Annotated in this window: 54 protein-coding genes (2 of these 54 only partly in view); 24 read left to right on the top strand and 30 right to left on the bottom strand. The window is 56.8% G+C overall.

Annotation, left to right across the window (positions count from 1 at the left end; all coding sequences use genetic code 11):
• The 14 genes from lpxB to rpsB all read right to left on the bottom strand — a co-directional run.
• A protein-coding gene (lpxB, locus tag PGH32_RS19210) for a lipid-A-disaccharide synthase (protein ID WP_337894858.1) crosses the window boundary here: on the bottom strand, positions 1-796 show its 5' portion. It extends 350 nt beyond the left edge of the window; only the first 796 of its 1,146 coding nucleotides appear in the window; it begins with the start codon at positions 794-796; the stop codon falls past the left edge of the window.
• Between the two features lie 3 nt (positions 797-799).
• Entirely contained in the window at positions 800-1,588 is a 789-nt protein-coding gene (lpxA, locus tag PGH32_RS19205; protein ID WP_314420976.1) for an acyl-ACP--UDP-N-acetylglucosamine O-acyltransferase, read from the bottom strand.
• A 3-nt stretch (positions 1,589-1,591) separates the two neighbouring features.
• Positions 1,592-2,047: a 3-hydroxyacyl-ACP dehydratase FabZ gene (fabZ, locus tag PGH32_RS19200; protein ID WP_024965665.1), complete on the bottom strand. Its 456-nt coding sequence runs from the start codon at positions 2,045-2,047 to the stop codon at positions 1,592-1,594.
• A 159-nt stretch (positions 2,048-2,206) separates the two neighbouring features.
• The gene (gene lpxD, locus PGH32_RS19195) at positions 2,207-3,229 is read right to left on the bottom strand and encodes a UDP-3-O-(3-hydroxymyristoyl)glucosamine N-acyltransferase (protein ID WP_314420978.1); all 1,023 of its coding nucleotides are present in this window, start codon (positions 3,227-3,229) and stop codon (positions 2,207-2,209) included.
• A 3-nt stretch (positions 3,230-3,232) separates the two neighbouring features.
• Complete coding sequence (gene skp, locus PGH32_RS19190) at positions 3,233-3,730, bottom strand: molecular chaperone Skp (RefSeq protein ID WP_200545303.1); 498 nt, start codon at positions 3,728-3,730, stop codon at positions 3,233-3,235.
• Positions 3,731-3,853: 123 nt separating this feature from the next.
• Entirely contained in the window at positions 3,854-6,265 is a 2,412-nt protein-coding gene (gene bamA / locus PGH32_RS19185; protein ID WP_314420987.1) for an outer membrane protein assembly factor BamA, read from the bottom strand.
• A 96-nt stretch (positions 6,266-6,361) separates the two neighbouring features.
• Positions 6,362-7,711: a sigma E protease regulator RseP gene (rseP, locus tag PGH32_RS19180; protein ID WP_314420990.1), complete on the bottom strand. Its 1,350-nt coding sequence runs from the start codon at positions 7,709-7,711 to the stop codon at positions 6,362-6,364.
• A 9-nt stretch (positions 7,712-7,720) separates the two neighbouring features.
• Positions 7,721-8,578, bottom strand: a complete 858-nt coding sequence (gene cdsA, locus PGH32_RS19175) for a phosphatidate cytidylyltransferase (RefSeq protein ID WP_337894857.1) — start codon at positions 8,576-8,578, stop codon at positions 7,721-7,723.
• A gap of 18 nt (positions 8,579-8,596) precedes the next feature.
• The gene (gene ispU, locus PGH32_RS19170; RefSeq protein WP_314421006.1) at positions 8,597-9,349 is read right to left on the bottom strand and encodes a (2E,6E)-farnesyl-diphosphate-specific ditrans,polycis-undecaprenyl-diphosphate synthase; all 753 of its coding nucleotides are present in this window, start codon (positions 9,347-9,349) and stop codon (positions 8,597-8,599) included.
• 179 nt (positions 9,350-9,528) lie between these two features.
• Positions 9,529-10,734 carry a 1-deoxy-D-xylulose-5-phosphate reductoisomerase gene (gene ispC / locus PGH32_RS19165; RefSeq protein ID WP_314421008.1) on the bottom strand — a complete coding sequence of 402 codons (1,206 nt, stop codon included), beginning with the start codon at positions 10,732-10,734 and terminating at the stop codon, positions 9,529-9,531.
• A gap of 149 nt (positions 10,735-10,883) precedes the next feature.
• Positions 10,884-11,441, bottom strand: coding sequence for a ribosome recycling factor (frr, locus tag PGH32_RS19160; protein ID WP_314421648.1), 558 nt, complete (start codon positions 11,439-11,441; stop codon positions 10,884-10,886).
• Positions 11,442-11,687: 246 nt separating this feature from the next.
• Entirely contained in the window at positions 11,688-12,413 is a 726-nt protein-coding gene (gene pyrH, locus PGH32_RS19155) for a UMP kinase (RefSeq protein ID WP_105595442.1), read from the bottom strand.
• A gap of 157 nt (positions 12,414-12,570) precedes the next feature.
• On the bottom strand, positions 12,571-13,422 hold the full coding sequence (tsf, locus tag PGH32_RS19150; protein WP_314421010.1) for a translation elongation factor Ts: 852 nt from the start codon (positions 13,420-13,422) through the stop codon (positions 12,571-12,573).
• A 198-nt stretch (positions 13,423-13,620) separates the two neighbouring features.
• Positions 13,621-14,346 (bottom strand): 30S ribosomal protein S2, encoded by a 726-nt coding sequence (rpsB, locus tag PGH32_RS19145; RefSeq protein WP_148050401.1) that lies wholly within the window; start codon positions 14,344-14,346, stop codon positions 13,621-13,623.
• A gap of 96 nt (positions 14,347-14,442) precedes the next feature.
• On the opposite strand from rpsB, the gene PGH32_RS19140 reads away from it, so the two are divergent.
• The 5 genes from PGH32_RS19140 (at position 14,443) to PGH32_RS19120 (ending at position 19,904) form a co-directional block, all read left to right on the top strand.
• Positions 14,443-14,733: a hypothetical protein gene (locus PGH32_RS19140; protein WP_337894856.1), complete on the top strand. Its 291-nt coding sequence runs from the start codon at positions 14,443-14,445 to the stop codon at positions 14,731-14,733.
• Complete coding sequence (map, locus tag PGH32_RS19135; RefSeq protein WP_314421020.1) at positions 14,717-15,511, top strand: type I methionyl aminopeptidase; 795 nt, start codon at positions 14,717-14,719, stop codon at positions 15,509-15,511. Before PGH32_RS19140 ends, map begins: the two co-directional genes overlap by 17 nt.
• An 87-nt stretch (positions 15,512-15,598) precedes the next feature.
• A complete protein-coding gene (gene glnD, locus PGH32_RS19130; RefSeq protein WP_314421021.1) occupies positions 15,599-18,256 on the top strand; it encodes a bifunctional uridylyltransferase/uridylyl-removing protein GlnD in 2,658 nt (885 codons plus the stop codon).
• Positions 18,257-18,352: 96 nt separating this feature from the next.
• Complete coding sequence (gene dapD / locus PGH32_RS19125; RefSeq protein WP_314421022.1) at positions 18,353-19,177, top strand: 2,3,4,5-tetrahydropyridine-2,6-dicarboxylate N-succinyltransferase; 825 nt, start codon at positions 18,353-18,355, stop codon at positions 19,175-19,177.
• 334 nt (positions 19,178-19,511) lie between these two features.
• On the top strand, positions 19,512-19,904 hold the full coding sequence (locus tag PGH32_RS19120) for a DUF3461 family protein (protein ID WP_314421023.1): 393 nt from the start codon (positions 19,512-19,514) through the stop codon (positions 19,902-19,904).
• Positions 19,905-20,005: 101 nt separating this feature from the next.
• On the opposite strand, the gene degP is transcribed toward PGH32_RS19120, so the two are convergent.
• Complete coding sequence (degP, locus tag PGH32_RS19115; RefSeq protein ID WP_314421024.1) at positions 20,006-21,451, bottom strand: serine endoprotease DegP; 1,446 nt, start codon at positions 21,449-21,451, stop codon at positions 20,006-20,008.
• 147 nt (positions 21,452-21,598) lie between these two features.
• Entirely contained in the window at positions 21,599-23,104 is a 1,506-nt protein-coding gene (dgt, locus tag PGH32_RS19110) for a dGTPase (RefSeq protein ID WP_337894855.1), read from the bottom strand.
• An 89-nt stretch (positions 23,105-23,193) separates the two neighbouring features.
• On the opposite strand from dgt, the gene mtnN reads away from it, so the two are divergent.
• The 3 genes from mtnN to PGH32_RS19095 all read left to right on the top strand — a co-directional run bounded on the left by mtnN (position 23,194) and on the right by PGH32_RS19095 (position 25,078).
• A complete protein-coding gene (gene mtnN / locus PGH32_RS19105) occupies positions 23,194-23,892 on the top strand; it encodes a 5'-methylthioadenosine/S-adenosylhomocysteine nucleosidase (RefSeq protein WP_337894854.1) in 699 nt (232 codons plus the stop codon).
• Entirely contained in the window at positions 23,885-24,679 is a 795-nt protein-coding gene (gene btuF, locus PGH32_RS19100; RefSeq protein ID WP_337894853.1) for a vitamin B12 ABC transporter substrate-binding protein BtuF, read from the top strand. Before mtnN ends, btuF begins: the two co-directional genes overlap by 8 nt.
• A gap of 141 nt (positions 24,680-24,820) precedes the next feature.
• Complete coding sequence (locus PGH32_RS19095; protein ID WP_337894852.1) at positions 24,821-25,078, top strand: hypothetical protein; 258 nt, start codon at positions 24,821-24,823, stop codon at positions 25,076-25,078.
• A 74-nt stretch (positions 25,079-25,152) separates the two neighbouring features.
• Here PGH32_RS19095 and erpA read toward each other — a convergent pair whose 3' ends face one another.
• Complete coding sequence (gene erpA, locus PGH32_RS19090) at positions 25,153-25,497, bottom strand: iron-sulfur cluster insertion protein ErpA (protein ID WP_105595431.1); 345 nt, start codon at positions 25,495-25,497, stop codon at positions 25,153-25,155.
• Between the two features lie 274 nt (positions 25,498-25,771).
• On the opposite strand from erpA, the gene hemL reads away from it, so the two are divergent.
• A complete protein-coding gene (gene hemL, locus PGH32_RS19085; RefSeq protein ID WP_337894851.1) occupies positions 25,772-27,052 on the top strand; it encodes a glutamate-1-semialdehyde 2,1-aminomutase in 1,281 nt (426 codons plus the stop codon).
• A 121-nt stretch (positions 27,053-27,173) separates the two neighbouring features.
• Here the strand turns inward: hemL and fhuB are convergent, their stop codons facing one another.
• The 7 genes from fhuB to hrpB form a co-directional block, all read right to left on the bottom strand.
• A complete protein-coding gene (gene fhuB / locus PGH32_RS19080) occupies positions 27,174-29,150 on the bottom strand; it encodes a Fe(3+)-hydroxamate ABC transporter permease FhuB (RefSeq protein ID WP_314421056.1) in 1,977 nt (658 codons plus the stop codon).
• Positions 29,150-30,031 carry a Fe(3+)-hydroxamate ABC transporter substrate-binding protein FhuD gene (gene fhuD, locus PGH32_RS19075; protein WP_337894850.1) on the bottom strand — a complete coding sequence of 294 codons (882 nt, stop codon included), beginning with the start codon at positions 30,029-30,031 and terminating at the stop codon, positions 29,150-29,152. The genes fhuB and fhuD overlap by 1 nt, the downstream gene beginning before the upstream one ends.
• Positions 30,032-30,040: 9 nt before the next feature.
• On the bottom strand, positions 30,041-30,835 hold the full coding sequence (gene fhuC, locus PGH32_RS19070; RefSeq protein ID WP_314421060.1) for a Fe3+-hydroxamate ABC transporter ATP-binding protein FhuC: 795 nt from the start codon (positions 30,833-30,835) through the stop codon (positions 30,041-30,043).
• A 48-nt stretch (positions 30,836-30,883) separates the two neighbouring features.
• On the bottom strand, positions 30,884-33,085 hold the full coding sequence (gene fhuA / locus PGH32_RS19065; RefSeq protein ID WP_337894849.1) for a ferrichrome porin FhuA: 2,202 nt from the start codon (positions 33,083-33,085) through the stop codon (positions 30,884-30,886).
• Between the two features lie 244 nt (positions 33,086-33,329).
• A complete protein-coding gene (locus tag PGH32_RS19060) occupies positions 33,330-34,064 on the bottom strand; it encodes an acid phosphatase (protein WP_337894848.1) in 735 nt (244 codons plus the stop codon).
• A gap of 286 nt (positions 34,065-34,350) precedes the next feature.
• Positions 34,351-36,903 (bottom strand): bifunctional glycosyl transferase/transpeptidase, encoded by a 2,553-nt coding sequence (mrcB, locus tag PGH32_RS19055; protein ID WP_314421652.1) that lies wholly within the window; start codon positions 36,901-36,903, stop codon positions 34,351-34,353.
• Between the two features lie 118 nt (positions 36,904-37,021).
• A complete protein-coding gene (hrpB, locus tag PGH32_RS19050; protein ID WP_337894847.1) occupies positions 37,022-39,463 on the bottom strand; it encodes an ATP-dependent helicase HrpB in 2,442 nt (813 codons plus the stop codon).
• A gap of 76 nt (positions 39,464-39,539) precedes the next feature.
• On the opposite strand from hrpB, the gene thpR reads away from it, so the two are divergent.
• From thpR to panD, 9 genes are all read left to right on the top strand, one after another.
• Positions 39,540-40,067, top strand: a complete 528-nt coding sequence (gene thpR / locus PGH32_RS19045) for an RNA 2',3'-cyclic phosphodiesterase (protein WP_337894846.1) — start codon at positions 39,540-39,542, stop codon at positions 40,065-40,067.
• Between the two features lie 9 nt (positions 40,068-40,076).
• Positions 40,077-40,781, top strand: coding sequence for a DNA/RNA nuclease SfsA (gene sfsA, locus PGH32_RS19040; protein ID WP_337894845.1), 705 nt, complete (start codon positions 40,077-40,079; stop codon positions 40,779-40,781).
• A 269-nt stretch (positions 40,782-41,050) separates the two neighbouring features.
• The gene (dksA, locus tag PGH32_RS19035) at positions 41,051-41,506 is read left to right on the top strand and encodes an RNA polymerase-binding protein DksA (RefSeq protein ID WP_062747161.1); all 456 of its coding nucleotides are present in this window, start codon (positions 41,051-41,053) and stop codon (positions 41,504-41,506) included.
• A 71-nt stretch (positions 41,507-41,577) separates the two neighbouring features.
• Positions 41,578-42,486 (top strand): tRNA glutamyl-Q(34) synthetase GluQRS, encoded by a 909-nt coding sequence (gene gluQRS / locus PGH32_RS19030; RefSeq protein ID WP_337894844.1) that lies wholly within the window; start codon positions 41,578-41,580, stop codon positions 42,484-42,486.
• A 58-nt stretch (positions 42,487-42,544) separates the two neighbouring features.
• Entirely contained in the window at positions 42,545-43,972 is a 1,428-nt protein-coding gene (gene pcnB, locus PGH32_RS19025; RefSeq protein WP_314421653.1) for a polynucleotide adenylyltransferase PcnB, read from the top strand.
• On the top strand, positions 43,969-44,448 hold the full coding sequence (gene folK, locus PGH32_RS19020; RefSeq protein WP_337894843.1) for a 2-amino-4-hydroxy-6-hydroxymethyldihydropteridine diphosphokinase: 480 nt from the start codon (positions 43,969-43,971) through the stop codon (positions 44,446-44,448). Before pcnB ends, folK begins: the two co-directional genes overlap by 4 nt.
• A 102-nt stretch (positions 44,449-44,550) precedes the next feature.
• Positions 44,551-45,345: a 3-methyl-2-oxobutanoate hydroxymethyltransferase gene (panB, locus tag PGH32_RS19015; protein WP_337894842.1), complete on the top strand. Its 795-nt coding sequence runs from the start codon at positions 44,551-44,553 to the stop codon at positions 45,343-45,345.
• Positions 45,346-45,360: 15 nt separating this feature from the next.
• Positions 45,361-46,215 (top strand): pantoate--beta-alanine ligase, encoded by an 855-nt coding sequence (panC, locus tag PGH32_RS19010; protein ID WP_337894840.1) that lies wholly within the window; start codon positions 45,361-45,363, stop codon positions 46,213-46,215.
• 63 nt (positions 46,216-46,278) lie between these two features.
• A complete protein-coding gene (gene panD, locus PGH32_RS19005) occupies positions 46,279-46,659 on the top strand; it encodes an aspartate 1-decarboxylase (RefSeq protein WP_062747172.1) in 381 nt (126 codons plus the stop codon).
• A 51-nt stretch (positions 46,660-46,710) separates the two neighbouring features.
• Here the strand turns inward: panD and PGH32_RS19000 are convergent, their stop codons facing one another.
• On the bottom strand, positions 46,711-47,481 hold the full coding sequence (locus tag PGH32_RS19000) for an ABC transporter permease (protein ID WP_314421100.1): 771 nt from the start codon (positions 47,479-47,481) through the stop codon (positions 46,711-46,713).
• Positions 47,478-48,404 (bottom strand): ABC transporter ATP-binding protein, encoded by a 927-nt coding sequence (locus tag PGH32_RS18995; RefSeq protein ID WP_314421101.1) that lies wholly within the window; start codon positions 48,402-48,404, stop codon positions 47,478-47,480. Before PGH32_RS18995 ends, PGH32_RS19000 begins: the two co-directional genes overlap by 4 nt.
• Before the next feature lie 121 nt (positions 48,405-48,525).
• Between PGH32_RS18995 and can the strand changes: the two genes are divergently transcribed.
• Complete coding sequence (gene can / locus PGH32_RS18990; protein ID WP_314421104.1) at positions 48,526-49,188, top strand: carbonate dehydratase; 663 nt, start codon at positions 48,526-48,528, stop codon at positions 49,186-49,188.
• A gap of 114 nt (positions 49,189-49,302) precedes the next feature.
• Here the strand turns inward: can and hpt are convergent, their stop codons facing one another.
• Positions 49,303-49,839 (bottom strand): hypoxanthine phosphoribosyltransferase, encoded by a 537-nt coding sequence (gene hpt / locus PGH32_RS18985; RefSeq protein ID WP_123337105.1) that lies wholly within the window; start codon positions 49,837-49,839, stop codon positions 49,303-49,305.
• Positions 49,840-50,087: 248 nt separating this feature from the next.
• Here hpt and PGH32_RS18980 point away from each other — a divergent pair, with 248 nt between their 5' ends.
• Positions 50,088-51,368 (top strand): cystathionine gamma-synthase family protein, encoded by a 1,281-nt coding sequence (locus PGH32_RS18980; RefSeq protein ID WP_337894839.1) that lies wholly within the window; start codon positions 50,088-50,090, stop codon positions 51,366-51,368.
• Between the two features lie 57 nt (positions 51,369-51,425).
• Here the strand turns inward: PGH32_RS18980 and cueO are convergent, their stop codons facing one another.
• Complete coding sequence (gene cueO, locus PGH32_RS18975) at positions 51,426-53,129, bottom strand: multicopper oxidase CueO (RefSeq protein WP_337894838.1); 1,704 nt, start codon at positions 53,127-53,129, stop codon at positions 51,426-51,428.
• Positions 53,130-53,309: 180 nt separating this feature from the next.
• On the opposite strand from cueO, the gene PGH32_RS18970 reads away from it, so the two are divergent.
• From PGH32_RS18970 to speD, 3 genes are all read left to right on the top strand, one after another.
• Positions 53,310-53,657, top strand: a complete 348-nt coding sequence (locus PGH32_RS18970) for a YacC family pilotin-like protein (RefSeq protein WP_314421113.1) — start codon at positions 53,310-53,312, stop codon at positions 53,655-53,657.
• A gap of 110 nt (positions 53,658-53,767) precedes the next feature.
• Complete coding sequence (gene speE, locus PGH32_RS18965; protein WP_337894837.1) at positions 53,768-54,625, top strand: polyamine aminopropyltransferase; 858 nt, start codon at positions 53,768-53,770, stop codon at positions 54,623-54,625.
• 27 nt (positions 54,626-54,652) lie between these two features.
• Positions 54,653-55,462 (top strand): adenosylmethionine decarboxylase, encoded by an 810-nt coding sequence (speD, locus tag PGH32_RS18960; RefSeq protein ID WP_314421120.1) that lies wholly within the window; start codon positions 54,653-54,655, stop codon positions 55,460-55,462.
• Between the two features lie 170 nt (positions 55,463-55,632).
• On the opposite strand, the gene yacL is transcribed toward speD, so the two are convergent.
• Positions 55,633-55,998, bottom strand: a complete 366-nt coding sequence (gene yacL, locus PGH32_RS18955; protein ID WP_105595406.1) for a protein YacL — start codon at positions 55,996-55,998, stop codon at positions 55,633-55,635.
• Between the two features lie 161 nt (positions 55,999-56,159).
• Positions 56,160-56,777, bottom strand: a complete 618-nt coding sequence (locus tag PGH32_RS18950; protein WP_314421121.1) for a LysE family translocator — start codon at positions 56,775-56,777, stop codon at positions 56,160-56,162.
• A gap of 66 nt (positions 56,778-56,843) precedes the next feature.
• Here PGH32_RS18950 and PGH32_RS18945 point away from each other — a divergent pair, with 66 nt between their 5' ends.
• Positions 56,844-57,671, top strand: the 5' portion of a protein-coding gene (locus PGH32_RS18945; protein ID WP_337894836.1) for a LysR family transcriptional regulator. It continues 90 nt past the right edge of the window; 828 of the gene's 918 nt are visible here — the first part of the coding sequence; its start codon is at positions 56,844-56,846; its stop codon lies off the right edge, out of view.

Here is a 57,671-nt window from a genome sequence, read left to right as displayed (position 1 = left end):
CCACCATCGCTGTACGGCCTTTGCCATCCAGCAGATGCATGGTCAGATCCGGCGCAATCTCTGCTTTGATTTTTTCAAACTGTTCGCGGCGGCGGGGATTCACCAGCGGAACGACCACTTCCAGCTGCGGGTATTTTTGACGCAGCAGCATGGCGGTTCTGAGGAAATCAGCGCTGAGCATTTCAACTTCAGCATTGCGGCTGCCCGGCAGCAAAGCGAGGCAAAGCGCATCGGGCGCAATGCCCAGTTCCTGCCGTGCGGCCAGCTTATCCGGCTCTATGGGCATCGCGTCGGCCATGGTATGGCCAATAAAGCGGCAGGGAACGTTAAAGCGGTCGTAAAAGGCTTTTTCAAACGGCAGGAAGGCCAGCACCAGGTCAGTTGCCCGGCCTATTTTGAATACCCGCTTCTGGCGCCACGCCCAGACGGACGGACTGACGTAATGAATTGTGCGGATACCCCGCTGCTTCAGCCGCTCTTCCAGCGTGATATTGAAGTCGGGCGCATCGATACCGACAAAGACATCGGGCTTCAGCTCGGTGAACCGGGCGGTTAAATCCCGACGAATATGCAGGATGCGACGCAGCCGTCCGAGCACCTCAACGATACCCATCACGGCTAATTCTTCCATCTCGTACCACGCTTCGCAGCCTTCGGCCTGCATCAGCGGGCCTGCTACGCCAACGAAACGGGCGTCAGGATGCTTTTCCTTTAGCGCGCGGATCAGACCGGCACCAAGAATATCGCCGGAGGTTTCTCCGGCGACAAGGGCAATCGTTAAGGGATGCTTAGGCATGAGTTAACGAATCAAACCCCGGGTCGAACGCGCAAAGAAGTCATAGAAAGGCTGAACTTCAGGATGCGCTTTCGCCAGCTCGGCAATCTCCGGCTTCACTTCATCCAGCGTCTTACCGCTGCGGTACAGCAGCTTGTAGGCGTTACGAATTGCATGCAGGGCTTCTTTGCTGAAGCCACGGCGCTGCAGGCCAACAAGGTTGATACCAAATGGCGTCGCGTGATTGCCCTGGGCGATGACGTAAGGCGGAACGTCCTGTGCCACGCCGGAACAGCCACCGACCATGACATGCGCGCCAATAATGCAGAACTGATGCACCGCCGTCATACCGCCGATAATTGCGAAATCATCGACGGTAACATGGCCTGCCAGCGTGGCATTGTTCGCCAGAATACAGCGATTACCAACGACGCAGTCATGGGCGATATGCGCATTCACCATCAGCAAATTATCGTCACCCAGTTTGGTCACGCCTTCAGCCTGAGCAGTACCACGGTGAATGGTCACGCTCTCGCGGATGCGGTTACGATCGCCTATCTCAACGCGGGTCGGCTCACCGTCGTACTTCAGATCCTGGTTTACCTCACCGATGGAGGCAAACTGGTAAATAGTGTTGTCCTTACCGATACGGGTATGGCCATTTACCACGACGTGCGACTTGAGGATCGTACCTTCGCCGATTGAGACATTCGCGCCTACGACGCAAAAAGGACCAATCTGAACGCCAGCGCCAATTACGGCACCGTCTTCAACGATCGAACTTGGGTGAATTACGGCGGTGCTATCAATCACGAATTAAGCCTCCCGGCTGCGGGCACACATCATTGTTGCTTCGCAGACAATTTTACCGTCAACGGTCGCCACGCCTTTAAAGCGCGTCAACCCACGGCGGGTTTTCTCGAAGGTCACTTCCATGATCATCTGGTCACCAGGCACGACCGGGCGCTTGAAGCGCGCTTCGTCAATTCCGGCAAAGTAGTACAGCTCACCAGGTTCCAGTTTCCCTACGCTTTTGAACGCCAGAATTCCCGTGGCCTGAGCCATCGCTTCCAGGATCAACACACCCGGGAAAATCGGCTTACCAGGGAAATGGCCCTGGAAAAACGGTTCGTTAACCGAGACGTTCTTCACCGCACGCAGGAACTTGTGTTCTTCGAACTCAAGTACGCGATCGACCAGCAGAAACGGGTAGCGGTGCGGTAATAATTCAATAATCTCTTCAATCTTCAGAGTATGAGTTTCAGTAGTCAAAATACTCTTCCTGTCCTAAACATTCTGATGGCATCAATAACACGGCCTGCAACAATCGGTGATCGTTAGCAGGCCGCAAATCATTTCTGTGCGCTTGGCTTTCCCTGCTTAGCATGTTCTATTTATGAAAGCTGGGCAGCGTAAGTGGTGAATCGTCGCTCAGTCTTTATCAACCTTGCGTTCAACGGCCTTTAAGCGTTTGCTCAGTTCGTCGATGTTCATCACCAGCGCTGCAGTTTTGCGCCAGGTTTTGTTGGGCTGCAGTGGAATCCCGGAAGAGTATACCCCAGGTTCGGTGATTGGTCGCATCACCATTCCCATTCCCGTGACGGTTACTTTGTCACAAATTTCCATATGACCATTAATTACGCTGGCCCCACCGATCATGCAGTAACGACCGATTTTGAGACTGCCAGCCATAATCACGCCGCCTGCAACGGCAGTGTTGTCACCGATCACAACATTGTGAGCAATCTGGCACTGGTTATCTATGATAACACCATTCCCGATTTGAGTGTTATCCAGCGCACCACGATCGATCGTCGTACAGGCACCAATCTCAACGCGATCGCCAATAATGACCGTGCCGAGCTGAGGAATTTTCACCCAGTTGCCGCGATCGTTGGCATAGCCGAAACCGTCGGCACCAATTACCGTACCTGACTGTACCAGGCAATCGCTGCCGATCTGCACTTCATGATAGACGGTAACATTGGCCCAGAGGCGGCTACCGGCACCAATTCGCGCCTTTTTTCCCACGAAGCAGCCGGGGCCGATAACCACGTTATCACCCAGTACAACGTCGGATTCGATCACCGCATTTGCGCCAATCGAGACATTTTTACCCAGCGAGGCAGTAGAATCGATCACTGCTGCAGGCGAGATGGTTGTGGCCGGCTGCGGAGTGGTATCCAGCAGCTGCGCCATACGGGCATAGGTCAGATAAGGGTTTTTCACCACCAACGCCGCGCCGGTAAAGCATTCGCGGTCTGCGTCTAACAGCACCACGGCAGACGCCTGACAGGAGGCCAGCTGTTCACGATAACGGCTGTTGGAAAGGAAAGTGATCTGACCGGTTTGAGCGGATTGCATAGAAGCAATGCCGGAGATGACGATATCGCCATCTCCGTGCAATTCTGCATCCAACTGCTGGGCTAAATCAGCCAGTCGAATTGAAGACATGTATTATTTAACCTGTTTCAGGACATCTGCAGTGATGTCTTTCGCTTTAGCCGAGTAGGCTACCGCATTCTGGTCGATAACCACATCATAGCCTTCGCTATCCGCAACTTTCTGCACAGCATCCTGGATGCGGGTCAGAATTTTGTTACGTTCTTCAGCCTGACGACGACGGTTATCCTGCTCGAAAGCCTGAGCTTTGGTTGAGAAGGTTTCGCGCTGAGCCATCACGTCTTTTTCCAGACGGCTACGGTCGCTGGCTTTCATGGTTGAACCGTCACGCTGTAAACGCTGCATTTTAGTTTGCAGATCGCGTTCCATACCCTGCAGTTCGGTCGCACGGCCTTTGAATTCATTCTCAAGCTGCTTCGCAACGGTCGCACGCGCTGGTAACTGTTGGAAAATGCTGGAAACGTTCACCACTGCGATTTTGTCAGCTGCCTGGGCTCCAGCGGAAACCGCCATAGCAATACCCAGACCTGCGGCACACAACAACTTTTTCACTATAAACTCCTTACCATCAACGTTTGTGTCACAGACACATGTGTTGCGCATGGTGTGGCCTGCTTAAACAGGCCATCACTTAACTGCGCGATACTCTTTTGCGTACTTCCCTGCTACACCGAATTACCAGGTTTTACCAATGTTAAACTGGAACTGTTCGGCTTTATCTCCATCATACTTTTTGAACGGCTGAGCGTAGGAGAACACCAGTGGACCTAACGGTGACATCCACTGCAACGCTAAACCGGCAGACATACGAATGTTGCTTGGATCGCTGTAGTCAGGAATACCCGCTGCACGCGTCTCAGCCGTATTTTCCCACTTAGTATCCCAGACCGTACCTGCATCCACAAACAGTGATGTCCGTACCGAGTTAGAGTACTTCTCACTGATAAATGGCGTCGGCGTAATCAGCTCAAGGCTGGCAACGGCCATGGCGTTACCACCAATCGCATCGTCTGAATTACACACTTTGTTCACGTCAGTGCCGGAGCAGTCTGAAGAACCATTGTTCAGGTATGACGCTTTCGGACCAATGTTATTGGAGCGGAAGCCACGCACGGTGCTGGAACCACCGGCATAGAAGTTTTCATAGAACGGCAGTTCTTTGCCGCTCAGACCGTCACCATAGCCTACACGACCACGGCCTAACATCACCCAGGTGCGGTCCTGGTTTAGCGGCAGATACTGCTGCGTATCCAGCGTTGCTTTGTAGAAGGCATTGTCGGAACCAGGGATTGTCACCTTACCATTCAGGTTAGTACGGTTACCGGACGTCGGGAAGAAACCGCGGTCCAGGGTGTTGTACGTCCAGCCATAGTTAAAGGTGAAGTCATCAGCCGAGTAGTCTTCATCACCGTCAAGCGTCGGGTTTTTCCCAACGGAACGCAGATAGCGCCACATGGTGACCTGAGGCTGCATGTTGGACAGGCTGTTATGCACATAGCCCAGACCCACGCGCAGGGTATTGTTCTCGTTCACCGGGAAGCCCAGCGTGCCGTCTAAACCATAGCTTTTGTTGGTATAGTCGGACAGGTCGGCATCATCGGCTTTAAAGTCGTTATAGAACAGACGACCGCCCAGGCTGACACCGTCGACCGTGAAGTACGGGTCGGTCAGTGAGAATTCAGCGTAGGTCTGATAATCGTTTTTGGTACCGCTGATACCAACGGTATTACCCGTACCCAGCCAGTTATCCTGGGTCACACCCACCTGGAAGCTGACGCCGCTTTCGGTGCCGTAGCCGATACCAAAGTTCAGCGTACCGGTGTTACGTTCTTTCACCTTATAAACTACGTCAACCTGGTCCGGCGAGCCGGGAACGCGCTGGGTGTCGGTGTCCACGGTTTCGAAGTAGCCAAGGCGATTCAGACGCTCTTTGCCCTGCTCAACCAGGTCACTGCCCAGCCATGCCCCTTCCATCTGGCGCATTTCGCGGCGCAGCACGGAATCTTTCGAGGTATCGTTACCCTCGAAGCGGACCTTACGCACGTAGTAACGGTTGCCGGCATCCACATTCACATGCAGCTTAACGGTCTTGTTACTGTCGTCGATTTCAGGCTGAGTCTGTACGCGCGGATAGGCATAGCCATAGCGGCCCAGAAGCTTCTTGATATCGTCTTCCATGCGGGTCACTTTGGCGCCGTTATAGAGCTCGCCCGGGGTGATTTTCGTCAGCCCTTCGATCTCGGCAGAGTGCCCGGCCAGGTTGCCGTTTACCGTCACGCCAGAAAGCTTGTACTGATCGCCTTCGGTGATGTTGACGGTAATGTAGATGCCTTTTTTATCCGGCGTCAGGCTGACCTGGGTAGAGTCAATGTTGAAACGGGCATAGCCGCGATCCAGATAGAAGCTGCGCAGGGTTTCAAGGTCACCGGCCAGTTTCTGTTTCTGATATTTACGATCGCCCACCACGTTCCACCACGGCACTTCGTCGCGCAGCTGGAACCGGGAGATCAGCTCTTCTGAGCTGTAGGCTTTGTTACCCACGATGTTGATCTGCTGAATCTGTGCAGAAACACCTTCGGTAAACACCAGCTTCAGGTCAACACGGTTACGCGGCAGTGGCGTAACAACCGCCTTCACGCTGGCGCTGTATTTACCGACGCTGTAGTAGAAGTCTTCCAGTCCCTTTTCAATGGAGGAAATGGTGGTGCGATCCAGTGCTTCACCCACACGCACGCCAGAAGCTTCGAGATTTTGCTTCAGCATGTCCTCTTTCACCGCTTTGTTACCGGAGAAAGTGATGCTGGCAATTGTCGGACGCTCTTTAACCTGAACAATCAGCGTTTCGCCGTCGCGCAGTACCTGAACGTCTTCAAAATTCCCGGTCGCAAAAAGTGCGCGAATGGTATTACTGAGATCTTCATCGGAGACGGTGTCTCCTACACGGACGGGCATACTGAGCAATGCCGCACCGACGGCGACTCGCTGCAGGCCTTCGAAATGAATATCCTTCACTACGAATCCGTCTGCACCGTATACGGTAGCGCTGCTGAGCAGCAGCGACGCTATGAGCAACTTTTTCATCGCCATCGTTGTTATGCATTCTTCCTAACTGGTTCTCATCGCCTTAGGGGATTTCGCCTCACGCGGGCCTGTTATGGCCTTCGCTGGCTAATTCCTGAGCTCCTAGAGGCGCGAGAAATCATTGAATAGTGCAAGCCCCATTAACAGCACCAGCAAAATAGAGCCGATACGATAACTGAAGTCCTGAACTCGCTCGGACACCGGCTTCCCTTTGACCTTTTCGATCGCCAGGAACAACAAATGTCCACCATCTAACACCGGCAGTGGGAACAGGTTGATTATCCCAAGGTTCACGCTAATCAGAGCGAGGAACATCAGATAATAAATCAAGCCATACTCCGCAGACATCCCAGCCCCTTGGGCGATAGAGATCGGCCCGCTGAGATTGTTCAGCTTCACATCACCGACAATCAGTTTACCCAGCATGCTTACCGTGAGCTTCATCAGCTGCCAGGTTTTCGCGCTGGCTTCGCCGATGGCGGCAAACGGCCCATACTGGCGTACCGTTCTGTACTCTTCCGGCAGAGGGATAAACCGCGGGACAACCCCGGCAAACCCTTCTGCTTTATTACGTGGATTGACGTCCGGCGTCAGCGTTAAATCAACCGTGCCGCCCTGACGCTCAACCTGCAGTGCGATTGCCGTTCCCGGATTTTCCCGCACCGTCGTGACAAAATCCTGCCACTGGTCCAGCGGCTGACCACTGACTTTAACGATCCTGTCGCCCGCTTGCAAACCCGCCTTGCTTGCCGCCGAGTTCTTCTGCACCTGCGCCAGGGTTGTTTCTATCTGCGGACCACGGGGCTGAATCCCCAGGGCCGCAACCGGATCCTGCTTATCGGGTTCGAACTGCCAGTTACGCAGATCGATGCGCCTGTCACTCGTCTGTTCGCTACCGAACGGCGCTACGCTGACGGTGGTGCTTTCATCACCAATCTTCGCAACGAGTGCCATACGCACAGCATCCCAATCAGGCGTTTCGATACCGTCAACGGCTTTAAGTTCCATCCCTGGGGTAATTTGCGCAGCGGCGGCAGGCGAATTGCTGGTTATTTCGCCAATAACCGGGCGCACGCCAGGGACGCCGATGATAAACACCAGCCAGTAGGCAATGATAGCAAAGATGAAGTTGGCCATTGGCCCGGCGCCAATAATGGCCGCGCGCTGGAGGACGGTTTTGTTATTGAAGGATTGATGACGCAGTTCAGGCGGCACGCTCTCAACGCGCTCATCCAGCATCTTGACGTAGCCGCCCAGTGGGATCAGGGCGATAACGTACTCGGTCCCCTGCTTATCACGACGACGCCACAGCGCTTTGCCAAAACCGACCGAGAAGCGTTCGACTTTAACGCCGCAGCGGCGGGCCACCCAAAAGTGACCAAACTCGTGCACGGTGATTAAAATCCCCAGGGCAACGATAAAAGCGGCAAGACTCCAGAGTACGCTCAACATAATGTTTCCCTACAGCGTCCCAAACACCAGCAGTAAAAGACAGGCAAAAACAGGAACCGCCGCGGTCAGACTATCAATTCGGTCAAGGATACCGCCGTGTCCGGGGATCAGATTACCGCTGTCCTTGATACCCGCTTCACGTTTGAACATGCTCTCGGTCAAATCGCCCAGTACCGAGGCCAGCGCAGCCGCAATCGAACAGACCAGCAGCGTACCCAGCGAAACCTCCAGCGGCGCAAACGCGCTGAATAACCACGAGAGCAGTGCAGAAGTGACCAGCCCGCCGAGGAAGCCTTCCCAGGTTTTGCCCGGAGAAACTTTCGGCGCCAGCTTATGTTTGCCAAACAGCTTGCCAAACATATACGCACCGGAATCGGCTCCCCACACCAGCAGCATCACGTACAGCAGCCACCAGGCACCGGCGAAGTGGTCGGATTCGTAATGGTACTGGCGTAGCGCCAACATGCCCCAGAAGAACGGCACAATGGTGAGCAGACCAAATATCAGCCGTAACGGCTTCGAGGTCCGCCAGAGCGCTGCAGAACCGGGGTAGAACAGCACCAGCAGCAGCGCAGCAATCCACCAGCCCAGAGCCAGCCAGAGCGCACCGCTAACCTGCGGCAGCTGAACCAGATGTTGATAAGCCGGGAGCGTGATGAGCATAAAGGCCAGTAGCAGACCGCAGAGCAGTGCCAGCCAGATCCGCTGCGAACGCGAAGCAAAGCCGCAGAACTGCCCCCATTCCCAGGCAGCCAGCATGCTAATCACTAAAATAACGATCTCAAATCCTAGCGGAGGCAGCAGAAACAGCGCCGCAATCACAATCGGAATTAAAATAAATGCGGTAATCAGGCGAGACTTTAGCAAAGATTACCCCCAGTGCGCCTATACGCTGCCGGGTGCTGCGCCGCCAAATCGGCGCTCTCGTTGTGCAAACGCATTCAGTGCACCTTCAAAAACTTGTTCATCAAAATCAGGCCAGAGAGTATCGGTAAACCAGAACTCCGCGTAGGCGACTTGCCACAGCAGGAAGTTACTGATGCGATGCTCTCCCCCAGTCCTTATTACTAAATCCACAGGAGCCAGTTCATTGAGGCAAAGATAGGGTTCCAGCGTCTCTTCCCCGATCTGATCGGGGCGAAGAAGACCTTCCTGGACCTGCTCTGCCAATTTTCTGACTCCATGGATAATATCCCAACGACCGCCATAATTCGCGGCTATGTTGAGCGTTAGTCCATTATTTTGTTGAGTAAGTTCCTCAGCGCGGCGAATACGTTCCTGCAGACGAGAATTAAAGCGGCTGATATCACCAATAATTCTGAGTCTGACATTATGCTTATGGAGACTTTTTACTTCGCTGTCGAGTGCCCAGACAAACAGCTCCATCAGTGCCAGAACTTCCTGCTGCGGACGGTTCCAGTTTTCACTGCTGAAGGCATACAGCGTGAGCGCATCAAGCTTATTGCTGACGGCGAAGCTGACGGCGCGACGCACGGATTTTACGCCCGCTTTATGGCCGGAAATGCGCAGCTTACCCTGGTTTTTAGCCCAGCGGCCATTGCCATCCATAATGATGGCCACGTGGCGCGGCATCAGCCCCGCCTGGTCATCGGTTTGTAATAAATTTTCGGACGACATAACGCGTAATGATTTCCTTGTTCAGAAATACAACGGCCTGGGAATATTTCACCCGCACAGCACAAGATTCGTGCAAAAAGGGTCAACTCATCCGCTTAATCACGTAGTACCTCTGTTCGGTGGGCGGAGACTATATCATCTCCTCCCGGTGCCCACAAATGGCGGCGCGTGAAATCACGTTACGCCGAACGGGCTGAAAAACGAGGTACCAGAGACGTCGCGAGAGCGCGTGCTTCAGTATCAATAGCGAGTACCGCCTCGACGCTCTGCGGCTCCTGGCTCGACAGTTTTTCCAGTACCGCAACGTTTAAGGCTGCGATATCGGTAAAGCGGATTTGCGATGCCAGAAACGCCGCAACGGCAATTTCATTGGCCGCATTCAGCGCGGTAGTTGCCGCCTGTCCGGCAAGGCTGGCGTCGATAGCCAGCTTCAGACACGGGTAACGCGCATAGTCGGGTTCCGCAAAGGTCAGCGCCTTCATCCGCGTGAAGTCCAGCGGCTGAGCGCCCGAGCTGACACGCTCCGGCCACGCCATTGCATGGGCGATTGGCGTACGCATATCCGGTGACCCCAGCTGCGCAATCACGCTGCCGTCGCGGTAGCGAACCATCGAGTGGATAACGGACTGCGGATGCAGAATGACTTCCATCTGCGCATCCGTGGCGTTAAACAGCCAGCGGGCTTCAATATATTCCAGGCCTTTGTTCATCATGGTGGCCGAATCAACGGAAATTTTTCGTCCCATTGACCAGTTCGGATGCGCACACGCCTGATCTGGCGTTACGCGGCTGAGTTCAGCCAGCGGCGTCTCACGGAACGGGCCACCCGACCCCGTGAGGATAATGCTATCGATGCCATTTTCCTCGAGAGAAGCGTACCCTAACTGCTGCTGTAAGGAAGCAGGCAAACTCTGAAAAATGGCATTGTGTTCACTGTCTATCGGCAGTATCTGCGCCTTTGAGGCGCTGACGGCCTCAAGAAACAGGCGTCCACAGGTGACAAGCGCTTCTTTGTTCGCCAGCAGCACCTGTTTACCCGCACGGATAGCCGCGAGGGTGGGCAGCAGGCCCGCCGCACCGACAATCGCCGCCATCACCTGATCGACATCATCCAGCGAGGCCAGATCGCAGGCCGCCTGTTCACCGCTCAGCACTTCCGTTTTCACGTTCAGGCTCTGCAGACGCAGACGCAGGTCGACCGCGGCCTGCTCGTCTGACATGGCAGCAAAGGCAGGACGAAATTCCAGACACTGTTCAACCATCAGTTCAACATTGCGCCCGGCAACCAGCGCCCTGACGGAAAATAAATGGGGATTAGCACGAATGACGGCCAGCGTACTGGTGCCGATTGAACCGGTCGAACCAAGAATGGTCAATTGCTTCATGAGGCTGCTCTGTGTAGTGACCCGGCACAGGCGGCAACCAGGGAAAGGCAAAACCGCCCTTTGAGGGGATTAATAAACGCAAAACGCCGCCAGACCGGCCGTTCTCGGGAAAGGCGATCTGTACGGCGTTTCATCGGATCATGATGAAATCAGAATTCCATCAGCTCCGCTTCTTTCTCTGCCAGCGCAGCATCAATTTTCTTGATACCCACGTCGGTCATTTTCTGAATATCATCCTGTGAACGACGATCGTCATCTTCACTGATTTCTTTGTCTTTCAGCAACGCTTTCACTTTGTCGTTGGCATCGCGGCGCACGTTACGCACGGACACACGGCCCTGCTCTGCTTCACCACGAACAATTTTAATCAGATCTTTACGACGCTCTTCGGTCAGCGCTGGCAGGGGAACGCGGATATCCGTACCTGCTGACATAGGGTTCAGACCGAGGTCAGAAGACATAATCGCTTTTTCAACGGCATTGCTGATCGAGCGGTCAAACACGTTGATTTTCAGCGTACGGGAGTCTTCTACCGTAACGCTCGCCAGCTGGCGCAGCGGGGTAGCAGAACCGTAGTAATCGACCATGATACCGTCGAGAATAGCCGGCGATGCGCGGCCAGTACGAATTTTACTGATGTTGTTTTTGAATGCTTCTACGCATTTTTCCATGCGTACTTCTGCATCTTTCTTGATGTCGTTAATCACGTTGAAACCCTTGGATTCTGTTTGATCCACCAGCATCCGGCAAAGCCGGAAGCCGTTCAAATATATGTATACACGTCATAATTCAAGCTGCAGGTACGTTGGCTGTACCCACTCACTCCGGTTACACAGTGATTCGTGCTTCCGGTCATTCGCGGCCCTGCCGCAGCTCGAATTATTTAGAGTATGAAGGATAACCCTGACAGGCAGAATATACCTTATCTTAACCATTTTAAATGCAGACTGATATTAATGCGTAATCAGCGTGCCTTCTTTTTCGCCCATCACCACGCGACGCAGTGCGCCAGGTTTGTTCATATTGAACACGCGGATAGGCAGCTGGTGATCGCGCGCCAGGGTAAAGGCCGCCAGATCCATCACTTTCAGTTCCTGATCCAGCACTTCAGTATAGGTCAGCTGTTCATACAGCGTGGCATCCGGGTTCTTCACCGGATCGGCAGAGTACACGCCATCCACTTTGGTGGCTTTCAGTACCACATCGGCTTCGATTTCGATTCCGCGCAGGCAGGCTGCAGAGTCGGTGGTAAAGAACGGGTTGCCGGTACCGGCAGAGAAAATAACCACGCGGTTGTTACGCAGCAGGCTAATGGCTTCCGCCCAGCTGTAGTTGTCGCAAACGCCGTTCAGCGGGATTGCCGACATCAGACGGGCATTCACATAGGCGCGGTGCAGTGCATCACGCATTGCCAGGCCGTTCATCACGGTAGCCAGCATCCCCATGTGGTCGCCTACTACGCGGTTCATGCCGGCCTGTGCCAGGCCTGCGCCACGGAACAGGTTCCCCCCACCGATGACCACACCCACCTGAATGCCCAGTTCAACCAGCTCTTTCACTTCCTGAGCCATACGATCCAGAACGCTGGCATCAATACCAAAGCCTTCTGCGCCTTGCAGTGCTTCGCCACTCAGTTTCAGCAGGATACGTTGATATACGGGTTTTGCATTAGTCGCCATGGTGTTTTTTCCTGGAAGCAATCATCGAAAAAAGGGGTATAAACTGTGCGGTATCATCCTGGAAGCAGGAGAAGAATGCTATTGGGATGAGACTGAAATTGCGCTGCGCCAGAGGCAGGCAAAAAAGAACCGCCGTTTGGCGGTTCCTTTATCGCGATTAAGACTGTTGAGACATGGCAGCAACTTCTGCTGCGAAGTCAGACTCAACTTTCTCAATACCTTCGCCCACTTCAAAGCGGATGAAGTTAACAACGTCAGCGTTATGCTCTTTCAGAACCTGGCCCACGGTTTTGCTTGGGTCGATAACGAAAGGCTGGCCGGTCAGAGAAACTTCGCCGGTGAATTTCTTCATGCGGCCTTCAACCATTTTCTCTGCGATTTCTTTCGGCTTACCGGACTGCATGGCGATGTCCAGCTGAACCTTGTACTCTTTCTCAACCACTTCTGCAGAAACGTCTTCTGGCTTAACGAATTCTGGCTTGCTTGCTGCAACGTGCATTGCCAGCTGCTTAACCAGTTCTTCGTCTGCGCCTTTAGCAGAGATCAGAACGCCGATACGTGCGCCGTGCAGGTAGCTACCCAGCACTTCGCCTTCCAGGGAAGATACGCGACGGATGTTGATGTTTTCACCGATTTTAGCAACCAGCGCAACACGCTCTTCTTCGAACTGTGCTTTCAGCACTTCGATGTCAGTGATTTTGCCAGCAACAGCGGCATCCAGCACTTTGTCAGCGAAAGCCTGGAAGCCCGCATCTTTAGCAACGAAGTCGGTCTGGCAGTTAACTTCCAGAATCACGCTGTAGTCGCCAGCGATTTTGGTTTTGATCACGCCGTCAGCAGCAACGTTGCCTGCTTTCTTAGCGGCTTTGATCGCGCCAGACTTACGCATGTTCTCGATCGCCAGCTCAATGTCGCCGTTCGCTTCGGTCAGTGCTTTCTTACAATCCATCATGCCAGCGCCAGTGCGCTCGCGCAGTTCTTTTACCAGAGCAGCGGTAATGTCAGCCATTCTCTAATCCTCGGTTAGTTAGCATCTGCTGCGGCCCACCCTTCGGCAAGTCCACATCACATGTCTATTTCTCGGGAGATACATTCTGCCTCGCCGATTGTGACAAGCGGCAAAGCGAAGTCGAAAAAATAAAGGGGCCATGAGGCCCCTTACAGATTCACATCTGATTGATAAGGGCTCTGTTAAGAGCAAGCCTTATTACTCAGCTTCAGCGAAGGTTTCTTCTGCCTGCTGAGCCAGGTCCTGAGAGCGACCTTCACGTACAGTGGTAGCCACTGCAGTCAGGTACAGGCTCACAGCACGGATTGCATCGTCATTACCAGGGATAATGAAGTCAACACCGTCTGGATCAGAGTTAGTATCAACGATAGCAAAGACTGGGATACCCAGGTTGTTTGCTTCTTTGATTGCGATGTGTTCATGATCAGCATCAACAACAAACAGTGCGTCTGGCAGGCCACCCATGTCTTTAATACCACCCAGGCTGTTTTCCAGCTTGGCCAGTTCACGGTTGCGCATCAGCGCTTCTTTCTTGGTCAGTTTGTCGAAGGTACCGTCCTGAGACTGAGTTTCCAGATCTTTCAGACGTTTGATTGACTGACGAACGGTTTTCCAGTTGGTCAGCATGCCACCCAACCAGCGGTGGTTAACGAAGAACTGGTCGCAGCTCAGAGCGTGCTCTTTTACCGCTTCGCTTGCAGCGCGCTTAGTACCAACGAACAGGATCTTACCTTTACGGGAAGAGATCTTGGTCAACTCAGCCAGAGCTTCGTTGAACATTGGTACAGTTTTCTCAAGGTTGATGATGTGAACTTTGTTACGAGCGCCGAAGATGAATGGCTTCATTTTCGGGTTCCAGTAACGGGTCTGGTGACCGAAGTGTACACCGGCCTTGAGCATGTCGCGCATGGAAACAGTTGCCATGATTACCTCTAAAATAGTTTGATTGGGGTTAGGCCTCCACGTATCCCATACAACCGACCACAAAAACGTAAACGCTTTTGGGCACCCCGGAGTAAGGTGTCGATACGTGTGTGTTATTTACACAATGTGAGATTTTCGCGTTCTTCGCCGGAGGAAAAACCCACCGAACAAAGAATCGTCGGCGCGCTTTATACCATAAACCCGCCACAGACGCCAACAGTTGTTGCTGGTTTAACCCGCATCGCCGTACCCGCTCCGTTGCCGAAAGGGTATCGCCATAAACGACAATTGGCAGCGTCCGGACGGGCTGTTACCATTACGGTACTTTCTTTATTATTGTCGAATATGACGACAAATGCGGACTTGATGAATGGCAATTTCAATTAAAACACCTGAAGAAATCGAAAAAATGCGCGTGGCCGGCCGCCTCGCCGCCGAGGTTCTTGAGATGATCGAACCTCACGTTAAACCCGGCGTGAGCACCGGGGAGCTGGACCGTCTGTGCCACGATCATATCGTCAACAAACAGCAGGCCGTTTCCGCCTGCCTCGGCTACCACGGCTTCCCGAAATCGGTGTGTATTTCCGTGAACGAAGTGGTGTGCCACGGCATTCCAAGTGACGAAAAAATCCTGAAGGACGGCGACGTGGTCAACATCGACGTCACCGTCATCAAAGATGAGTATCACGGCGATACGTCTACCATGTTTATCGTTGGTAAACCCACCATCCAGGGCGAGCGTCTGTGCCGTGTGACCCAGGAGAGCCTTTACCTGGCGCTGCGCATGGTGAAGCCGGGCATTCGCCTGCGTACCCTCGGCCGTGAAATTCAGAAGTTTGTTGAAGCCGAGCAGTTCTCGGTGGTGCGCGAATACTGCGGCCACGGTATCGGTAAGGGCTTCCATGAGGAACCCCAGGTTCTGCACTACGATGCTGATGACGGCGGCGTGGTGCTGCAGGCCGGCATGGCGTTCACTATCGAACCGATGGTGAACGTCGGTGATTACCGCATCCGCACGATGAAAGACGGCTGGACGGTAAAAACCAAAGATCGCAGCTTGTCCGCACAGTATGAACACACTATTGTAGTAACGGAAAACGGCTGCGAAATTATGACGCTGCGTAAAGATGAAACCCTTCCGTCCGTTCTGACGCACGAAGGCTAATCGCCATAAAATCGACCCTTACAGTGAGTCTGAAGCCGGCATCCGCCGGCTTTTTAATGTCTGCAGTAATCTGTCCGGAGCGGTGAAATGAGTAAAGATGTGACCCAAGCCAGCACGCTGAAAATATTAACCAAATCGCCCATACTCTGGGAAGATGCTGAAATCACTCGCGAATTCCTGAAAAATCATCTGGATAACTTTCAACAACATCTTGCCGGTGCCTTCGATGCAGGGCAGGATGCTGAAAGCCTGATTGCCGCACGCACGCTATTCATTGACCGCCTGCTGCGCCGTCTGTGGCGCTTCTTCGGCTTTCCGGAAAAAGAAGGTATCGCGCTGGTGGCAGTGGGCGGCTACGGGCGCGGTGAGCTGCATCCGCTCTCCGACATCGACGTACTGATCCTCAGCCGCAAACCGCTTTCCGATGCCGATGCCCAGCGCACCAGCGAGCTGCTGACGCTGATGTGGGATCTTCGGCTTGAGGTCGGCCACAGCGTGCGTACGCTGGAAGAGTGTCTGCTGGAAGGGCTGTCAGACCTGACCGTCGCCACCAACCTGATTGAGTCGCGCATGCTGACCGGCGATCTGGCGCTGTTCCTTGAGATGCAGAAAAACGTATTCAGCGACGGTTTCTGGCCCTCCGACCGCTTCTTCGCCGCAAAAATTGGCGAACAGCAGGAGCGCCATAAGCGCTATCACGGCACCAGCTACAATCTTGAGCCGGATATAAAAAGCAGCCCCGGCGGCCTGCGCGACATCCACACTCTGCTGTGGGTGGCCCGCCGCCACTTCGGCGCAACGTCGCTGGATGAGATGGTTGGCTTTGGCTTTCTGACCCAGGCGGAACGCAATGAGCTTAACGAATGCCAGAGCTTCCTGTGGCGGATCCGCTTCGCCCTGCACCTGACACTGACCCGCTACGATAACCGCCTGCTGTTCGATCGCCAGCTTAACGTTGCCCGGCGTCTTAACTATCAGGGCGAAGGCAATGAGCCGGTCGAGCGCATGATGAAGGATTTCTTCCGCGTGACCCGCCGGGTGGGCGAGCTGAACCAGATGCTGCTTCAGCTGTTTGATGAAGCTATCCTGGCCTTGCCCACTGACGAAAAGCCGCGGCCTGTCGATGATGATTTTCAACTGCGCGGCTCACTGATCGATCTGCGTGATGAGACGCTGTTCAACCGCGAGCCGGAAGCGATCATGCGCATGTTTTACACCATGGTGCGCACGCCCAAAATCACCGGTATCTACTCTACAACCCTGCGCCATCTTCGCCACGCCCGGCGCAACCTGAAACAGCCGCTGTGTACTATCCCGATTGCGCGCGAGCTGTTTATGTCGATTCTGCGTCATCCGGGAGCGGTCAGCCGTGCGCTGGTGCCGATGCATCGCCACAGCGTGCTGTGGGCCTATATGCCGCAGTGGAGCAACATCGTCGGGCAGATGCAGTTCGATCTGTTCCACGCCTATACGGTTGATGAACACACCATCCGCGTGCTGCAAAAGCTGGAGAGCTTTGCGAACGAAGAAACCCGCTCCCTTCATCCTCTCTGCGTGGAGCTGTGGCCGCGCCTGCCGCAGCTGGAACTGCTGCTGATGGCCGCCCTGTTCCACGATATCGCTAAGGGGCGCGGCGGCGACCATTCGATTCTCGGCGCGCAGGATGCGCTGGAGTTTGCCGAAATGCACGGCCTGAACTCGCGGGAAACCCAGCTGGTTGCCTGGCTGGTGCGCCATCACCTGCTGATGTCGGTCACCGCCCAGCGTCGGGATATTCAGGACCCCACGGTTATCCAGCAGTTTGCCGAAGTGATGCAGAACGAAAACCGCCTGCGTTATCTGGTCTGTCTGACCGTCGCCGATATCTGCGCCACCAATGAAACCCTGTGGAACAGCTGGAAGCAGAGCCTGCTGCGCGAATTGTTCTTTGCCACCGAGAAGCAGCTGCGCCGGGGCATGGAAAACAGCCCCGACCTGCGCGAGCGGGTGCGTCACCATCGCCTGCAGGCGCTGGCCCTGCTGCGGATGGATAATATTAACGAAGAGGCGCTGCATCAGATCTGGGGCCGCTGCCGCGCCGACTACTTCCTGCGCCACACGCCGAACCAGCTGGCCTGGCATGCGCGGCACCTGATGAAGCACGACCTTGACCAGCCGATGATCCTCGTCAGCCCACAGGCGACGCGCGGCGGCACCGAAATTTTCATCTGGAGCCCGGACCGCCCCTATCTGTTTGCCGCCGTTGCCGGTGAGCTGGATCGCCGCAACCTGAGCGTGCACGATGCGCAGATCTTTACCAGCCGTGACGGTATGGCGATGGATACCTTTATCGTGCTGGAGCCGGACGGCAGCCCGCTGTCGGCGGACCGGCATGAGCTGACCCGCCACGCGCTGGAACAGGCAATCACCCAGAGCAGCTGGCAGCCGCCGCGTGCCCGTCGCCAGTCGGCGCGGCTGAAGCACTTTAACGTGGATACCGAGGTCAACTTCCTGCCGACCCACACCGACCGCCGCACCTACCTTGAACTGATCGCCCTCGATCAGCCGGGGCTGCTGGCCCGCGTAGGGGAAGTTTTTGCCGACCTGAATATTTCACTACACGGCGCACGGATCAGTACGATTGGGGAGCGGGTAGAGGATTTATTTATCCTCGCCAACAGCGATCGGCGGGCATTAGATGCAGAAATGCGCGAAGTGCTGCAACAACGGTTGACAGAGGCCCTTAATCCAAACGATAAAGTGTGACCCGGATTTACTTTTTAACCTCGCCACTCCGTAAAGCCTTATAAACCGCATTGTTATGTTGTTTAACGGGATGGCAGAACCAGGAAAGCAGACACCATGCAACAGTTACAGAATGTTATTGAAGCGGCCTTTGAGCGCCGTGCTGACATCACCCCAGCAAATGCTGACACCGTTACCCGCGAAGCGGTTAATCAGGTTATCGCTCTGCTGGACAGCGGCGCCCTGCGTGTAGCAGAAAAAATTGACGGCCAGTGGGTGACGCATCAGTGGCTGAAGAAAGCCGTTCTGCTCTCTTTCCGCATCAATGACAATCAGGTAATTGATGGCGCAGAGAGCCGTTACTACGACAAAGTTCCGATGAAATTCGCTGACTACGATGATGCGCGCTTCAAGAAAGAAGGCTTCCGCGTCGTGCCGCCAGCGGCAGTTCGTCAGGGTGCCTACATTGCCCGCAATACCGTGCTGATGCCATCTTACGTCAACATCGGTGCCTATGTGGATGAAGGCTCAATGGTGGATACCTGGGCGACCGTGGGTTCATGCGCGCAGATCGGTAAAAACGTACACCTGTCTGGCGGCGTGGGCATCGGTGGCGTACTGGAGCCGCTGCAGGCTAACCCAACCATCATCGAAGACAACTGCTTTATCGGTGCGCGTTCTGAAGTCGTGGAAGGCGTGATCGTAGAAGAAGGTGCGGTGATCTCCATGGGCGTTTACATCGGCCAGAGCACCAAAATCTATGACCGCGAAACCGGTGAAGTTCACTACGGTCGCGTGCCAGCCGGTTCAGTGGTTGTTTCCGGCAACCTGCCGTCTAAAGACGGCAGCTACAGCCTGTACTGCGCGGTTATCGTGAAGAAAGTTGACGCGAAAACCCGTGGCAAAGTCGGTATTAACGAGCTACTGCGTACCATCGACTGATTCCTCTGCGGGCTGCTTCGGCGGCCCGTAATCTTTTCTTTACGCTTTTTCGTTACACAACCGCTTTTTTGCCTTTCACCAGATAGTGATATTGCGCACATTCCAGGCGTATAATCCGCGCCAGTTAATTCCAGTATTAATTTTAAACGATCCTGACTGTTTCAGATGCATCCTTCGGATACACCGTAGTTTGAAACACACGAGCTAAGTGAAGACAAGGCGTAAGCGCGCAGCCACCGCAACGTATCAAGTACGTGAGGAAGGCCAGCTCTGCACAACGCAGTAGTCACGACGCGCAGCCGGATCGTCACCTAACTTATAAGGAACCAATGCTATGTATGACAATTTAAAAGGTCTCGGTATTACCTCGCCTGAAGATATCGATCGCTACAGCCTGCGTCAGGAAGCGAATAACGACATCCTGAAAATCTATTTCCGTAAGGATAAAGGCGAGTTCTTTGCCAAAAGCGTCAAATTTAAATATCCACGCCAGCGTAAAACCGTGGTGGCCGATAACGCCAGCCAGGGCTACAAAGAAATTCAGGAAATCAGCCCGAACCTGCGCTATGTGATTGATGAACTGGATCAGATCTGCCAGCGCGATCGGGTTGAAGTCGATCTGAAACGCAAAATCCTTGACGATCTGCGTCACCTGGAAAGTGTGGTATCGAATAAGATCGCTGAAATCGAATCTGACCTGGATAAGCTGACCCGCGGCGGTCGTTAATTCATTGCGTTCAGCAGAATAAAAAAAACGGTGCTATCAGATAGCACCGTTTTTTTTATTGTCCGTCAGCGACGGCCGGATAACCGACCGTCGCTCAATCACTACTGCATCAACAGATAAATACTGCTGTCGCCGCGCTGAATATTCAGCGCCAGCACGGACGGTTTCGCATCCAGGATTTTACGCAGCTCGCCCAGATTGGTAATCGGCTGCTGGTTAACCCCGAGGATCACATCGTCTTTCTTCAGACCGATGCGCGCGGCGGCCGAACCGGCTTTCACGCTGTCGACCTTCACGCCCTTCACGTTTTTACTGTCGTAGTTGCTCAGTGCAGCACCTTCCACGCCGGTGTAAATCGTGCCGGAATCCACCTTCACGCCCGCACCCTGCTGCAGCTCAACGTTCACCGTTAGCGGTTTGCCATCGCGGATCAGGCCCAGTTCCATCTTCGTGCCTACCGGCAGCGATCCGACTTCAGCGCGCAGCGCGGCAAAGCTGGAGATCGGCTTTTTGTTCAGGGAAACAATCACGTCACCGGCCTTCACCCCGGCCTGCGCCGCAGAGGACTTCGGCAGTACCTGGCTGACGAACGCACCGCGCTGGGCATCCACTTTCATTGCCTTCGCCAGTTCGGAGTTCAGCTCGGTACCCATAATCCCCAGCTCACCGCGTTTCACCTGGCCGAACTCAACCATCTGGCCGGTCAGATTTTTCACCATATTACTTGGGATAGCGAAACCGATACCGATGTTACCGCCGTCCGGTGCCAGAATCGCAGTGTTAATCCCGATCAGTTCGCCGTTGAGGTTAACCAGCGCACCGCCGGAGTTACCCCGGTTGATGGCGGCATCGGTCTGGATAAAGTTTTCATAGTTTTCAACGTTCAGGCCGCTACGGCCCAGCGCGGATACAATGCCAGAGGTCACGGTTTCGCCCAGACCATATGGGTTACCGATAGCCACGGTGTAATCCCCTACGCGCAGGCTGTCGGAGTCGGCAATTTTCACTGCGGTCAGGTTTTTGGCATCTTTCAGCTGGATCAGCGCGATATCAGAGCGCGGATCTTTACCGATGACTTTCGCGTCATATTTACGGCCGTCGCTCAGCTGAACCAGAATTTTAGTGGCGTTATCCACCACGTGGTTGTTGGTGACCACATAGCCTTTAGCGGCATCAATCACCACGCCGGATCCCAGCGCACGGAATTTTTGCTGCTGGGTGTCATCCCCGCCCGCACCGCCACCACCCTGGCCGCCCTGGCACATTGGCGAACTCTGGAACGGTGAACCGTCCTGGCAGAAAGGAGAATTATCGCCAAAGAACTGCTGGAACTGCTGAGGCAGACGTGGAGTACGTACCGTCGTGCTGCCTTCAATATTGATGCTGACAACGGAAGGCATGACTTTTTCCAGCATCGGTGCCAGGCTTGGCAGCTGCTGAGTCGACGTGGATGATGACGCGGTTTCAGCGGCACTGGCGGTAACAGGGTTCATTGCCAGTCCAATGCTGAAGGCCAGTGCGCTTAGTACTAACGTTGTTTTTTTCATTCGTTGGATTCTCAAGTGATTCAGTTAAGTAACCATTGCTGCGGTCGTGTCATTGAGATTAATTTTTTAGCGCGAAGTTCATGTTTGAATATTGATGAAAAGTAAAAAAGTATTGTCCATCTTTACAAAACTCATCACCGGTCTTTTTTATTCTACCGCCATCAGGCGGCGGTACTCATCCCAGGCGTACAGGTCAGTCATTCCGCTAATGTAGTCCTGTAACAGACGGGCGCGATAATAATATTCCCAGATTTCAGTCTCGGCGGGTGTTTTATCCAGCCGTTCAACCGCTTCATTATAGGCCTGGCGAAAACGGGTGGAGAGCTTGTGAAAAAGCCGGGTTTCGATCGGATATCCTTTCAGATAATCTTTTTCCACCAGCTCGCTGAATTCCTGCTGCGTGAGCTGTAGCAGCGGCCGGTAGATATCCAGCAGCCCGCTGATTACCCGGTATCCCTGCAGCTCCAGCTGTTCAACCTCGGGATGGTTAAAGACATGACTAAAAGCGACTTTTTTGAAGATATCCAGCAGCAGGCTGTGCGGGCTACCGTCCTCCAGCAGGGCTTCATTAAATTCGCCGTGATACACCGCCGGCAGATTATCGATAAAACGGCTTGCGGCATGCGGCACCAGCCGCGAAACGGTGTTGACCCGTAGGTACATAAAGAACTGGTCTTCGTTACTGCGGCTGGACCGCGGACTGCGCGACTTTTCCAGCGCAACGGTAATCACCTCAGAAAACAGGTCGCCGGGCTGATGTTGCGGCCAAAGTCGATATAAATGGTCGTAAAGCTGCTCAACGGTGAAAATGTTTTTTTCTACCGCATCTTCCAGATCGGCAACGCAGTAGGAGATATCATCCGCCGCCTCCATAATATAGGTGAGCGGAAAACGGCAATGTGACTCTAAATCTAATTCCTTCCGCAAAGTTGCGACATATTCTTCTTCTGCAAGATAATAACCCGGCTTCTTCATCAAATAACGATGGCTGGCGGGAATATCGCCGGTAAACCAGGCCGGGCGCGTATATTTTAAAATACAGCCGACCTGCGCCCACGTCAGGTTCATTTTCATCAGGGTATGCACCATGCGGATCGCCTGCGCATTGCCCTCAAAGTGGGATAAATCTTGACGAATCTTTGCACGCAGCGGGTCAAGATCGTCGTCTTTACTGCGTAAAACCGCCACCTCACAGCGATCGGCCGCCGCGCTCTGCGGCTGCCAGCCCGCATCCAGCCGCTGGCCGAACCAGTCGTTAATGGCCGACTCGCCGAAATGACCAAACGGCGGGTTGCCGATATCGTGCATCAGACAGGCCATCTCAACGATGCTTTCAAACGGCCCGGTCAGCTGCGACAGCCCCAGCGGCTCAAGCTGCCCCTGTTCCTTCAGCCGGGTGAGCACCTCTTTGGCAATATAGCGGCCAACCTGCTGCACCTCCAGCGAGTGCGTCAGGCGGGTGCGCACCGCGGCGTTACGCTCCAGCGGAAAAACCTGGGTTTTCTGCTGCAGGCGACGGATGGCCGCCGAGTTCACGATCCGCCCGCGATCGCTTTCAAAAATACGCAGGACTTCATGCTCGTCCTTCTCGCCTTCATAAGGTCGATAGCAGCGCTGCCAGTTAATTTTTTTGCGAAAGTCGATCCCGGTCATCCGGTGTTCCCTGTTATTTCCATCATGTTGCCATGATAGACTATGCGCCGAAAACCACGAAAAATTCCACTGAAATAGCGAGTATCCCCATGAAAGCAGGCATTATTGGTGCAATGGAACAGGAAGTTACGCTGCTGCGTGACAAGATTGAAAACCGTCAAACGCTGACGCTGGCAGGCTGCGAAATCTATACCGGTACGCTAAATGGCGTCGAGGTTGCCCTGCTGAAATCCGGCATCGGTAAAGTCTCCGCCGCGCTGGGCACCACGCTGCTGCTGGAACTGTGCAAACCCGATTTTATTATTAACACCGGTTCCGCCGGTGGCCTGGCCCCTTCGCTGAAAGTGGGCGATATCGTCGTTTCTGATGAAGTGCGCTATCACGATGCCGACGTGACCGCCTTCGGCTACGAACCTGGCCAGATGGCCGGCTGCCCGGCAGCGTTTAAAGCCGACGACAGGTTGATTGCGGCGGCTGAGCAGTGCATCAGCGATCTGCAGCTGAATGCGGTGCGCGGCCTGGTGGTCAGCGGCGACGCCTTTATCAATGGTGCAGAGCCGCTGGCGCGCATTCGTGGCACCTTCCCACAGGCGATCGCCGTCGAGATGGAAGCCACGGCAATCGGCCACGTTTGCCATCAGTTCGGCACGCCGTTTGTAGTGGTCCGCGCGATCTCCGACGTGGCAGATAAGGAATCTCATCTCAGCTTTGACGAGTTCCTGGCCGTTGCGGCCACGCAGTCTTCTCTGATGGTTGAAACGCTGCTGGCCCAGCTGGCCAATGGCTAAATGCCTGACCGCCCTGCTGCTGTGGCTGACGTTTGCCGCAGCGGCAGCGCCATCGCGCGTGGTGACGCTGGCCCCTAACCTTACCGAACTGGCCTTCGCTGCCGGCATCACCCCGGTTGGCGTCAGCGACTATTCGGATTACCCACCGGCGGCGAAAAGTATTGAGCGCGTTGCCAGCTGGCAGGGAATTAATACCGAAAGGCTGCTGGGCCTGAAGCCCGATCTGGTCATCGCCTGGCGCGGAGGAACATCCCCCCGCCAGATTGAACAGCTTCAGTCGCTGGGCGTTAAGGTTTTGTGGCTGGACCCGGACTCGGTCGGCCGTCTTATTGCCAGCCTGCGTCAGCTTGCTGACTTCAGCCCGCGGGCGCAGCAGGCCGAACAGGCCGCGGTTACACTTCAGCAGCAGTTCGACGATCTGCAGCAGCGCTATCGGCAGCCGCAGCGCAGGCGGGTGTTTGTGCAGTTTGGGATGAAGCCGCTGTTTACCGCGGCGGAGAATACGTTGCAGAACGAAGTGCTCGGGCTCTGCGGCGGAGAGAATATTTTTTCCGACAGCCGCGTGCCCTGGCCGCAGGTCAGCCGCGAGCAGGTACTGGTGCGTCAGCCACAGGCGATCGTGATACCGGGTGATGCCGCCCGGGCAGTGACGGTTGCCCGGTTCTGGCAGCCGCAGCTCAATGTGCCGGTTTATGCGGTCAACGACGACTGGTTCAGCCGGGCCGGGCCGCGCATCATTCTGGCAGCCCGGCAGATTTGTGCTCAGCTACAGCCCGACAGAAAGTAAGATCCATAAAACAGTTAAGAATCACGCACTGAATGTCGCTTTTTGGCCAGTAGCGTGAAATAGCAATACGGTAGCCGCGCAGGCGCGTGCTACCTGATTTTTGGCCAACAGGCCTTATTGATACACCAGGAAAATCAGATCATGAAAACCGTTTATCTGTCTCTGGGACTGATAATGGCGGCGCATGCCTGTGTGGCAGCCAGCAGCGGCACCATTGGCGTACAGCTCACGATTATTGCACCACCGTGCCAGGTTAATGGCAGTCCGTCAGCGACCTCACACATGCCTGCCGTCGTCTGTGGCAGCCCGGGCGACACCCAGCCGAAAATTACCGAGGCTGTTCTCAGTAAAAAAACGCAAACCGATTGGGAGAGAAGGCTGATTACCGTTGAATGGTAAAACCCTTCCCGGCACTATCGTGCCGGGTGATTACCCTGACCGGGCAGGCCTGGATAATCTCAGGAGAGAAGCGGTTAAATGCTGAAGGAGGAACCGCAGCCGCAGGTGGTCTTCGCATTCGGGTTGGTGACGATAAAGCGCGAACCCTCCAGCCCTTCGGTATAGTCCACCGCGCCGCCGACCAGATACTGCAGGCTCATCGGGTCGACAACCAGCGCCACGCCCGCTTTCTCAATGGTCATGTCGCCGTCGTTAATTTTATCGTCAAAAGTGAAGCCGTACTGGAAACCGCTGCAACCACCGCCGGTGATGTACACGCGCAGTTTCAGATCCGGGTTGTTCTCATCGGAAATCAGATTCTTCACTTTACTGGCCGCAGCTTCGGTAAACTGCAGGGGTACGGCTACGTCGTCGCTCATTTAAAATACTCCAGGATGCACTCAGGCCACTTGCCTGACAGGTCATTATTCGACCATTGTTAGGGCTATTATCTTATACGCCGGGGTAGCAATCAAGTTAAGGCTGTACCACCCTGTGCGGTCGTCACGTTCTGTTGCCCTACGGAACTCAGAGTGCGGGCTGATACCGGCGAATACAAGCACCGCCGGTGAGTTAATTTTTTCTGACCTTTCGTTTCGCGGGGGTGTTCCCTTAGAATAGACGGGTTTTTAATGAATAATCAGGAGCGGTTCCATGAGTAAGTCTGAAAACCTGTACGCTCAGGCGCAGCAATTCATCCCCGGCGGCGTGAACTCGCCGGTGCGAGCCTTTACCGGCGTCGGCGGCGTGCCGCTCTTTATCGAACGTGCTAACGGTGCTTATCTGTTTGATGCCGACGGCAAAGCCTATATCGACTACGTGGGCTCCTGGGGACCGATGGTTCTCGGTCACAATCACCCCGCCATCCGTAATGCGGTGATCGAAGCGGCCGAGCGCGGCCTGAGCTTCGGTGCGCCAACCGAGATGGAAGTGAAAATGGCCCAGCTGGTGACCGAACTGGTCCCGACCATGGATACGGTACGCATGGTTAACTCGGGAACCGAAGCCACCATGAGCGCCATTCGCCTGGCGCGCGGCTTCACCCACCGCGATAAAATCATCAAGTTTGAGGGCTGCTACCACGGCCACGCGGACTGCCTGCTGGTCAAAGCCGGTTCCGGCGCCCTGACCCTCGGCCAGCCCAATTCTCCGGGCGTACCGGCCGATTTCGCTAAACATACGCTGACCTGTACCTATAACGATCTGGACAGCGTGCGCGCCGCCTTCGAGCAGTATCCGGAGGATATCGCCTGTATCATCGTTGAGCCGGTGGCCGGCAATATGAACTGCATCCCACCGCTGCCGGAATTCCTGCCGGGCCTGCGCGCGCTGTGCGATGAGTTCGGCGCGCTGCTGATTATTGATGAGGTGATGACCGGTTTCCGCGTGGCGCTGGCGGGCGCGCAGGCCTACTATGACGTTGAGCCGGACCTGACCTGCCTGGGTAAAATTATCGGCGGCGGTATGCCGGTTGGCGCATTCGGTGGGCGTCGTGAGGTGATGGATGCACTGGCTCCGGTCGGCCCGGTTTACCAGGCGGGTACGCTTTCCGGCAACCCGATTGCGATGGCGGCAGGATTTGCCTGCCTGACCGAAATCTCACAGCCGGGCACCCATGCCACGCTGACCGATCTGACCACCCAGCTGGCGGAAGGCCTGCTGCAGGCCGCTGCGGCGGAAAATATCCCACTGGTGGTGAATCACGTTGGTGGTATGTTTGGCCTGTTCTTCACCGATGCCGAAACCGTCACCAGCTATGCCGACGTGACGAAGTGCGACGTCGAGCGCTTTAAGCGCTTCTTCCACCTGATGCTGGAAGAAGGGGTGTATCTCGCTCCGTCAGCGTTTGAAGCGGGCTTTATGTCGCTGGCACACAGTAAAGAAGACATTGAGCGCACCGTTTCTGCTGCACGCCGCAGTTTCGCTAAGCTGTAATCGCACTATCCTGCATCGCGTCGGCGGCCATCTGTCACTGACCGCAGTATAAAAAAACGGGGCTTTCGCCCCGTTCAGATTGCTGATGAACCCCACTTTCCGGTGGGGTTTATCTTTTTCATCACGACTTTCGCAGCAGATACACAAAGTACGGCGCACCGATAAAGGTCGCCAGCAGCCCCGCCGGGATCTGATCGGGGAAGGAAAGCATCCGTCCGCACCAGTCGGCCGCGACCATCAGGCCACCGCCCAACAGCGCCGCCATCACCTGCTGCGGCAACGCGCGGCGGAAGCCGAGCATACGCGCCATATGCGGTGCCATCAGTCCGACAAAGCTCAGAGGCCCAATCGTTAATGTCGCCGCCGCCGTCAGGCAGGCCGCCAGCAGCAGCAGCGCCAGCCGAGAAGGCGTCAGTGCCATGCCCACCGCTTTCGCCGTCACGCCACCCAGCGGCAGCACGGTCAGCCAGCGGCGGCACAGCGGCACCAGCGCAATCAGCACCGCGGCGATTGCCACCGTTCGCAGCGCCTGCGGCGCATCAATTTTGTAGGTCGAACCAGCCATCCAGGTCAGCAGGCTGGCCATGCGCGGATCGCCGCTGGCCAGCAGCAGCATGGTAATGGTGGTAAAGGCCGTACTCAGCGCCATCCCCGCCAGCAGCATACGTTCCGGCGAAAAGCCACCGCGCCCGGCGGCCAGGGAGATAATCAGCAGCGTCACCGCCGCCCCCAGCGTGCCGGCGGGCAGCAGCCAGCCGAACGCATCGCCGGGAACGATAAACAGCATAATCACCACGCCAAAGGCGGCGCCTGAGCTGATACCCAGCACTTCCGGACTGGCCATCGCATTCCCGGTCAAGCGCTGCACCATGCAGCCCGCCACGCCGAGCATCATTCCTGTAGCCAGCGCCGCAATCAGCCTCGGACCACGCCACGGCAGGAGCTGCTGCCAGAGATCGCCGGTTGCCCACACCCAGCCATCGGCGTTGCGGCCAAAGCTCAGTGCGATTGCCGCCAGCACCAGCACAACCCCACCGCCGCACAGCGACCAGAGCAGCACGTTCTGGCGTTCCGCGGGGATGCGATCGCCGAAGTTCATCGCCGGTCCGCTGCCGCCGGTCCGCAGACGCGGCAGCAGCCACAGCAGCAGCGGCGCGCCGATCACCGCCGTGACCGTACCTGTCGAGATTTCCCCCAGCCGGTCGGTCAGCCACAGCACGCACTGGTCCGCCAGCCACAGCAGCAGCGCACCAATCAGCGGAGCCAGCAGCAGACGGCTGAACAGGCGACGGAAGCCGAGCATCTTCGCCAGCAGCGGTGAGAACAGCCCGATAAAGCCGATAATTCCGGCAGCATTCACCAGCGAGGCGCTGATCAGAATGGCGATTGCCAGCACGGCAAAGCGCGCCAGCGACAGCGCCAGGCCCAGGTTTTTCGCCACGCCGTCGTCCAGGCCCATCAGGGTCATTGGCCGCAGCATCAGCAGCGTCAGCACCACACCGGCCAGCAGGCGCGGCCAGATAAAGCTGACGTTGCTCCAGTCCATCTGGTTCAGCGAACCGGTGCTCCACAGGAACATATTTTGCAGCTGGTCGTGGTTAAAAATGGCGAAAATCTGGTTTACCGCACCGCAATACAGCGACAGCACCAGCCCCGCGAGGATCAGCGTCACCGGCGACATGCGTTTCCCCCAGGCCACGCCGAACACCAGCAGGCCGATAGTCACCGCCCCGATGGTCGCCGCCAGCTGCTGCGTGACCAGCCCACCAGGCAGGCTCCACAGCGTCACCACGGTAATCCCCAACTGGGCACCGCTGGCCACGCCCAACGTCGTCGGCTCGGCCAGCGGATTACGCAGCACCTGCTGGAACAGCAGGCCGACCAGCCCCAGTCCGGCTCCAACCAGCAGCGACAGCGCCAGCCGCGAAAGCAGGCTGTGATGGAACACCATCTGCCGGATGTTATCGGCATCCGGGGAACGCAGCGCCAGCAGCCACTGATCCACCGGCAGGTGATGCTTAAAGTTACTGATGGTCAGCATCAGCGCGGAAACGAACAGCAGCAGCAGCAGGAAAACGGGCAGACGATACGCTTTCATCAGTTTTCCCCCAGCGCGCTGTCAAGAGTATGGATCAGCTGAATGGCCGACAGCGTTGCGCCGTAGAACCACACGCGCGGCACCTGGCGGAAACGCCCCTCGCGAACAAACGGCAGCGACTGCCAGAGGGAAGCGGACGTCACCTGATCGATAATATTTTGGTTGTCGTGCTCAAAGTTAATCACCTCAACGTCGCGCATGTCGGCCAGGCGTTCAATCCCCACCACCACGCTGCCCCAGAAGGTGCTCTCCCCTTTCCAGGCATTAATCAGACCCAGATCGTCCATCACCTGCTGGAATAGCCCGTTCGCGCTGAAGACAATGGCATGGCGTGCGTCGAAGATTGACATCAGCAGCAGCGGGCGCTGCGGTCGCGCCGCCAGCCGGGTTTTCACCCGCAGGATCAGCGCATCCAGTTCGGCCAGATGCGCCTCCGCCTGCGGCACGCGTTGAATGCGTTTAGCCAGCGCCATCAGCGAGTCGCGGGCGGCGCTCAGCGGTTTACCTTTACCATCGTTAAAGGAGAAACCCATGCCCGGCGCGATACGCTCGAAGCGGGCCGGATCGGGACCGTAGCCCTGAGAATAGAGGATCAGCGACGGCCGCATCTGAGTGAGCAGCTCAAGGTTAGGTTCGGTGCGCAGGCCAACGTCGACAACCGAAGCCGGCAGCTCCGGCTTGCCGACCCACTGGCGGTAATTGAACAGCTCGGCGGCACCCATCGGCGTCACGCCCAGTGCCATCAGCAGCTCCAGCGGCAGCCACTCCAGCGCGATAATGCGATCTTCGTTCGGCAGCTGGGCTATAGCGGGTAGATGGGCGAGCAGCGGAGAAAAAGCAAGCGCCGTCAGCAGACGGCGGCGTGTGATATCCGGGGTCACAATCAATCCTTAGTAAACAAAGCTTACCGGTGCCCCACCCTGCGGATGCGGCAATATCCCCATTGGAATACCGTAAATTTCCTGCAGCACGTCACCGTGCATAATCGCCTCGGGATCGCCCTGAGCAATCATTTCACCCCCGCGCAGCGCCACCAGGTGGTCGCAGTAGCGGGCGGCCATATTAATATCGTGCAGTACGGCAATCACCGTCAGGCCACGTTCGCGGCTGAGGCGTTGGATCAGCGCCAGCACTTCAACCTGATGGGCAATATCCAGCGCGGAAGTCGGTTCATCCAGCAGCAGGCAGCGGCTGTTCTGCGCCACCAGCATGGCGATCCACGCCCGCTGACGTTCACCGCCCGAGAGGCTGTCTACCAGACGTTGTGCAAAAGGCTTCAGCCCCACCAGCGCAATCGCTTCATCCACGCGTTCACGGTCCTCAATACCGTACCGCCCTAACGCGCCGTGCCACGGATAGCGGCCAATCGCCACCAGTTCACGCACCGTCATTCCTTCGGCAGCGGGCAGCTGCTGGGGCAGATAGGCCACTTCACGGGCGAAGGCTTTATTCTGCCAGTCGGCCACCGGGCGATCGTTCAGCATCACCTGCCCTGCCGTAGCGGCATGGTGGCGACCGAGCATTTTAAGCAGCGTGGATTTCCCGGAACCGTTGTGACCAATCAGCCCGCAGACTTTTCCGGCGGGAAAGGCCAGAGACAGCGGCTGAAGCAGCGTTCGGCCAGGGACGGTAAAACTGACGTGATCGAGAGTGAAAGTCGTTTCTGTAGCGTGCTGAGGTTGCATAGCGATCTTCTGATTGGCGGGCGCGGCAAACCGCGCCCGGTTAGACATTTAGAAACGGAAGGTGGCGGTACCTATAATCTGGCGGTCCGCGCCCCAGTAGCAGGCGTAGTCGCGGTAGCAGCTGGCAACGTATTCGCGATCGAACAGGTTGTTGACGTTCACACCCACGGAAGAGCCCGGCAGACCGAAGCGACCCAGATCGTATTTCACCGCAGCATCAACCACCGAGTAGGAGGCCACGCTGAAGTTTTTATTGATATCGGTTCCGGTGCTGTACTGGCCAACGCTGTTACCCACGTAGCGCACGCCGCTGCCGATGGTCAGGCCGCTGAGTGCCGTTTCATGGAAGGTGTAGTCGGCCCACAGGGAAGCCATATTTCTTGGCACCTGCACCGGGCGCTGATCCTGCAGATCGGTATCATGCGTGTATTTTACATCGGTAAAGGAGTAAGAAGCGGTCACGTTAATATTGGCATTAACGGCGGCTTTCGCCTCCAGCTCCACACCGCGTGAACGCATCTCACCGCTCTGTACGCTAAAGAAATCATGATCCGGGTCGCCGGTCAGGTTTTTATTCTTAGTCAGCTGATATACCGCGGCGGTGATCACGATCGGACGATCTTTCGGAACGTATTTCATGCCGGCTTCATACTGCTTAGCCCGTGACGGATCGAATGGCTGGCCGCCATAGGTCGTACCCGATGTAGGCAGGAACGACTCACTGTAGCTGAAGTACGGCGCAATACCGTTATCAAACAGGTAATTCACACCGCCACGCCAGGTGAACTGCTGATCGTGTTTTTCAGCAGTGCTGTCACCGGTGCGGTTATAGGCTGAGGTGGTGGCGAAATCATAGCGGCCGCCCAGCGTCAGCACCCAGCGATTCCACTCCATCTGATCCTGAGTATAGAGACCCGTTTGTTCCTGCTTGTTCAGATACTTGTAAGGGAAGTTAAGCGTGTAGCTGTCGTTACCATACTGCGGATTAATCGCACTGATTGGGTCAGCCGAACCGAAATTGGCATCAATATCGTTACGCATCCGCAGATAATCAACGCCCATCAGCAGGGTATGATCAACATCACCGGTGGCAAATTTCGCCTGGGCCTGGGTGTCCACGGTGAAGGTGTTCAGCTCTTCCTGCGACAGAGCCACGCCGCGGGTGATCTCATTGGTGGCGCTGTTAAAACCGTTGCCGTAGATGCTGCGATAGTCGGTGGTGACCTTCGCATAACGCAGGTTCTGGTGTACGGTCCAGGTATCATTGAACTGATGATCGAAGCTGTATCCCACCATCTGCTGCTTGCGGGAAATTTTGTTGCTGTCTTCACCTTCGTCAAAGTTGGTTGGCAGCTTATGTTGATTCCCGTTGGAATCAATCAGCGGCACCACCGTCCCCTGACGCGGCAGCCAGCCGTAGTAGCCGGTTTCAGGCTCATTCTGGAAATAGCTGAGGAAGGTGAAGTTGGTTTTATCATTTGGCTGCCAGCTGAACGAAGGCGCAATGGTGTAACGCTTCTCTTTGTTCATCTCCTGTTGGGCATCCTGGCTGCGGGCCTGGCCGGTCAGACGATAAGAAAATTCGTTGTTGTCATCCAGCGCACCGCCAAAATCAAACCCGGTAGAGTAGAGATTGTCGCTCCCCATCTGGAACTGCACTTCACGCAGGGTTTCGGTGGTCGGGCGTTTGCTGACCAGCGCGACAACCCCACCCGGGTTGCTTTTACCGTACAGCACGGATGCCGGACCGCGCAGCAGCTCAGCCCGCTCAAGGAAGTACGGGTCGAGATTAAACTCGGAGTAGTTATCCCCCTGCAGCTTCATGCCGTCCAGATACTGGTTGGTGTTGGTTTCGCTGAAGCCACGGATCGCCAGCGCGTCAATGACGTTCGAGGAGCCGCGGTTACCCACCACCACGCCCGGCGTATAGCCAAACGCTTTTTTAACTGACTGAACCTGACGCATCTCCATTTCCTGGCGGGTGACCACCGACACGGACTGCGGGTTCTTTTCAATTGGCGTATCGGTCTTGGTCCCGGTCGCAGAGTGTTTTGCTGCGATTGTCGGTGAAGCTCCCCATGCACTTTCCTGCGGTCCATTCGCGGCGTTAGCACTAACGGTGATCGTCTGTTCACCGGCGGCAATCGCATTGCCGATCCCCGCCAGCGCCAGGGTGACAAAAATTGCCAGCTGATGCTTACGGGTGTTTATGATTGAATTATTTGCTGAAAAATCACGCGAATGGGCCATGTTGCTTTTCTCTGAACAAAGAGTGATGAGTGAGTGTTAAATGTGAAGCTAAACGAGAATTATTATTATAACGATTAGATAATATGCGAAACAAAGCAAGTTCTGCAAGAAAAAATCGGCTGCGGGAAACACAGAAAGGGCTACGTGCACATTGCCCACGTAACCCGAAAGGGGATTATTATTTGCCCGAATAATAATTATCTATAACTCATCAATAATCCTGCTGGAAATAGATTAAAGATACTTACGGATGAAGTTCGGCTTTAACCTGTTCTATTTGTTTATGGAATTCAGGCAGCGTTTCCAGTCGCGCATATTCCGTTGCGCCAACATATCGACCCGCGTCAACATCGCTCTGCCAGTGGGCGCCGCAAATTACCCGGCTCTGGCCGAACTCATAGCCTTTCTTCATTAGCTCTTTTGCCCGTTCCGGTTTCGCCTGGGAGAACGTCAGCGCCGTCACCGTCCCAAAGGCAGTATGTCCGGAAGGATAGGAACCATTTTTTCTTAATGCCGGCTCATCGGCCGGTAAACAGGTCGGATTATTAAACACCACGAACGGACGGGTTCTCATATAATGCTGCTTCGCCCGGTTGCTGGCATAGTCTGCCCCCACCACCAGTAATTCCCCCAGCATTTTCCAGGTTGCGGGTGTCGTCGCCTCACTGATATTCACTCCCAGCACTTCCGACCAGACTTTTGCCTGGTTAGCCTGATGAAGATCGGCATCCTCCGCGGCCTGCTTCCAGCGTGCCGAACCCTTCATTTTGAAGCCGTTAAGATAGGCCGCCTTGTCGTTCTCAAATGCCGCATCCCCTTCTTTCGGCGGCGGAGGCAGATAGTAAAGGCTGTCGACGGTGTAAGACTCTTCGTGAAGCGGGGCGGGTTTTGCTTCCGTCTGGCCCCCGGCCTGAACGGCTGAGGTTGAAAGTAACGTAGCGCTGAACAGTAAACCGGAAACGATTAAATTATGTTTCATGCAACATCCTTTTAATAGCGTTAATTTGCGCCAGTATCCTCTCTGAAGCAGAGCGCTAAAAAATGCGGCCGCGATCCAGTTTTAACAAAATGAAAAGAAATAAGAATTTATATCGCACACAAAGTCAAAGTTAAGCGTAAATTCAGGAAAGTAATAAGGGAAAAAGATAATAAAAAAAACCGAATCGATAATAATATCGCATTCGGTTTTTAAATACTGTCGTAGCGTTATTCAGGCTATTTCCGGGGAGAGGCTCTCCCCGGATACTCCTGTATTAGTGTGCTAACTACTGGCCAAACATGTCCTTAATCCAGCCAGCCACACCGTCGCTGTCCTTTTGCTGGTCCTGAGGCTGCTGCGGCTGAGTCTGCGGCTGGCCCTGAGGATTTTGCTGCGGATTAGCGTTCTGCTGCAGCATGTGCTGCTGCTGGTCGAACTGCTGCTGTTGCTGCTGGCACAGTGCATCACCGTCAGTGGTCCATACCGGTAATGACCGCCAGCTGCTGCTGCCGGTGCCACAGACAAAGTTACCGGCAGAATCAACGTTCATCCGGGCGATATCTTCCGGCGGCGTCAGCTGCAGCGGCATTGGCGCCTGGTTTTCCAGATAGCGGCGATAGAGCTGCATCGCCCCACTGGCCCCGTACAGCTTGGTCGGCTGGTTGTTATCGCGACCAATCCAGGTAATCGCCACTTCTTTACCGTCGATCCCGGCAAACCAGCTGTCGACCAGGTTATTGGTGGTACCGGTTTTTCCTGCCAGCATCGCTTTAGGATATTTGGCACCCAGCGCACGCGCCGTACCGTGATCCGCCACCTGCTGCATGGTGTACAGCGTCAGATAAGCCGCCTGCGCGCTGACCGTGCGTTCCGCCTGCGGGAAGCTCTGGTACAGCACGGTGCCATCCTCAGCAATCACCGAACGCAGCGCCGACAGCGGCGCGCGGTTGCCACCGCTGGCGATAGTCTGGAAGGCCTGCGCCACTTCAATCGGCGTCAGGTTCAGTGCGCCCAGTAACATTGCCGGAACCGGCTGCAGCTGATCTTTCGGCACGCCCAGTTTGGTCCAGGTATCCACCACCTGCGGCAGACCGAGCGTCATCCCCAGATTCACCGTCGGCACGTTCATCGAGTTGGTCAGCGCATCCACCAGCATGACCTGGCCGCTGAAGCGATGATCGTCGTTCTGCGGGCGCCAGACCTGGCCATTAGGCTGCTTCAGCGAGATCGGATTATCGGCAATCCACGTGTTCAACCGGTAGGTGTCCGGCTGGCTCAGCGCCGTCAGATAGGTAGCCGGTTTAGCCAGTGAGCCAATTGAACGCCTTGCCTGCAGCGCACGGTTATAGCCGGCAAACTGCGGATCGGCACCGCCGACCATCGCCCGCACTTCGCCGCTGAAGCGATCGACCACCACCATCGCGGTCTCCAGATCGTTCAGGCCGCGCTGTTTACGCAGCGCCGGAATGCCATCCTCAACGGATTTCTCCGCCGCATCCTGCGAAACCGAATCCAGGGTGGTAAAGATCTTCACGCCGGAGAGATCTTTCACCTTATCTCCCAGCTTCGCCTGCAGTTCGTTACGCACCATCTGCATAAAGGCGGGCTGCGGAGTAATGACTCCCCCTTTCGGCTGTACGCCCAGCGGACGGGCGCTCAGCATGTCGTACAGTTCCTGATCGATAACGTTCTGCTGCTGCAGCAGACGCAGCACCAGGTTACGGCGCTCCAGCGCCAGCTTAGGATTGCGCCACGGGTTGTACAGCGACGCCCCTTTTACCATGCCCACCAGCAGCGCCTGCTGATCGAGGCTCAGCTCGTCCACCGGACGACCAAAGTAGTAAAGGCTGGCCAGCGGGAAGCCGCGGATCTGATCGCTGCCCGCCTGACCGAGGTAAACCTCGTTCAGATACAGTTCAAGGATGCGATCCTTGCTGTAGCGCGCATCCATAATCAGCGCCATATAGGCTTCGTTCGCCTTACGCCACAGTGAACGCTCGTTGGTCAGGAACAGGTTCTTCACCAACTGCTGGGTCAGCGTACTGCCGCCCTGCACCGCGCGGCCGGCGGTGATGTTGGCAAGGAACGCACGACCTATCGAGTAGAAACTGATGCCGTCGTGCTGATAGAAGTGACGGTCTTCAGTTGCCACCAGCGTGTCCACCAGCAGGTCCGGGAAACCGGCGCGGGGAACAAACAGGCGCTGCTCGCCGTTCGGCGACTGCAGCATGGTGATCAGCCTCGGATCGAGGCGGAAGAAACCAAAGCTGCGCCCGTTATCGAGGTTTTTAATGTCGCTCAGGCTGTCGCCGCTGAAGCTCAGACGCGCGCGGATCTGCCCTTCTTTACTGTCGGGGAAATCAAACGGGCGGCGGATCATTTCAATGCTGTTGGCCTGGACGGTAAACTCACCGGGGCGCGTCATACGCGTCACCTGGCGATACTGTGTCCCTTCCAGCAGAGCAATCATCTCTTTTTTGTTATAGGACATACCCGGTTCAAGGCTGACCATACGGCCATAGACCGTGGCCGGCAGCTGCCAGACTTTGCCATCAATTCGGCTGCGGATCTGTGAATCCAGGTAAACGCCATAGGCGGCCATCGCCACAATAAAGATCAGCAGCAGCTTGAACAGCAAACGTAGCCAGCCCCGTTTTTTACGCGGCGGCTTTCCTTTTCCCTTACGTGGCACCGGGGTTACCTCCTCGTCTTCCTGGTCATCATCCCGATCTTCATATTCATCATATTCTTCATCCCTGTAGCGACCTTTTCCCGCAGTTTTCCGCGTTGGCTTGGGCTGCTTACCTTTGCGCCCGATAGGCTCGCGATCGTCAGACATTCGTTTCATTTCTCCTGAGGCAGGCGTCGGCAACGCCGACTACTCTCGTCTTACTCTGGCCGTTGCGGAAGAAGAACCTTCCGAAACAGCGCGGCCGTCACGCCGGGAAAAGCCGGCTCTATGACGGGTTGGAAAACTTTTTAACCCGCCGCGTGGGGAGCGCGCTGGCGGGATCGTCGGGCCATAAATGCTTTGGATAGCGCCCTTTCATCTCTTTCTGCACTTCCCGGTATGCCCCGGCCCAGAACGCGGCCAGATCGCGTGTGATCTGCAACGGCCGGTGTGCCGGGGACAGTAATTCCAGCACCAGCGGTACCCTTCCTTGTGCAACGCTGGGATTCTGCGCCTCGCCGTACATCTCCTGCAGGCGCACCGCCAGCACCGGGGGCTTGTCCTCATGATAATGCACGGGCAGCCGACTTCCGGTGGGCACAGTGTAATGAGTTGGCAACACAGTATCCAGTTGCTGACGCTGTGACCATGTCAACATTTGTAAGAGTGCGCCCACCACGTCCAGCTGCTTCAGCCCTTTACCGTCGCGAACGCCGCTCATTGCAGGCAGCAGCCACTGTTCAAGCGAGGCCAGCAGCGTGGCCTCGTCCGCGCCGGGCCACTCCCCCTCCGGTAGCCACTGCGCGGCACACAGCAGCCGCAGGCGCAGCTGCTCGGCCTGCGGCGTCCAGTTCAGTACGCTCAGCCCTTTGCTACGCACCCAGCGCAGCATGGCGGCATGCAGCTCCTGCTCGTCCGGCTTAGCCAGCGGCTGCGATTTCAGCACCAGCTGGCCGATCTGCTCGCGTTTCCAGGCACGCAGCGTGCCCTTTTCCTCATCCCACTCGACTTCCGTTTGCTGCACCACCAGCTCAGGAACCTCGCGAGTCAGTGACTCAATGGTGACCGGCAGCGCCTGCAGGATCCGCGCATCGGGCTGGCTGCCGCTTTGCAGCAGCGCAGGAACAATCAGCCACTCGTAGCGGGTCAGCGCCTCGTCATTTTCCAGCGTCGCGCCGCTGCCGTTCGCCAGCTGGTAGCGGCCTCCGTCGCCGCGTCGCCGTGCCACGCGGTCCGGGAAGGCGGCGGCCAGCAGCGGTGCAAGGCGGTCTTCATCCACACGGCCACCGCTGACGCCCAGCCTCTGCTGTAGCTGCTTTGCCCGGCGCTGCCAGTGCGGCAGGCGGCGGTGAAACCCCTCGCGCAGGTCGGGGCTACCGCGCGGGGGTTCTTCAAGCATAGCCACCAGCTGCGCCGCTGTGGCAACGGCATCGGCATTTTCGCCTGCGGCCGCCAGCATCGCGCCATAGCGCGGCTCGCTGCCCAGCGCGGCAATTTTGCGCCCGCGCGCGGTCAGCCGATCGCCATCGTCCGTGACGCCCAGCTGGCATAAAAGCTGTCGGGCGGCGTTAATGCCTGACTGCGGAGGACGATCCAGCCAGTTCAGCTGATCGACATCGCGGCAGCCCCACTGCAGCAGATCCAGCCACAGCGATGAGAGATCGCTGTGCAGGATCTCCGGCTCGCCGTGTGTCGCCGCGCGCTCCGCCTGCTCTTTCGCCAGCAGATGCAGGCAGATGCCGGGTTCAAGTCGCCCGGCACGGCCGGCACGCTGGGTCATGGAGGCCTGGCTGACGCGCTGGGTCTGCAGCCGCGTCAGGCCGGTGCGCACGTCGAACAGCGCACTCCGTTCCAGCGCGCTGTCCACCACCAGGCGGATACCTTCAATCGTCAGGCTGGTTTCGGCGATGTTCGTCGCCAGCACCACCTTGCGCCGTCCCTGGGGGGCGGGCAGGATCGCCTTTTGCTGCTCGGACAGCGGCAGCGCACCGTAAAGCGGGCAGAGATCGATATCGGAGGCAATCATCTCCGCCAGCTGGGTCTGCACCCGCTGGATCTCCGCCACGCCGGGCAAAAACAGCAGCAGCGATCCCGACTCTTCGCGCAGCAGCTGGGCCGTCTGCCGGGCAACCGCTTCTTCAAATCGCTGATGGGTCGCCAGCGGCAGATAGCGGCGATCCACCGGATACGATCGTCCCTCAGAAACCACCATCGGCGCCCGCGGCAGCTGTTGACTCAGCGCCGCATTATCCAGCGTCGCCGACATAATCAGCACCCTGAGATCGTCACGCAGGCCCTGCTGCACGTCCAGCAGCAGCGCCAGCGCCAGATCGGCCTGCAGGCTGCGCTCGTGAAATTCATCAAGGATCACCAGCGACACCCCTTCCAGCATCGGATCCTGCTGCAGCATGCGGGTTAAGATCCCTTCCGTGACCACCTCCAGCCGGGTCTGTGGCCCGCTGCGGCTCTCGCCGCGCATGCGATAGCCGACGGTTTCTCCCGGCTCCTGCCCCAGCTGTTCCGCCAGGCGCTGTGCCACGTTACGCGCCGCCAGCCTGCGCGGCTCAAGCAGCAGAATGCGCCCGCTAAAGGAAGCCTGTTTTAAAATTTGCAGCGGAAGCCAGGTGGATTTCCCTGCTCCGGTAGGGGCCGCCAGCAGCACCTGCGGGGAGGATTGCAGCGCCGCCAGCAGCTCGGGCAAAACGGCACTGACCGGTAGTGAACTCACGTTTAGCTCCATAACAGCATGGTCTTAATCTTCCGGGCATTGTAGCATTCCCGGGGTTGATTTACCGGGGGACGCGATGCGCGAATCTAAACGGCTGTTCTTCGGCATTGAATTGCCGGGTGAGATTAAACAGCAGATTATTCAGTGGCGCGCCGACGGCTTTCCCGCAGAGGTGGGCTATCCCGTTGCCGCGGAGAGCCTGTACCTGACGCTGGCATACCTGGGCGAAGTGAGCGAGGAGAAAGCGCAGGCGCTGATGCAGCTGGCGGGGCGCATCCGGCAGGCCGGCTTTACGCTGACGCTGGACGACGCCGGGCACTGGCCGCGTTCCGGCATGGTCTGGCTGGGGCCGCACCGCGCACCGCGAGGCCTGCTACAGCTGGCGGCGCTGCTGCGCGCCCAGGCCGCCCGTCACGGCTGTGCACAATCGCCACAGCCCTTTCATCCGCATGTCACATTACTGCGCCAGGCTACGCAGCCGGTAAAGCTGCCAGCGCGAGATTTTAGCTGGTCGCTGCCCGTCGGGCGTTTTGTGCTGTTCCAGTCGCACTTCTCCCGCGGGCGAACCCGTATTAAGGAGATTAAGGGCTGGGCGCTTCAATAAGGATTTCCTATGGAATACAGTCCCGCCCTGCAATCGGCAACGCTGATTAAACGCTACAAGCGATTTCTGGCCGACGTCATCACGCCGGACGGCGAAACGCTGACCCTTCACTGCGCCAATACCGGCGCGATGACCGGGTGTGCTACGCCGGGGGATACCGTGTGGTATTCCACCTCCGCCAGTCTGACCCGGAAGTATCCGCACAGCTGGGAGCTGACCGGGACGCAAAGCGGAGAGCTGATTTGCATTAATACCCTGCGCGCCAACACGTTAGTTCGGGAAGCGCTGGAAGAAGGACGGATTGCAGAATTATCCGGTTACACCCGCCTGCAACCTGAAGTTAAATACGGCGCCGAAAACAGCCGCATTGATTTCCTGTTACAGGCAGAGGGTTGCCGAAACTGCTATATTGAAGTCAAATCCGTAACGCTGTTACAGCAGGGCAAAGGGTACTTTCCGGACGCGGTGACCACGCGTGGCCAGAAGCATCTGCGCGAGCTGACTCAGATCGCACAGTCCGGCCAACGGGCAGTTCTGTTTTTCGCCGTTCTGCACTCGGGGATTGAGGACGTTGCCCCCGCGAGTCACATTGATGCGCGCTACGCAGAACTACTGGTACAGGCACAGCAAAACGGCGTTGAGCTGCTTTGCTATAAGGCGCAGTTATCACCCGAAGGGATCCGTCTGATTCGGCCCCTGAAGGTAGAGTTGTAAAAATTGGCGCAATTTGCTGTTATAAGCACGCTTTCGGCAAGGGGCCAAATACGCTCTTCCTCACATGCTTGTCAAGGCATGTTCAGGAATAATTGCCAACCTTAATCGCTTCTGTTATTTATAGCGGCCTGTTTTTTCCCCTCCGGGGGATCGATGCCCGACAGTCTCGGGATGCAGGGCAGGCAATAGCCCTGTGGGACTTCACCGGCTGACAGTCTCTGCAGCCTGAGAAGTGAAGGGTATAGTGCGTGTTATCCAGGAGAAACAACATGCAAGAAGGGCAAAACCGTAAAACATCGTCCCTGAGTATTCTCGCCATCGCTGGGGTGGAGCCATACCAAGAGAAGCCAGGCGAAGAGTATATGAACGAAGCCCAGCTGGAGCACTTCAAGAAGATTCTTGAAGCCTGGCGCAACCAGCTTCGGGATGAAGTGGACCGCACGGTTTCGCACATGCAGGATGAAGCTGCTAACTTCCCGGATCCCGCTGACCGCGCAACACAGGAAGAAGAGTTTAGTCTTGAACTGCGTAACCGTGACCGCGAGCGCAAACTGATCAAAAAGATCGAGAAGACGCTGAAGAAAGTGCTGGATGATGATTTCGGCTACTGTGAATCATGTGGCGTTGAAATCGGTATCCGTCGCCTTGAAGCGCGTCCTACTGCCGATCTGTGTATCGACTGTAAAACGCTGGCGGAAATCCGCGAAAAACAAATGGCCGGTTAACGGCACAAGGATGGCGCAGTGGATCCGGGAGCGGTTCTCCGTTCCCGCTTCACTGCCCTTCCCCATTCACGATGTCAGCATCCTATATCGGGCGCTTTGCCCCCTCTCCTTCCGGCGATTTGCATTTCGGCTCTCTGATTGCCGCCGTTGGCAGCTATCTGCAGGCGCGTGCGCAGCAGGGTCTGTGGCGCGTTCGCATTGAAGATATCGATCCTCCCCGTGAAATTCCCGGCGCGGCAGCCCGCATCCTCAACCAGCTTGAGCATTACGGCCTGCACTGGGACGGCGACGTGCTGTGGCAGTCGCAGCGCCATGAAGCCTATCGCGCCGCACTGGACGACTTAAAGCAGCAGGGGATGAGCTATTACTGCACCTGTCCACGCAGCCGCATCCAGCAGATCGGCGGGCTGTACGATGGCCATTGCAGAAAGCTGAATCACGGTGCACAGCGGGCCGCACTGCGGCTTAAAGTGGATCGCCCGGTCAGCACCTTCAGCGATCGGCTGCGCGGTACGGTTCAGGCCGACGAGCGCCTGGCCGCAGAAGACTTTATTATTCATCGCCGCGACGGGCTGTTTGCCTATAATCTAGCCGTCGTGGTTGACGATCGCTTTCAGGGGATCACGGAAGTGGTGCGCGGGGCCGATCTGATCGAACCGACGGTCAGGCAGATAACGCTTTATCAACAGTTTGGCTGGCCCAGCCCGGGCCATCTGCATTTGCCACTGGTGCTGAATCATGACGGCAATAAGCTGTCAAAACAGAATCATGCTGCGCCGCTACCGGCGGGCGATCCCCGCCCCGCTCTGGTCCAGGCGCTGCGCTTCCTCGGCCAGCCGGTCACAGAAAACTGGCGTGATGCAACGCAGGAAGCACTTTTACAGCAGGCGGTCAGCCACTGGGATTTGAGTTTAATCCCGATTACCGACGCGCCACAGCAGGATACGGCGACATCGGCATTCTCAAACGGTTCACTCTGAGCTATGATTAGCCGCTGTTTTTACCGCACAGATTTCATTGTCACTATCGAGGTGTCCCATTTTTACCCGAGTTGCTAATTTTTGCCGAAAAGTTCTCAGTCGCGATGAGGTAGTACCAGCCGGGATCGAGGAAGTGCGTCAGATGACCGTTATTCCTCGCGATCGTCATAATATCTCACGCAAGGACATCAGCGAAAATGCCCTCAAGGTGCTCTATCGCCTGAATAAAGCGGGCTTTGAAGCCTACCTGGTGGGTGGTGGCGTACGCGATCTGTTGCTGGGTAAAAAGCCGAAAGATTTCGATGTCACCACCAATGCCACGCCGGAGCAGATGCGTAAACTGTTCCGCAACTGTCGCCTGGTGGGCCGCCGTTTCCGACTGGCACACGTGATGTTTGGTCCGGAAATTATCGAAGTGGCCACCTTCCGCGGTCACCACGAGGCAGAACCCCAGCCCGTTGACGATCGTAACAGCTCACAGCGCGGCCAGAACGGCATGCTGCTGCGTGATAACATTTTTGGTTCTATCGAAGATGACGCCCAGCGCCGTGACCTGACCATTAACAGCCTGTACTACAGCGTGGCGGATTTCACCGTCCGCGATTACGTCGGTGGCCTGAACGATCTGCAGCAGGGTATTATCCGTATGATCGGCGACCCGGAAACCCGCTATCGCGAGGATCCGGTGCGCATGCTGCGCGTGGCCCGCTTTGCCGCCAAGCTGGATATGAGCATAGCCGCTGAAACCGGTGAACCGATCCCGCGCCTCGCCACGCTGCTGCGTGATATCCCGCCGGCGCGTCTGTTTGAGGAATCCCTCAAGCTGCTGCAGGCGGGCTACGGTGAGGCCACCTACCGCAAGCTCTGCGAATATCAGCTGTTCCAGCCGCTGTTCCCGATCATTACCCGCTATTTCACCGAACAGGGTGACAGCAATATGGAGCGGATGATCCAGCTGGTGCTGAAGAATACGGATACCCGTATTCACACCCAGATGCGCGTGAACCCGGCGTTCCTGTTCGCGGCGATGTTCTGGTATCCGCAGCTGGAAGCCGCGCAGAAAATCGCTCAGGAGAGCGGCCTGGCCTATTACGATGCCTTCGCGCTGGCGATGAATGACGTGCTGGATGAAGCCTGCCGCTCGCTGGCGATCCCAAAACGCATTACCTCGCTGGTCCGCGATATCTGGACCCTGCAGCTGCGCCTGTCTCGCCGCCACGGCAAGCGCGCGTGGAAGCTGATGGAGCATCCTAAGTTCCGCGCCGCCTACGATCTGCTGGCCCTGCGTGCCGAAGTGGAAAACAATCACGAACTGCAGCGCCTGACCACCTGGTGGGGCGAGTTCCAGGTTTCCGCGCCGCCGCAGCAGAAAACCATGCTGAACACCCTCGGTGACGATCCTGCACCGCGCCGCCGCACCCGCCGTCCGCGTAAGCGCGTGCCGGGTAACGGTCGCCGTGACGGATACGACAACAACAACGCATGACGCGGGTTTATCTGGCGCTGGGCAGTAACCTGGCCGATCCGCTGCACCAGGTGCAGTCGGCACTCGATGCCCTGGCCGCGATCCCGCAGAGCAGGCTGATTGCCTGCTCTTCTCTCTACCGTACCCCGCCGTACGGGCCGCCCGACCAGCCTGACTATCTGAACGCCGCCGTGGCGCTGGAAACCGAACTGAGCCCCGACGCGCTGCTGGACCACACCCAGCGTATCGAGCTGGAACAGGGGCGCGTGCGTAAAGATCATCGCTGGGGACCGCGCACGCTGGATCTCGATATCATGCTGTTTGGTGATTTAACGCTGGCCACCCCGCGCCTGACCGTTCCGCACTACGATATGCACAACCGCGCCTTTATGCTGCTGCCGCTGCGGGAGATCGCCCCCGGGCTCTGCCTGCCGGACGGGACGCGCATTGCCGATCTGCTGGCGCCGCTGGACAGCACTGCGATCCGCCCCTGGTAATTCCCTTTCGGTGCAGCCCGTGCTGCGCCGGATATCCCCCTTTGCACTCTCCTCCCCATCCTTTAAGATACGCCAACCAGGAAGACTCTTACTGAGGATACGATGAAACCGACTACCGTCTCGACCTTGCGTCAATGGAAACAGCAGGGGCGTAAATTTGCCTCTATCACCGCCTATGAATTCAGCTTCGCCCGTCTGTTTGCCGATGAAGGCATCCAGGTTCTGCTGGTGGGGGATTCACTGGGGATGGTGGTTCAGGGCCACGACTCCACGCTGCCGGTCACCGTGTCTGATATCGCCTACCACACCGAAACGGTGCGCCGCGGTGCACCCGCTGCCCTGCTGCTCGCCGACCTGCCGTTTATGAGCTACAGCACGCCGCAGCAAACGTTCGACAGCGCCGCGCAGCTGATGCGCGCCGGGGCCAATATGGTGAAGCTGGAAGGCGGTAAATGGCTGGCCGACACGGTGAAGCAGCTGACCGAGCGCGCGGTGCCGGTCTGTGGCCACCTTGGCCTGACGCCCCAGTCGGTGAATATCTTCGGCGGTTATAAAATTCAGGGCCGCGCCGAGGCCGACGCCGATCGCCTGCTGGATGATGCGCTGGCGCTGGAAGCCGCCGGTATGCAGCTGCTGGTACTGGAGTGCGTGCCGGTTGCGCTGGCAAAACGCGTGACGGACGCGCTGACCATTCCGGTGATCGGCATCGGTGCCGGTAACGTGACCGACGGACAGATCCTGGTCATGCACGATGCGTTCGGCATTACCGGTGGCCACATCCCGAAATTCGCCAAAAACTTCCTTGCTGAAACCGGCGACATTCGCGCCGCCGTGCGTCAGTACGTCGCGGAAGTGGAAAATGGCAGCTATCCTGCCGAGCAACACAGCTTCCAGTAACCGAGGAGAAACACCGTGCTGATTATTGAAACCCTGCCGCTGCTCCGCCGTGAAATCCGCCGCTGGCGCCAGGACGGTAAACGTATCGCGCTGGTCCCGACCATGGGCAACCTGCACGATGGACACATGACGCTGGTGGACGAAGCGCGCGCGCGCGCGGACATCGTGGTGGTGTCCATCTTCGTTAACCCGATGCAGTTTGAACGCGCCGATGACCTGGCGAGCTACCCGCGCACCCTGCAGGCAGACTGTGAGAAGCTGAACCGTCGCGGCGTCGATCTGGTGTTTTCCCCGGCTCCGGCGGATATCTACCCGCAGGGCCTGCACGAGCAGACGTTTGTCGACGTTCCCGGACTCTCCACCCTGCTGGAAGGCGCCAGCCGTCCGGGGCATTTTCGCGGCGTGTCCACCATCGTCAGCAAGCTGTTTAACCTGGTACAGCCGGATATCGCCTGCTTTGGCGAGAAGGACTTCCAGCAGCTGGCGCTGATCCGCAAGATGGTGGCGGATATGGGTTACGACCTTGAGATCGTCGGTGTGCCAACGGTACGTGCGAAAGACGGCCTCGCGCTCAGCTCGCGCAACGGCTATCTGACCGCCGATGAGCGTAAAATCGCGCCGGGGCTGAGCCAGGTGATGAATGATATCGCCAGCATGCTGAGCAACGGCGAACGCCATGTGGAGGAACTGATTACCCAGGCGGAAACGACCCTGAGCGAAAAAGGGCTGCGGGCGGATGGCCTGGCAATCGTCGATGCCGATACCCTGCTGCCGTTAACGACGGACAGCCGCCGGGCGGTGATCCTGATGGCCGCGTGGCTGGGTAAAGCCCGCCTGATTGATAATCAGCAGGTTGATCTCACCCAGTAGACAGCGTTGCCCGCAGGGGCAATACTGTCGTTCGTTTTTCGATTGATTGCAGAGTTACAGCTTATGAACCGTACTATGTTGCAGGGCAAACTCCACCGGGTGAAAGTCACCCAGGCCGACCTGAATTACGAAGGCTCCTGCGCCATCGATCAGGATTTTCTCGACGCTTCCGGCATCCTGCAGTATGAAGCGATCGATATTTATAACGTCAACAACGGCCAGCGTTTTTCCACCTATGCGATTGCCGCAGAGCGCGGCTCGAAAATCATTTCGGTGAACGGCGCGGCCGCTCGCTGCGCCTGTGAGGGCGACCTGCTGATTATCTGCTCCTATGTGCAGATGTCGGACGCCGAAGCACGCGAATGGCAGCCGAAAGTGGCCTACTTTGAAGGCGACAACCAGATGAAGCGCGTGGCGAAAGCCGTACCGGTTCAGGTGGCGTAAAGAAAACGGGGCGGCCATTGCTGGTCGCCCCGTTCAATTCAGTCAGTCACATCAGGTTCGCAGCCCGCGACCGCGCTGGATCAGCGACCACGCCAGAGCATAAAACACCACGATAAACGCCACCAGCACCGCAAGGGTAAAGCCCAGCGGTACGTCGCTGATGCCGAGAAAACCGTAGCGGAACCCGCTAATCATATAGACGATAGGATTCAGCTTGGAAATCATCTGCCACACCGGCGGCAGCAGCGTCAGCGAGTAGAATACCCCGCCAAGATAGGTCAGCGGCGTCAGCACAAACGTCGGGATCAGGCTGATATCGTCAAAGGTGCGGGCAAAGACCGCATTCAGCAGGCCGGCCAGCGAGAACAGGATCGCCGTCAGCAGCAGCGTCACCGCCACCATCAGCCAGGAATGCACCTGGAAAGGCACAAAGAACAGCGAAATGGCCGTGACCAGTACGCCCACGCAGACCCCGCGCGCCACGCCGCCGCCGACGTAACCGGCGATAATCACATGCGTTGGCACCGGCGCCACCAGCAGCTCTTCGATATTGCGCTGGAACTTGGAGCTGAAAAACGACGAGGCGACGTTGGCATAGGCATTGGTGATCACCGCCATCATAATCAGACCGGGCACGATAAACTGCATATAGGTAAAGCCGTGCATTTCACCGATGCGTGAACCGATCAGATTACCGAAGATAATAAAGTACAGCGTCATGGTGATCACCGGCGGGACCAGCGTCTGGATCCAGATGCGGGCAAAGCGGTTAACCTCTTTACTCCAGATGCTCTTGAGGGCTACCCAGTATAAATGTGTCATGCTTTCTCTCCCGTGTGACCATTAACCAGGTCAACAAACAGCTCCTCAAGACGGTTCGCCTTATTACGCATACTCAGCACCTGCACGCCCTGCGCGCTCAGCTGGCTAAACACGCTGTTCAGACCCTGCTCGCGCAGCACCTCCACTTCCAGCGTTGAGGTATCCACCAGCCGATACCTGAAGCCTTCCAGCTGCGGCAGCGGGCTTTTCGCGGCCAGATCGAGGATAAAGGTTTCTGATTTAAGCTTCGCCAGCAGCCCTTTCATTGAGGTGTTCTCAACCAGCTCACCGCTCTGGATAATGCCGATATTGCGGCACAGCATTTCCGCCTCTTCCAGATAGTGGGTAGTGAGGATGATAGTGGTCCCGCGGGCGTTCAGATCCTTGAGGAAGGTCCACATCGAACGACGCAGCTCAATGTCCACCCCGGCGGTTGGCTCATCCAGGATCAGCAGCTTCGGCTCATGCATCAGCGCGCGGGCAATCATCAGGCGGCGCTTCATGCCGCCTGACAGCATACGCGCACGCTCGTTGCGCTTCTGCCAGAGGTCAAGCTGGGTCAGATACTTTTCCGCCCGCTTCACCGCTTCGCGCTTCTCCACGCCGTAATAGCCGGCCTGATCGACCACGATCTGCTGTACGGTTTCAAACTGGTTAAAGTTAAATTCCTGCGGCACCAGCCCCAGCTGGCGCTTGGCATTGACCACATCATTTTGCAGATCGTAGCCAAACACCCGTACCCGGCCGCTGGTTTTATTCACCAGCGAACTGATGATGCCAATGGTCGTGGATTTACCCGCCCCGTTGGGGCCGAGCAGCGCATAGAAATCACCCGCCTCAACCTGGAGATCGATTCCCTTGAGCGCCTGAACTCCGCCCGCGTAGGTTTTGGTCAGTTTTTCAAGTTCAAGTGCATAAGTCATAGGTAAGAAATAGCCCTTTGTATTTATCGTATCGCGTTTAGTTTCTTGTTTGCCGTTTTCAATCGCCGATCATTGCCCTATATTACCGCAACGTTTTTGTGTGTGACTGGTCGACACCATTATGAAAGATATTGAAACCCTTATCAGCAACAACCGCGAATGGTCCAGATTGCTGAAAGAGGAAGATCCCGGTTTTTTTGAACGTTTGTCCCTGGCACAAAAACCCCGTTTTCTGTGGATCGGCTGCTCCGACAGCCGCGTCCCCGCCGAGCGCCTGACCGGGCTGGAGCCCGGTGAACTTTTCGTTCACCGCAACGTGGCCAATCTGGTGATTCACACCGACCTCAACTGCCTTTCCGTCGTGCAGTACGCGGTGGAGGTGCTGGAAGTAGAGCATGTTATTATCTGCGGCCACTACGGCTGCGGTGGCGTTCAGGCGGCGGTGGAAAACCCGGAACTCGGCCTGATTAATAACTGGCTGCTGCACATTCGCGATCTCTGGTACAAACACAGTTCGCTACTGGGTGAGCTGGCGCCGGAAAAACGCTTCGATAAACTTTGCGAAATTAACGTGATTGAGCAGGTTTACAACCTTGGCCACTCAACCGTCATGCAGTCAGCGTGGAAACGCGGACAGAAGGTGACAATTCACGGCTGGGTATACGGGATCCTGGACGGCTATCTGCGCGACCTGGGCGTTACGGCCACCAACCGTGAAATTCTGGAACAGCGTTACCGCCACGGTATCGCTAACCTGCTGAACGACCCTGACCTGAATCCGTAAGCCGCGGGCAACACGCTCTCCGCCTCACTGCGATTTGCCGCACATCATATAACAGGCCGAAATTTCCGGCCTTGGTCGATTGTGCGGTGTGCACTCGCGGTCACTCAGCCCGGCTTATTCGTCCAGCATCACCACTTTGCCGATAAACGGCAGGTGGCGATAACGCTGGGCGTAGTCAATACCGTAGCCCACCACGAACTCGTCAGGGATTGAGAAGCCGACATATTCCACCGGCACCTGCACTTCACGGCGCTCCGGCTTATCCAGCAGAGTGCAGATCGCCAGCGATTTTGGTCCACGCAGGCTGAAAATTTCCCGCACTTTACTCAGCGTATTACCTGAATCGATTATATCTTCGACAATCAGCACGTCTTTGCCACGGATATCCTCATCCAGATCCTTGAGGATTTTTACATCCCGGGTGCTGGAAGTGCCGTTACCGTAGCTGGAGGCGGTCATAAAATCGACCTCGTGAGGCACATCAATGGCGCGGCACAGGTCGGCCATAAACATAAAGGATCCGCGCAGCAGGCCCACCAGCACCATGTCGCTACCGCTGTTGCGGTAGTGGTCATTGATTTGCTGGCCAAGTTCAGCAATGCGGGATTTGATCTCGGCTTCGGAGATCATTACTTCAACGGTATGTTTCATAGTTAATCGTCGATTGTTCAGGGAAAGCGGCACAGTCTAGCACATTTATCCCCCCTGACGCTCACCGTTGCGCAACGCGCGAAGTTAAATTACGCAATAGACATACAGACTGCTAAACGTAAAGATATCCATATTTTATATGGTTTTATATTTTATATATAGAACGTTAATTCATTTATCTCGCCCGGGCCACGCATGATAGTTTAGCGCGAATAATAAAAGCACCGTGCCCAATGGCAGGAGATTAAATGGCTTCCTCACATTCAAAAAAAACGCATATCGGCAACCGCGAACTGCACCCCGAAACTCAGATGCTGAACTACGGTTACGATCCGGCGCTGTCGGAAGGCGCGGTAAAACCGCCGGTATTTCTGACTTCCACTTTTGTTTTTAACAGTGCCGAAGAGGGCCGCGATTTCTTCGACTACGTTTCCGGCCGCCGTGAGCCGCCATCGGGAGAGGGAAACGGCCTGGTTTATTCGCGCTTTAATCACCCTAACAGTGAGATTGTAGAAGATCGACTGGCGGTGTATGAACGCACCGACAGTGCGGCGCTGTTCTCTTCCGGCATGTCGGCAATTTCCACCACGCTGCTGGCCTTCACCCGGCCCGGCGACACCATCCTGCACTCCCAACCGCTGTACGGCGGTACGGAAACCCTGCTGAGCAAAACCTTCGGCAATCTGAATATTTCCAGCGTGGGATTTGCCGACGGCGTGGATGAAGCTTCGGTACAGGCCGCCGCCGATAAGGCGCTGGCGCAGGGTCGCGTCTCGGTGATCCTGATTGAATCTCCGGCTAACCCGACCAACAGTCTGGTGGATATTGCGCTGATCAAACGCGTCGCGGACAGCATTGAGCAGCGCCAGAACTACCGCCCGATCGTTGCCTGTGATAACACGCTGCTGGGGCCGGTATTCTCGCGCCCCACCGAACACGGCGCGGATATCTCGCTCTATTCACTGACAAAATACGTTGGCGGCCACTCGGATCTTATCGCCGGGGCGGCGATGGGCAGCAAAGCGCTGATCCGTCAGGTGAAGGCGCTGCGTAGCGCCATCGGCACCCAGCTCGATCCGCACTCCAGCTGGATGATTGGCCGATCGCTGGAGACGCTGGCACTGCGTATGGAGCGCGCCAACGACAACGCCGCAGCGGTGGCGGAGTTTCTGCGCGGCCATCCGCAGGTGGCGCAGATCCACTATCTGCCGTTCCTTGATGCTGATTCGCCGCAGGGTAAGACCTACCGTGCCCAGTGCAGCGGTGCCGGTTCCACCTTCTCCTTTGATATTCACGGTGGTGAAGCGGCGGCGTTTAAGTTCCTCAATGCGTTGCAGCTGTTCAAGCTGGCGGTCAGCCTGGGCGGTACCGAATCCCTGGCCAGCCATCCGGCCAGCACCACCCACTCCGGCGTTCCGCTGGAGGTCCGCGACCGCATCGGCATTAAATCCACCACCATTCGTCTGTCGATCGGTATCGAGAATAAGGGCGATTTGATCGAGGATCTGCGGCTGGCGCTGCAGGGGTAACGGTTTGATGGCCAGCAGCCGGGGCGAAGTATCACTTCACTCCGGCGGCTCCAGCCATCACGCTACCGTAAAGCCCAGCATCATGCCGGTATCTTCATGCTCCAGCAGGTGGCAGTGCGCCATATAGGCGTTGGCGTTATCCGCCTTGTGATTAAAGCGCACCAGAACTTCGCTGCGCCCGCCTTCTACGTGCACCATATCCTTCCAGCCGCTGCGGTGTGGCGCTGGCGGTTTGCCGTTTTCAGACAGGATGCGGAACTGGGTGCCGTGAACGTGGAAAGGATGCATCATCATGTCGCCTTCGCCGGAGATGGTCCACTTCTCCCATACGCCCTGCTTCGCCTCAAACGCAGGCTTCTCCATATTGAATGCGACGCCGTTAATCTTGTTTCCCTGATGGAAGTCGAAAAGCGCGGCGGATTTCGCCTGTTTGCCCTTCATGTCGCCGTGACCCATTCCCGCCATCTTGCCATGGTCCATACCGCCGTGATCCATCCCGGCCATATTTCCGTGATCCATGCCCCCCATGCTGCCACGATCCTTGCCCTGCATTTTCCCGGCTGGTGCCGCTGCAGAATGGCCGCCCGTCGCGCCAGCCATCCCGTGCGCGGACATATCCATTCCCGCCATCGCCGCGTGGCCGTATTGATCCATCAGCGCCTGCATGCCGCGGCGATCGAGTTCAGGATCCATCATCAGCTGCAGCCAGCGAGTGTCAGTGGCCTGCGGCACGGCTACGGCGGGTATTTCCACCAGTTTGTCAGGCAGGGTACCGCTGGCCATCACCCGCAGCGGATTGATCGACAGTACCGGCAGCGGCTGGTCAAACGGCGTCAGCGTCATACCCATCTGGCGCACCGGCAGCGTTTGCAGGTCAAACGGCTTACCGTCGGAGGTATCCACCAGCACCTCGAAGCGTTCACCCGGCATCATCGGCAGCTCGCTGAGTTTGACCGGCTCCGCCAGCAGCCCGCCGTCGCTGGCAATCACATACATCGGACGGCTGTCGCTGGTGGTCAGCTTCAGCGATCGGGCATTGCAGCCGTTGAGCAGGCGCAGGCGCAGCCAGCCGCGCGGCACGCCGTGCTGCGGATAAATCGCGCCGTTGGTCAGCAGCGTATCGCCGAACCAGCCCACCGCCGCGTCCATCACATCCAGCCGGTAGTCAATTTTGCTGCCGTCTTCGGTCAGGCGTTTATCCTGCAGGATCACCGGAATGTCATCCACACCCCACTGTTTTGGCAGCAGGAGTTTGCCGCTTTCGGGATCGTTGATCAGTACCAGGCCCGCCAGTCCCTGCGCGACCTGATAGCCAGTACGGCCGTGCTGGTGAGGGTGGAACCAGCAGGTGGCGGCGGGCTGATCCGGGGTAAAGCTGACGCTGCGCTGCTGCCCCGGTTCAATCCTCGCCTGCGGCCCGCCGTCGACCTCTCCCGGGATCTCCAGCCCGTGCCAGTGAACGGTGGTCGCGTCGGGCAGGCGGTTGAAGATATTGACGCGGACTTCTTTGCCGCGATCCAGCTGGATCGCCGGACCAAGCAGGCCGCCGTTATAGCCCCAGGTAGGCACGTCTTTTCCCCGCCAGTGGCTGGTGCCCTGCTGTGCCACGAGTTTAATTTCACCACGCGCATCGGGCAGCAGCAGGGCGGGAACGGGTAATAAAGGGCGCTGCTCAGCCGCCATCAGCGAACGGCTCCACAGCGGCAGAGCGCTGGCTGCGCCAAGAGCGGCGCTTAATTTTATAAAATCACGACGTTGCATCATCCATTCCTTTTGTCAGATGTCGAAAATACAGCCAGCATAAACCCTTCCCCAGCGGGAAGGTCAAGCCGCGATAAAAAATGCGAAAACAAGTTATCGCTGTCTTTATAAGGCAAAAGGGGCTGGCACCCGGCCTGAACTGTGCTAACGTCTGCTCATTGCACACGAATGAGAACAACTATGAAGAAAAGCATCAAGGCTCTGTTGCTGCTGGGGCTTTTTGGCTTCTCCTCTACCAGTTTCGCCCTGAGCGAATCGGAAGCAGAAGATTTGGCCGACTTAACCGCCGTATTTGTTTATCTGAAAAATGATTGTGGCTACCAGGATCTTCCGGACGGGCAGGTACGTCGGGCACTGATGTTTTACGCGCAGCAGAATCGCTGGGATCTGAGTAATTACAACAGCTTCAATATGAAATCCCTCGGCGAGGACAGCTATCGCGACCTGAGTGGCATTGCCATTCCAAACGATACCAAGTGCAAATCGCTGGCCCGCGACTCCCTGAGCCTGCTTGCCTACGTCAGATAACGCCCTGCCGTTCCCCCTCCCCGCGTCCGAATTGACCGTGCAACCACGGTCAGAAATCGCTATTCTGTTGCCCCCATTTTTCGTGGCTGTTATGAGGAGAAAACCCCACCATGGCCGATAAAGAAATGTGGTATGAAACCCTTCATGCCGGATTCGGACAGTATTTTTCTGTCGATAACGTACTGTATCGCGAACAGACCGAGCACCAGGATCTGATTATCTTTGAGAATACCGCGCTGGGCCGCGTGATGGCGTTGGACGGCGTGGTACAAACCACCGAACGCGATGAGTTCATTTATCATGAGATGATGACCCATATCCCTCTGCTGGCCCACGGCGCGGCGGAGAGCGTGCTGATCATCGGCGGCGGCGATGGCGCCATGCTGCGTGAAGTGAGCCGCCATCCGAACATCAAAAAAATCACCATGGTCGAGATCGATGCCGGGGTAGTGACGTTCTGCAAACAGTATCTGCCGAACCACAGCCAGGGCGCCTATGACGATCCGCGCTTTACGCTGGTGATTGACGACGGCGTGAATTTCGTTCAGCAGACGACTGAAAAGTTTGACGTGATTATCTCTGACTGCACCGACCCGATTGGTCCGGGAGAGAGCCTGTTCACCTCAGAATTTTATGAGGGCTGCCACCGCTGCCTTAATGAAAATGGCATCTTCGTGGCGCAGAATGGCGTCTGCTTCCTGCAGCAGGATGAAGCGGTCAACAGCCATCGCAAACTCGGCCACTATTTTAAAGACGTCAGCTTCTATCAGGCGGCGGTACCGACCTACTACGGCGGCATTATGACCTTTGCCTGGGCCAGCGATAACCCGGCGCTGCGCCAGCTGGATGCAACGACGATTGCCTCGCGCTTTGCTGATTCCGGGCTGATATGTCGCTACTACAATCCGGCAATCCACGTGGGCAGTTTTGCTCTGCCACAATATTTATTAAATGCGCTGGCCAGCTGACCGCGCATTTTAAGGGGGTGAACGAAATTGCAAAAGCTTAAACTACATGGCTTCAACAACCTGACGAAAAGCCTGAGTTTTTGTATCTACGATATCTGCTACGCGAACACAGAAGCTGAACGCGACGGATATATTGCGTACATTGATGAGCAGTACAACGCCAACCGTCTGACGGAAATTCTTAGCGAGACCTGCTCGATTATCGGCGCCAACGTGCTGAATATTGCCCGCCAGGACTACGAGCCACAGGGCGCCAGCGTAACGATTCTGGTCAGCGAAGAGCCGATCGATCCGCGCGATATTGACACCTCCGAGCATCCCGGCCCGCTGCCGAACTCGGTGGTCGCCCATCTGGATAAGAGCCACATCTGCGTGCATACCTATCCGGAAAGCCATCCGGAAGGCGGCCTGTGTACCTTCCGCGCCGATATCGAAGTGTCTACCTGCGGGGTGATTTCGCCGCTGAAAGCGCTGAACTACCTGATTCACCAGCTGGAATCCGATATTGTCACCATCGACTATCGCGTGCGCGGTTTCACCCGCGACGTGAACGGGGTGAAACACTTTATCGACCACGAGATCAACTCAATCCAGAACTTTATGTCCGACGACATGAAAGGGATGTATGACATGATGGACGTGAACGTCTATCAGGAAAATATGTTCCATACCAAGATGCTGCTGAAGGATTTCGATCTCCGTCACTACCTGTTTAACACCCAACCTGACGATCTCAGCCCGCAGGAGCACAAGCGGATCACCGATCTGCTGTGGAAAGAGATGCGTGAGATTTACTACGGACGCAATATTCCGTCGGTGGGGTTAAAAACCTCGTAGTGATGCAGAAATAAAATGAACCAGCCAGCGAATAGCGACCGATTAAGCGCGGTCGTGCTGGCTGTTTTTTTAACGCGGCCGTTGTCTGCGAAAGTCATTAGCCGGTTTCTCAACCTGTACGCCTTCTCCTTCCAACGGGCCACTGCAAGCCCGCCTTAAAAAACCAGCGTTTAGCGCCCCTGCAGAAACGCCCGGTATGCGGCAATCACCGCCAGAAAATCCTCTACGCCACAAAAAGACAGGCTCTCTTCGTCGTAGTAGTTCATTCCCTCTTCCATCTCGTCACCTTCAAAACCGAGCTGGTTTGAACGAACGATCACCTCTTCCTCATCCAGCCACAGGGTGTATTCACGCCCCACGCGCTGCCACTGACGCTCGCTGCCCTTCACGCTGGCAACGGCGGCTTCCACCTCATCCAGCAGCGCCAGATTCTTTTCATCCACCTCATCGTTGAACCAGTGGCCTACGGCCTCGTGCCCCATCGACATGCGAACCTTCACCACTCCGGTGATATCGCGTAAAAATTCATATTCCATCGTGTTCCCCTCCCGGCAGACGAACTGCGCATGCTCAAGGCTATTCTGCGCCTCTGCCCGGATAATACTGAGCATCAGCCCGCATTATCGCAGCCCGGCGGGGGAAAAGCAGCAATATAGACGACGGTTGCGTCCGCAACGGCGCTGGAGCACTGTCACGCTTAACGATTTCCTCCCGTTGCTGCCAGCAGCAGCCCAAAAACAACCAGCAGACCGCCGAATACCCGGTCAATCCAGTGGCGCACGGCCAGCAGTCGCTCACGCACCGCTCCCGCCGAAAAGCCCAGCGCCACCAGGCTAAACCAGGCCATATGCGCCACTGAGATAAACGCGCCATAGCCGATCTGCACCGCCAGCGGCGTTTCGGGGCCGACCACCTGCATAAACAGGCTGACGATGAAGATCGTGGTTTTCGGGTTGAGGACGTTGGTCAGAAAGCCGGTGCGCATTGCCGCAATGTCCGACAGCGGTATCACCCGGCGGTCAACCGGGGTGCCGCCTGCGCGGGAGCGCAGCATCTTAACGCCGAGATACACCAGCCATACGGCGCCCACCAGTTTGATGGTATTAAACAGCCACAGCGACTGCTGGATAAGCAGCCCGACGCCGACCAGCGTATAGGTCACGTGGACCAGCACGCCCAGGCCAATCCCCAGCGCGGTCAGCACGCCCGCCCGGCGCGACAGCATCAGGCTGTTGCGCGTGACCATCGCGAAATCCGGCCCGGGGCTGATGACAGCCAGCAAAGTAATGGTGATTACAGCTATCAGTTCGGTCATGAGTTATCCTGTCAGAAACCAGTTAATTTTCACGATAATACCGACAGGTTGATTGGGTGAATAACGATGATTTCTGACATTAACGGTGAGTCTGCATCACCATTAAACGACGAGCGCCTGCCCTCGCTGCTGGCGCTGCGCTGCTTCGAGGCCGCCGCCAGGCAGGAAAATTTCAGCCGTGCCGCCACTGAACTGCACCTGACGCACGGTGCGGTCAGCCGTGCGGTGCGCCTGCTGGAGGACGAGCTGGGCGTGGCGCTTTTCGAGCGCCGCAGCCGACGCGTATTCCTCACAGATGCGGGCCGCACGCTGGCCAGGGCCGTTGCTGAAGGGATGGATCTGATGCGCCAGGCGGTCAGCGAACTGCGTGCCAGCCAGCAGCGGCAGTGGGTGCTGTCCTGCGAGCCAACGCTGCTGATGCGCTGGCTGATCCCCCGCTGGTCAGATTTTCAGGCCCGCCATCCGGACATCGATGTTCATCTCGTTGCCGGCGGTGGCCCGTTCTCTTTTGCCAGCGGCATCGATCTGGCCATCCGCCGCAGCGATTTTCCGCTACCGGGGAGCTATCACGCCGAAACGCTGTTTGCTGAAAAGGTCGGCCCGGTCTGCCGCACGGATAAAGCGGCGAGCTGGTTCAACGTGAAGCAGCGTAATGCCGCACTCAGAATCGATGCGCCCCGCCTGCATACGCGTACCCGACCCGGTGCGTGGCAGGAATGGGCGGCAGCGGTGGGTTATCCCCCTGTTGATCGCGCGGGGCAGACTTTCGATCACTTCTATTTCAGCCTGCAGGCCGCCGTGGCGGGCCTGGGCGTGGCCATCGGCCCGTGGCACCTGGTGCGCGACGATGTGGAGAGCGGCGTGCTGAGCGCACCATCAGGTTTTGTTGAGGAT

This window comes from Erwinia sp. SLM-02 (assembly GCF_037450285.1).
Taxonomy (GTDB): Bacteria; Pseudomonadota; Gammaproteobacteria; order Enterobacterales; family Enterobacteriaceae; genus Erwinia.
Note: the sequence above shows the minus strand (reverse complement) of the source record. Positions and strands in the feature narration are given on the sequence as shown.

What these genes read in the sequence shown, in the direction of transcription:
- lpxD (WP_314420978.1), bottom strand. Translation starts at nt 3,229, where the DNA reads ATGTCTTCAATTCGACTGGCTGATTTAGCCCAGCAGTTGGATGCAGAA.
- bamA (WP_314420987.1), bottom strand. Translation starts at nt 6,265, where the DNA reads ATGGCGATGAAAAAGTTGCTCATAGCGTCGCTGCTGCTCAGCAGCGCT.
- rseP (WP_314420990.1), bottom strand. Translation starts at nt 7,711, where the DNA reads ATGTTGAGCGTACTCTGGAGTCTTGCCGCTTTTATCGTTGCCCTGGGG.
- ispU (WP_314421006.1), bottom strand. Translation starts at nt 9,349, where the DNA reads ATGTCGTCCGAAAATTTATTACAAACCGATGACCAGGCGGGGCTGATG.
- ispC (WP_314421008.1), bottom strand. Translation starts at nt 10,734, where the DNA reads ATGAAGCAATTGACCATTCTTGGTTCGACCGGTTCAATCGGCACCAGT.
- pyrH (WP_105595442.1), bottom strand. Translation starts at nt 12,413, where the DNA reads ATGGCGACTAATGCAAAACCCGTATATCAACGTATCCTGCTGAAACTG.
- tsf (WP_314421010.1), bottom strand. Translation starts at nt 13,422, where the DNA reads ATGGCTGACATTACCGCTGCTCTGGTAAAAGAACTGCGCGAGCGCACT.
- rpsB (WP_148050401.1), bottom strand. Translation starts at nt 14,346, where the DNA reads ATGGCAACTGTTTCCATGCGCGACATGCTCAAGGCCGGTGTACACTTC.
- map (WP_314421020.1), top strand. Translation starts at nt 14,717, where the DNA reads ATGGCAATTTCAATTAAAACACCTGAAGAAATCGAAAAAATGCGCGTG.
- glnD (WP_314421021.1), top strand. Translation starts at nt 15,599, where the DNA reads ATGAGTAAAGATGTGACCCAAGCCAGCACGCTGAAAATATTAACCAAA.
- dapD (WP_314421022.1), top strand. Translation starts at nt 18,353, where the DNA reads ATGCAACAGTTACAGAATGTTATTGAAGCGGCCTTTGAGCGCCGTGCT.
- PGH32_RS19120 (WP_314421023.1), top strand. Translation starts at nt 19,512, where the DNA reads ATGTATGACAATTTAAAAGGTCTCGGTATTACCTCGCCTGAAGATATC.
- degP (WP_314421024.1), bottom strand. Translation starts at nt 21,451, where the DNA reads ATGAAAAAAACAACGTTAGTACTAAGCGCACTGGCCTTCAGCATTGGA.
- dgt (WP_337894855.1), bottom strand. Translation starts at nt 23,104, where the DNA reads ATGACCGGGATCGACTTTCGCAAAAAAATTAACTGGCAGCGCTGCTAT.
- mtnN (WP_337894854.1), top strand. Translation starts at nt 23,194, where the DNA reads ATGAAAGCAGGCATTATTGGTGCAATGGAACAGGAAGTTACGCTGCTG.
- btuF (WP_337894853.1), top strand. Translation starts at nt 23,885, where the DNA reads ATGGCTAAATGCCTGACCGCCCTGCTGCTGTGGCTGACGTTTGCCGCA.
- PGH32_RS19095 (WP_337894852.1), top strand. Translation starts at nt 24,821, where the DNA reads ATGAAAACCGTTTATCTGTCTCTGGGACTGATAATGGCGGCGCATGCC.
- erpA (WP_105595431.1), bottom strand. Translation starts at nt 25,497, where the DNA reads ATGAGCGACGACGTAGCCGTACCCCTGCAGTTTACCGAAGCTGCGGCC.
- hemL (WP_337894851.1), top strand. Translation starts at nt 25,772, where the DNA reads ATGAGTAAGTCTGAAAACCTGTACGCTCAGGCGCAGCAATTCATCCCC.
- fhuB (WP_314421056.1), bottom strand. Translation starts at nt 29,150, where the DNA reads ATGAAAGCGTATCGTCTGCCCGTTTTCCTGCTGCTGCTGCTGTTCGTT.
- fhuC (WP_314421060.1), bottom strand. Translation starts at nt 30,835, where the DNA reads ATGCAACCTCAGCACGCTACAGAAACGACTTTCACTCTCGATCACGTC.
- fhuA (WP_337894849.1), bottom strand. Translation starts at nt 33,085, where the DNA reads ATGGCCCATTCGCGTGATTTTTCAGCAAATAATTCAATCATAAACACC.
- PGH32_RS19060 (WP_337894848.1), bottom strand. Translation starts at nt 34,064, where the DNA reads ATGAAACATAATTTAATCGTTTCCGGTTTACTGTTCAGCGCTACGTTA.
- mrcB (WP_314421652.1), bottom strand. Translation starts at nt 36,903, where the DNA reads ATGTCTGACGATCGCGAGCCTATCGGGCGCAAAGGTAAGCAGCCCAAG.
- thpR (WP_337894846.1), top strand. Translation starts at nt 39,540, where the DNA reads ATGCGCGAATCTAAACGGCTGTTCTTCGGCATTGAATTGCCGGGTGAG.
- sfsA (WP_337894845.1), top strand. Translation starts at nt 40,077, where the DNA reads ATGGAATACAGTCCCGCCCTGCAATCGGCAACGCTGATTAAACGCTAC.
- dksA (WP_062747161.1), top strand. Translation starts at nt 41,051, where the DNA reads ATGCAAGAAGGGCAAAACCGTAAAACATCGTCCCTGAGTATTCTCGCC.
- gluQRS (WP_337894844.1), top strand. Translation starts at nt 41,578, where the DNA reads ATGTCAGCATCCTATATCGGGCGCTTTGCCCCCTCTCCTTCCGGCGAT.
- folK (WP_337894843.1), top strand. Translation starts at nt 43,969, where the DNA reads ATGACGCGGGTTTATCTGGCGCTGGGCAGTAACCTGGCCGATCCGCTG.
- panB (WP_337894842.1), top strand. Translation starts at nt 44,551, where the DNA reads ATGAAACCGACTACCGTCTCGACCTTGCGTCAATGGAAACAGCAGGGG.
- panD (WP_062747172.1), top strand. Translation starts at nt 46,279, where the DNA reads ATGAACCGTACTATGTTGCAGGGCAAACTCCACCGGGTGAAAGTCACC.
- PGH32_RS19000 (WP_314421100.1), bottom strand. Translation starts at nt 47,481, where the DNA reads ATGACACATTTATACTGGGTAGCCCTCAAGAGCATCTGGAGTAAAGAG.
- PGH32_RS18995 (WP_314421101.1), bottom strand. Translation starts at nt 48,404, where the DNA reads ATGACTTATGCACTTGAACTTGAAAAACTGACCAAAACCTACGCGGGC.
- can (WP_314421104.1), top strand. Translation starts at nt 48,526, where the DNA reads ATGAAAGATATTGAAACCCTTATCAGCAACAACCGCGAATGGTCCAGA.
- hpt (WP_123337105.1), bottom strand. Translation starts at nt 49,839, where the DNA reads ATGAAACATACCGTTGAAGTAATGATCTCCGAAGCCGAGATCAAATCC.
- PGH32_RS18980 (WP_337894839.1), top strand. Translation starts at nt 50,088, where the DNA reads ATGGCTTCCTCACATTCAAAAAAAACGCATATCGGCAACCGCGAACTG.
- cueO (WP_337894838.1), bottom strand. Translation starts at nt 53,129, where the DNA reads ATGCAACGTCGTGATTTTATAAAATTAAGCGCCGCTCTTGGCGCAGCC.
- PGH32_RS18970 (WP_314421113.1), top strand. Translation starts at nt 53,310, where the DNA reads ATGAAGAAAAGCATCAAGGCTCTGTTGCTGCTGGGGCTTTTTGGCTTC.
- speE (WP_337894837.1), top strand. Translation starts at nt 53,768, where the DNA reads ATGGCCGATAAAGAAATGTGGTATGAAACCCTTCATGCCGGATTCGGA.
- yacL (WP_105595406.1), bottom strand. Translation starts at nt 55,998, where the DNA reads ATGGAATATGAATTTTTACGCGATATCACCGGAGTGGTGAAGGTTCGC.
- PGH32_RS18950 (WP_314421121.1), bottom strand. Translation starts at nt 56,777, where the DNA reads ATGACCGAACTGATAGCTGTAATCACCATTACTTTGCTGGCTGTCATC.